The organism is Salmonella sp. NW722, from assembly GCF_051702785.1.
Lineage (GTDB): Bacteria > Pseudomonadota > Gammaproteobacteria > Enterobacterales > Enterobacteriaceae > Salmonella > Salmonella enterica.
The window spans coordinates 345784-402923 of sequence record NZ_JAMMIN010000002.1; the positions used below are offsets into that span (position 1 = coordinate 345784).

General features: G+C 52.5%; 57 protein-coding genes, 1 tRNA gene, 1 other RNA gene and 1 pseudogene (2 of these 60 only partly in view). 43 read left to right on the forward strand and 17 right to left on the reverse strand.

All coding sequences use genetic code 11. The annotated features are described in order from the left end of the window. From NA330_RS06010 to NA330_RS06030, 5 genes are all read left to right on the forward strand, one after another. Nucleotides 1-12 carry the 3' end of a PTS mannitol transporter subunit IICB gene (locus NA330_RS06010; RefSeq protein ID WP_000400411.1) on the forward strand. 1368 nt of this gene lie to the left of the window's left edge, so 12 of the gene's 1380 nt are visible here — the last part of the coding sequence; its start codon lies beyond the left edge, outside the window; the stop codon is at nucleotides 10-12. Nucleotides 13-35: 23 nt separating this feature from the next. After that, the gene (locus NA330_RS06015) at nucleotides 36-1310 is read left to right on the forward strand and encodes a zinc-binding dehydrogenase (protein WP_000853171.1); all 1275 of its coding nucleotides are present in this window, start codon (nucleotides 36-38) and stop codon (nucleotides 1308-1310) included. Then, entirely contained in the window at nucleotides 1307-2278 is a 972-nt protein-coding gene (gene glpX, locus NA330_RS06020; protein ID WP_023241573.1) for a class II fructose-bisphosphatase, read from the forward strand. The genes NA330_RS06015 and glpX overlap by 4 nt, the downstream gene beginning before the upstream one ends. A gap of 213 nt (nucleotides 2279-2491) precedes the next feature. After that, complete coding sequence (locus tag NA330_RS06025; protein ID WP_023241572.1) at nucleotides 2492-3001, forward strand: MltR family transcriptional regulator; 510 nt, start codon at nucleotides 2492-2494, stop codon at nucleotides 2999-3001. Continuing rightward, on the forward strand, nucleotides 2998-3714 hold the full coding sequence (locus NA330_RS06030; RefSeq protein ID WP_000684838.1) for a nucleoside/nucleotide kinase family protein: 717 nt from the start codon (nucleotides 2998-3000) through the stop codon (nucleotides 3712-3714). Before NA330_RS06025 ends, NA330_RS06030 begins: the two co-directional genes overlap by 4 nt. On the opposite strand, the gene NA330_RS06035 is transcribed toward NA330_RS06030, so the two are convergent. Genes NA330_RS06035 through NA330_RS06055 form a run of 5 tightly spaced genes read right to left on the reverse strand, consistent with a single transcriptional unit; the run spans nucleotide 3683 to nucleotide 6768 of the window. Further along, nucleotides 3683-4372, reverse strand: coding sequence for an ABC transporter ATP-binding protein (locus tag NA330_RS06035; protein WP_023210130.1), 690 nt, complete (start codon nucleotides 4370-4372; stop codon nucleotides 3683-3685). The two genes, NA330_RS06030 and NA330_RS06035, sit on opposite strands and share 32 nt — an antisense overlap. Further along, nucleotides 4366-5043: an ABC transporter ATP-binding protein gene (locus NA330_RS06040; RefSeq protein WP_001534176.1), complete on the reverse strand. Its 678-nt coding sequence runs from the start codon at nucleotides 5041-5043 to the stop codon at nucleotides 4366-4368. The genes NA330_RS06035 and NA330_RS06040 overlap by 7 nt, the downstream gene beginning before the upstream one ends. Continuing rightward, a complete protein-coding gene (locus tag NA330_RS06045) occupies nucleotides 5031-5738 on the reverse strand; it encodes an energy-coupling factor transporter transmembrane component T (RefSeq protein WP_000553270.1) in 708 nt (235 codons plus the stop codon). The genes NA330_RS06040 and NA330_RS06045 overlap by 13 nt, the downstream gene beginning before the upstream one ends. Beyond that, nucleotides 5739-6317: an ECF transporter S component gene (locus tag NA330_RS06050; RefSeq protein WP_000124001.1), complete on the reverse strand. Its 579-nt coding sequence runs from the start codon at nucleotides 6315-6317 to the stop codon at nucleotides 5739-5741. Between the two features lie 25 nt (nucleotides 6318-6342). After that, complete coding sequence (locus NA330_RS06055) at nucleotides 6343-6768, reverse strand: PPC domain-containing DNA-binding protein (RefSeq protein WP_000218568.1); 426 nt, start codon at nucleotides 6766-6768, stop codon at nucleotides 6343-6345. A 373-nt stretch (nucleotides 6769-7141) separates the two neighbouring features. Here NA330_RS06055 and epd point away from each other — a divergent pair, with 373 nt between their 5' ends. The 6 genes from epd (at nucleotide 7142) to NA330_RS06085 (ending at nucleotide 13317) form a co-directional block, all read left to right on the forward strand. Continuing rightward, entirely contained in the window at nucleotides 7142-8188 is a 1047-nt protein-coding gene (gene epd, locus NA330_RS06060) for an erythrose-4-phosphate dehydrogenase (protein ID WP_023241571.1), read from the forward strand. 21 nt (nucleotides 8189-8209) lie between these two features. After that, on the forward strand, nucleotides 8210-9373 hold the full coding sequence (gene pgk, locus NA330_RS06065) for a phosphoglycerate kinase (RefSeq protein WP_000111274.1): 1164 nt from the start codon (nucleotides 8210-8212) through the stop codon (nucleotides 9371-9373). A 101-nt stretch (nucleotides 9374-9474) separates the two neighbouring features. Further along, nucleotides 9475-10554: a class II fructose-bisphosphate aldolase gene (fbaA, locus tag NA330_RS06070; RefSeq protein WP_000034387.1), complete on the forward strand. Its 1080-nt coding sequence runs from the start codon at nucleotides 9475-9477 to the stop codon at nucleotides 10552-10554. Between the two features lie 226 nt (nucleotides 10555-10780). After that, nucleotides 10781-11641 (forward strand): small-conductance mechanosensitive channel MscS, encoded by an 861-nt coding sequence (locus NA330_RS06075; protein ID WP_000389833.1) that lies wholly within the window; start codon nucleotides 10781-10783, stop codon nucleotides 11639-11641. A 200-nt stretch (nucleotides 11642-11841) separates the two neighbouring features. After that, nucleotides 11842-12477 (forward strand): arginine exporter ArgO, encoded by a 636-nt coding sequence (gene argO, locus NA330_RS06080; RefSeq protein WP_000626863.1) that lies wholly within the window; start codon nucleotides 11842-11844, stop codon nucleotides 12475-12477. A gap of 93 nt (nucleotides 12478-12570) precedes the next feature. Next, nucleotides 12571-13317, forward strand: coding sequence for an oxidative stress defense protein (locus tag NA330_RS06085; RefSeq protein WP_023181527.1), 747 nt, complete (start codon nucleotides 12571-12573; stop codon nucleotides 13315-13317). Between the two features lie 265 nt (nucleotides 13318-13582). Here the strand turns inward: NA330_RS06085 and argP are convergent, their stop codons facing one another. Then, the gene (gene argP / locus NA330_RS06090; protein ID WP_000828345.1) at nucleotides 13583-14476 is read right to left on the reverse strand and encodes a DNA-binding transcriptional regulator ArgP; all 894 of its coding nucleotides are present in this window, start codon (nucleotides 14474-14476) and stop codon (nucleotides 13583-13585) included. Between the two features lie 153 nt (nucleotides 14477-14629). Between argP and rpiA the strand changes: the two genes are divergently transcribed. Then, on the forward strand, nucleotides 14630-15289 hold the full coding sequence (rpiA, locus tag NA330_RS06095) for a ribose-5-phosphate isomerase RpiA (RefSeq protein ID WP_000189741.1): 660 nt from the start codon (nucleotides 14630-14632) through the stop codon (nucleotides 15287-15289). Between the two features lie 266 nt (nucleotides 15290-15555). Beyond that, complete coding sequence (gene serA, locus NA330_RS06100) at nucleotides 15556-16788, forward strand: phosphoglycerate dehydrogenase (RefSeq protein WP_001151627.1); 1233 nt, start codon at nucleotides 15556-15558, stop codon at nucleotides 16786-16788. 380 nt (nucleotides 16789-17168) lie between these two features. Here the strand turns inward: serA and NA330_RS06105 are convergent, their stop codons facing one another. The 3 genes from NA330_RS06105 to zapA form a co-directional block, all read right to left on the reverse strand. After that, nucleotides 17169-17765, reverse strand: coding sequence for a 5-formyltetrahydrofolate cyclo-ligase (locus tag NA330_RS06105; RefSeq protein WP_000192754.1), 597 nt, complete (start codon nucleotides 17763-17765; stop codon nucleotides 17169-17171). A gap of 20 nt (nucleotides 17766-17785) precedes the next feature. After that, nucleotides 17786-17969, reverse strand: a non-coding RNA gene (ssrS, locus tag NA330_RS06110) — 6S RNA. A gap of 41 nt (nucleotides 17970-18010) precedes the next feature. After that, nucleotides 18011-18340 carry a cell division protein ZapA gene (zapA, locus tag NA330_RS06115; RefSeq protein ID WP_001276011.1) on the reverse strand — a complete coding sequence of 110 codons (330 nt, stop codon included), beginning with the start codon at nucleotides 18338-18340 and terminating at the stop codon, nucleotides 18011-18013. Nucleotides 18341-18506: 166 nt separating this feature from the next. Here zapA and NA330_RS06120 point away from each other — a divergent pair, with 166 nt between their 5' ends. The 8 genes from NA330_RS06120 (at nucleotide 18507) to NA330_RS06155 (ending at nucleotide 29279) form a co-directional block, all read left to right on the forward strand. Continuing rightward, nucleotides 18507-19085 carry a YecA family protein gene (locus NA330_RS06120; protein ID WP_000027236.1) on the forward strand — a complete coding sequence of 193 codons (579 nt, stop codon included), beginning with the start codon at nucleotides 18507-18509 and terminating at the stop codon, nucleotides 19083-19085. A gap of 25 nt (nucleotides 19086-19110) precedes the next feature. Further along, a complete protein-coding gene (pepP, locus tag NA330_RS06125; protein WP_000193681.1) occupies nucleotides 19111-20427 on the forward strand; it encodes a Xaa-Pro aminopeptidase in 1317 nt (438 codons plus the stop codon). Next, nucleotides 20424-21602 (forward strand): 2-octaprenyl-6-methoxyphenyl hydroxylase, encoded by a 1179-nt coding sequence (gene ubiH, locus NA330_RS06130; RefSeq protein ID WP_000111142.1) that lies wholly within the window; start codon nucleotides 20424-20426, stop codon nucleotides 21600-21602. Before pepP ends, ubiH begins: the two co-directional genes overlap by 4 nt. Nucleotides 21603-21727: 125 nt before the next feature. Then, nucleotides 21728-22930 carry an FAD-dependent 2-octaprenylphenol hydroxylase gene (gene ubiI, locus NA330_RS06135; protein ID WP_001192149.1) on the forward strand — a complete coding sequence of 401 codons (1203 nt, stop codon included), beginning with the start codon at nucleotides 21728-21730 and terminating at the stop codon, nucleotides 22928-22930. Between the two features lie 454 nt (nucleotides 22931-23384). Then, entirely contained in the window at nucleotides 23385-24479 is a 1095-nt protein-coding gene (gcvT, locus tag NA330_RS06140; RefSeq protein WP_000068738.1) for a glycine cleavage system aminomethyltransferase GcvT, read from the forward strand. A 25-nt stretch (nucleotides 24480-24504) separates the two neighbouring features. Beyond that, complete coding sequence (gene gcvH / locus NA330_RS06145; protein ID WP_001295377.1) at nucleotides 24505-24894, forward strand: glycine cleavage system protein GcvH; 390 nt, start codon at nucleotides 24505-24507, stop codon at nucleotides 24892-24894. A 162-nt stretch (nucleotides 24895-25056) separates the two neighbouring features. Further along, nucleotides 25057-27930, forward strand: coding sequence for an aminomethyl-transferring glycine dehydrogenase (gcvP, locus tag NA330_RS06150; RefSeq protein WP_017441089.1), 2874 nt, complete (start codon nucleotides 25057-25059; stop codon nucleotides 27928-27930). 455 nt (nucleotides 27931-28385) lie between these two features. Next, nucleotides 28386-29279 (forward strand): transporter, encoded by an 894-nt coding sequence (locus tag NA330_RS06155; protein ID WP_023202673.1) that lies wholly within the window; start codon nucleotides 28386-28388, stop codon nucleotides 29277-29279. 47 nt (nucleotides 29280-29326) lie between these two features. On the opposite strand, the gene bglA is transcribed toward NA330_RS06155, so the two are convergent. Next, nucleotides 29327-30760, reverse strand: coding sequence for a 6-phospho-beta-glucosidase BglA (gene bglA / locus NA330_RS06160; protein WP_001230140.1), 1434 nt, complete (start codon nucleotides 30758-30760; stop codon nucleotides 29327-29329). Nucleotides 30761-30917: 157 nt separating this feature from the next. Here bglA and yqfB point away from each other — a divergent pair, with 157 nt between their 5' ends. After that, nucleotides 30918-31229, forward strand: coding sequence for a N(4)-acetylcytidine aminohydrolase (gene yqfB / locus NA330_RS06165; RefSeq protein WP_001182976.1), 312 nt, complete (start codon nucleotides 30918-30920; stop codon nucleotides 31227-31229). A 163-nt stretch (nucleotides 31230-31392) separates the two neighbouring features. Further along, nucleotides 31393-32052 (forward strand): PAQR family membrane homeostasis protein TrhA, encoded by a 660-nt coding sequence (gene trhA / locus NA330_RS06170; RefSeq protein WP_000250289.1) that lies wholly within the window; start codon nucleotides 31393-31395, stop codon nucleotides 32050-32052. A 115-nt stretch (nucleotides 32053-32167) separates the two neighbouring features. On the opposite strand, the gene ygfZ is transcribed toward trhA, so the two are convergent. Beyond that, entirely contained in the window at nucleotides 32168-33148 is a 981-nt protein-coding gene (ygfZ, locus tag NA330_RS06175) for a tRNA-modifying protein YgfZ (protein ID WP_000874178.1), read from the reverse strand. Between the two features lie 249 nt (nucleotides 33149-33397). Between ygfZ and sdhE the strand changes: the two genes are divergently transcribed. Both sdhE and NA330_RS06185 read left to right on the forward strand, forming a co-directional pair. Next, entirely contained in the window at nucleotides 33398-33664 is a 267-nt protein-coding gene (gene sdhE / locus NA330_RS06180) for an FAD assembly factor SdhE (RefSeq protein ID WP_000351186.1), read from the forward strand. Further along, the gene (locus tag NA330_RS06185) at nucleotides 33645-34058 is read left to right on the forward strand and encodes a protein YgfX (protein ID WP_000244756.1); all 414 of its coding nucleotides are present in this window, start codon (nucleotides 33645-33647) and stop codon (nucleotides 34056-34058) included. Before sdhE ends, NA330_RS06185 begins: the two co-directional genes overlap by 20 nt. 52 nt (nucleotides 34059-34110) lie before the next feature. Here the strand turns inward: NA330_RS06185 and fldB are convergent, their stop codons facing one another. Beyond that, complete coding sequence (gene fldB, locus NA330_RS06190; protein ID WP_001055885.1) at nucleotides 34111-34632, reverse strand: flavodoxin FldB; 522 nt, start codon at nucleotides 34630-34632, stop codon at nucleotides 34111-34113. A gap of 112 nt (nucleotides 34633-34744) precedes the next feature. Between fldB and xerD the strand changes: the two genes are divergently transcribed. From xerD to lysS, 5 genes are all read left to right on the forward strand, one after another. Beyond that, the gene (gene xerD / locus NA330_RS06195; RefSeq protein ID WP_000434302.1) at nucleotides 34745-35641 is read left to right on the forward strand and encodes a site-specific tyrosine recombinase XerD; all 897 of its coding nucleotides are present in this window, start codon (nucleotides 34745-34747) and stop codon (nucleotides 35639-35641) included. 23 nt (nucleotides 35642-35664) lie between these two features. Beyond that, the gene (gene dsbC / locus NA330_RS06200) at nucleotides 35665-36378 is read left to right on the forward strand and encodes a bifunctional protein-disulfide isomerase/oxidoreductase DsbC (protein WP_000745614.1); all 714 of its coding nucleotides are present in this window, start codon (nucleotides 35665-35667) and stop codon (nucleotides 36376-36378) included. Nucleotides 36379-36383: 5 nt separating this feature from the next. Then, nucleotides 36384-38117: a single-stranded-DNA-specific exonuclease RecJ gene (gene recJ / locus NA330_RS06205; protein WP_023207156.1), complete on the forward strand. Its 1734-nt coding sequence runs from the start codon at nucleotides 36384-36386 to the stop codon at nucleotides 38115-38117. A 104-nt stretch (nucleotides 38118-38221) separates the two neighbouring features. Next, nucleotides 38222-39320 (forward strand): peptide chain release factor 2 gene (gene prfB / locus NA330_RS06210; RefSeq protein ID WP_010989230.1). Its coding sequence is split into 2 segments (ribosomal slippage): nucleotides 38222-38296 and nucleotides 38298-39320, totalling 1098 coding nucleotides; the frame shifts between segments, so codons are not numbered across the junction. 9 nt (nucleotides 39321-39329) lie between these two features. Further along, nucleotides 39330-40847, forward strand: a complete 1518-nt coding sequence (gene lysS / locus NA330_RS06215) for a lysine--tRNA ligase (RefSeq protein WP_000003339.1) — start codon at nucleotides 39330-39332, stop codon at nucleotides 40845-40847. Between the two features lie 75 nt (nucleotides 40848-40922). Here lysS and idi read toward each other — a convergent pair whose 3' ends face one another. Continuing rightward, entirely contained in the window at nucleotides 40923-41468 is a 546-nt protein-coding gene (gene idi, locus NA330_RS06220) for an isopentenyl-diphosphate Delta-isomerase (protein WP_000133999.1), read from the reverse strand. A gap of 264 nt (nucleotides 41469-41732) precedes the next feature. Between idi and actS the strand changes: the two genes are divergently transcribed. Both actS and NA330_RS06230 read left to right on the forward strand, forming a co-directional pair. Further along, complete coding sequence (gene actS, locus NA330_RS06225; protein ID WP_000244328.1) at nucleotides 41733-42491, forward strand: amidase activator ActS; 759 nt, start codon at nucleotides 41733-41735, stop codon at nucleotides 42489-42491. A gap of 79 nt (nucleotides 42492-42570) precedes the next feature. Then, nucleotides 42571-42644 (forward strand) — tRNA-Gly (locus NA330_RS06230). A gap of 131 nt (nucleotides 42645-42775) precedes the next feature. Here NA330_RS06230 and NA330_RS06235 read toward each other — a convergent pair. Next, nucleotides 42776-43582, reverse strand: coding sequence for a DUF1460 domain-containing protein (locus NA330_RS06235; protein ID WP_085438194.1), 807 nt, complete (start codon nucleotides 43580-43582; stop codon nucleotides 42776-42778). 190 nt (nucleotides 43583-43772) lie between these two features. On the opposite strand from NA330_RS06235, the pseudogene vapC reads away from it, so the two are divergent. The 9 genes and pseudogenes from vapC to NA330_RS06280 all read left to right on the forward strand — a co-directional run. Continuing rightward, a pseudogene (gene vapC / locus NA330_RS06240) lies at nucleotides 43773-43943 on the forward strand (tRNA(fMet)-specific endonuclease VapC); the annotation flags it as partial. An 807-nt stretch (nucleotides 43944-44750) separates the two neighbouring features. Beyond that, nucleotides 44751-45287: an STM3031 family outer membrane protein gene (locus NA330_RS06245; RefSeq protein WP_001038500.1), complete on the forward strand. Its 537-nt coding sequence runs from the start codon at nucleotides 44751-44753 to the stop codon at nucleotides 45285-45287. Between the two features lie 46 nt (nucleotides 45288-45333). Continuing rightward, entirely contained in the window at nucleotides 45334-45966 is a 633-nt protein-coding gene (locus NA330_RS06250) for a YfdX family protein (RefSeq protein ID WP_017441093.1), read from the forward strand. 718 nt (nucleotides 45967-46684) lie between these two features. Then, complete coding sequence (locus NA330_RS06255) at nucleotides 46685-47269, forward strand: fimbrial protein (protein WP_017441094.1); 585 nt, start codon at nucleotides 46685-46687, stop codon at nucleotides 47267-47269. A 119-nt stretch (nucleotides 47270-47388) separates the two neighbouring features. Then, nucleotides 47389-49878: a fimbrial outer membrane usher protein StdB gene (gene stdB, locus NA330_RS06260; protein WP_017441095.1), complete on the forward strand. Its 2490-nt coding sequence runs from the start codon at nucleotides 47389-47391 to the stop codon at nucleotides 49876-49878. 40 nt (nucleotides 49879-49918) lie between these two features. After that, the gene (gene stdC / locus NA330_RS06265; RefSeq protein ID WP_017441096.1) at nucleotides 49919-50662 is read left to right on the forward strand and encodes a fimbrial biogenesis chaperone StdC; all 744 of its coding nucleotides are present in this window, start codon (nucleotides 49919-49921) and stop codon (nucleotides 50660-50662) included. After that, on the forward strand, nucleotides 50659-51741 hold the full coding sequence (locus NA330_RS06270; RefSeq protein ID WP_000147767.1) for a fimbrial protein: 1083 nt from the start codon (nucleotides 50659-50661) through the stop codon (nucleotides 51739-51741). Before stdC ends, NA330_RS06270 begins: the two co-directional genes overlap by 4 nt. A 109-nt stretch (nucleotides 51742-51850) precedes the next feature. Further along, nucleotides 51851-52357 (forward strand): CaiF/GrlA family transcriptional regulator, encoded by a 507-nt coding sequence (locus NA330_RS06275; protein WP_023241566.1) that lies wholly within the window; start codon nucleotides 51851-51853, stop codon nucleotides 52355-52357. Continuing rightward, a complete protein-coding gene (locus tag NA330_RS06280) occupies nucleotides 52344-53102 on the forward strand; it encodes a transcriptional regulator (RefSeq protein WP_017441097.1) in 759 nt (252 codons plus the stop codon). The genes NA330_RS06275 and NA330_RS06280 overlap by 14 nt, the downstream gene beginning before the upstream one ends. 214 nt (nucleotides 53103-53316) lie before the next feature. Here NA330_RS06280 and NA330_RS06285 read toward each other — a convergent pair whose 3' ends face one another. Next, on the reverse strand, nucleotides 53317-54141 hold the full coding sequence (locus tag NA330_RS06285) for a nickel/cobalt efflux protein RcnA (RefSeq protein ID WP_000503695.1): 825 nt from the start codon (nucleotides 54139-54141) through the stop codon (nucleotides 53317-53319). 121 nt (nucleotides 54142-54262) lie between these two features. Between NA330_RS06285 and rcnR the strand changes: the two genes are divergently transcribed. Beyond that, the gene (gene rcnR, locus NA330_RS06290; protein WP_000019953.1) at nucleotides 54263-54535 is read left to right on the forward strand and encodes a Ni(II)/Co(II)-binding transcriptional repressor RcnR; all 273 of its coding nucleotides are present in this window, start codon (nucleotides 54263-54265) and stop codon (nucleotides 54533-54535) included. 30 nt (nucleotides 54536-54565) lie between these two features. On the opposite strand, the gene NA330_RS06295 is transcribed toward rcnR, so the two are convergent. Together NA330_RS06295 and NA330_RS06300 are read right to left on the reverse strand one after the other, a co-directional pair. After that, nucleotides 54566-55795: an amino acid permease gene (locus NA330_RS06295; RefSeq protein WP_017441098.1), complete on the reverse strand. Its 1230-nt coding sequence runs from the start codon at nucleotides 55793-55795 to the stop codon at nucleotides 54566-54568. 141 nt (nucleotides 55796-55936) lie between these two features. Beyond that, complete coding sequence (locus NA330_RS06300) at nucleotides 55937-56392, reverse strand: multidrug/biocide efflux PACE transporter (protein WP_001519547.1); 456 nt, start codon at nucleotides 56390-56392, stop codon at nucleotides 55937-55939. A gap of 103 nt (nucleotides 56393-56495) precedes the next feature. Between NA330_RS06300 and NA330_RS06305 the strand changes: the two genes are divergently transcribed. Beyond that, nucleotides 56496-57140: the 5' portion of a LysR family transcriptional regulator gene (locus tag NA330_RS06305; RefSeq protein ID WP_001270773.1), read on the forward strand. 219 nt of this gene lie beyond the right edge of the window; only the first 645 of its 864 coding nucleotides appear in the window; the start codon lies at nucleotides 56496-56498; its stop codon lies off the right edge, out of view.

Consider the following 57140-nt stretch of genomic DNA (forward strand, 5'->3'; position numbering starts at 1 on the left):
ACATCGAATTAATATTTCAGGTTTCTGGAGTAAATATGAAAACGAAAGTAGCTGCTATATATGGCAAGCGGGATGTCCGTATCCGTGAGTTTGAATTACCCGACATTACGGAGAATGAACTGCTCGTAAGCGTAATTTCCGACAGCGTATGTCTCTCTACCTGGAAAGCCGCTTTATTAGGCAGTGAACATAAACGAGTGCCAGATGATCTGGAAAATCATCCAGTCATTACGGGGCATGAATGTGCTGGAATTATCGTCGAAGTAGGAAAAAATCTGACTGATAAATATAAAAAAGGACAGCGTTTTGTTTTACAACCGGCGATGGGCCTGCCGAGCGGTTATTCTGCTGGCTACAGTTACGAATATTTTGGCGGTAACGCCACGTACATGATAATCCCGGAAGTAGCGATTAATCTGGGCTGTGTTTTACCGTATCACGGCTCATATTTTGCCGCGGCATCGCTGGCGGAACCGATGTGCTGCATTATTGGCGCTTATAACGCCAATTACCATACAACACCTTATGTTTATGAACATCGGATGGGAGTCAAACCCGGCGGTAATATCGCGCTCCTGGCCTGTGCCGGACCGATGGGCATTGGTGCGATTGATTATGCCATTAACGGCGGGATCCAGCCGGCGCGAGTTGTGGTGGTCGATATCGATGAAGCCCGCCTGGCGCAGGCTAAAAAACTGCTGCCGGTCAAACAGGCCGCTGAGAAGGGCATTGAGCTTATCTATGTGAATACCGCGGGCATGGCTGATCCTGCTGCGCAACTTCGGACATTAACCGATGGCGCAGGATTTGATGATGTCTTTGTTTATGCCGCCGTTCCGTCCGTCGTTGAAATGGCTGACGATCTTCTCGCCGAAGACGGTTGCCTGAATTTCTTTGCCGGGCCGACAGATAGCCAGTTCAAGGTACCGTTTAATTTCTACAATGTGCATTACAACAGTACCCATGTCGTAGGGACATCCGGCGGCTCCACGGAGGATATGAAAGAGGCTATTACGTTAAGCGCAACAGGACAGCTTCAGCCTTCATTCATGGTGACGCATATTGGTGGGCTGGATGCAGTACCGGACACCGTACTCAACCTGCCGGATATTCCCGGCGGTAAGAAGCTTATCTATAACGGCGTCACCATGCCGCTGACGGCGATTACTGATTTCGCCGAAAAAGGAAAAACGGATCCGTTGTTCAGGGAGCTGGCGCGTCTGGTTGAAGAGACGCACGGCATCTGGAACGAAAAAGCGGAAAGATACCTGCTGGCGCAATTTGGCGTGGATATCGGGGAGGCGGCATGATGTCTCTGGCATGGCCGCTATTTCGCATTACGGAGCAGGCAGCACTGGCTGCCTGGCCGCAAACCGGATGCGGCGATAAGAACAGAATTGATGCGCTGGCTGTTACCGCGATGCGACAGGCATTGAATGATATCGCCATCCGTGGGCGGATCGTCATCGGCGAGGGGGAGATCGATCATGCGCCCATGTTATGGATTGGCGAGGAGGTGGGTAACGGCGAGGGGCCGGAGGTGGATATCGCCGTCGATCCTATAGAAGGCACCCGAATGGTCGCCATGGGACAAAGTAATGCGCTGGCCGTCATGGCGTTTGCGCCCCGGGGCAGCTTGTTACATGCGCCCGATATGTATATGAAAAAGCTGGTTGTAAATCGGCAGGCGAAAGGCGTGATTAATCTGGCGTTATCGTTAACCGATAATCTGCGAAATGTCGCCAGGGCGCTAAATAAGCCGCTGGAGGATCTGCGTATGGTCACGTTAGATAAACCGCGGCTGAAACCAGCCATTACACAGGCGACGCAACTTGGGGTTAAGGTATTCGCTCTCCCCGATGGTGATGTGGCGGCCAGCGTCCTGACCTGTTTGCAGGATAACCCTTATGATCTGATGTATACCATTGGCGGCGCGCCTGAAGGCGTAATTTCCGCCTGTGCGGTAAAAGCGCTGGGCGGTGATATGCAGGCGGAGCTGCTCGACTTTTGTGAAGCGAAAGGGGACAACGCTGACAACCGCCTGGTGGCGCAACAGGAGCGTCAACGCTGCGAAGAAATGGGCGTTGCGGTTAACCGTGTCTACTCCCTTGACGAGCTGGCTGCCGGTAACGACATTCTCTTTAGCGCGACGGGCGTTACGGGCGGCGATCTGGTTAACGGGATCCAACGGGTTGCGAACGGTGTGCGCACGCAAACTTTACTGATCGGTAGCGCAGATCGAACGTGTAATATTATAGACTCTCTGCATTCATGGTGACTTATCCCCGTCATTCTTCACGTTGCAAGTACGTTGGCGACGCGCGTTCACACCAGTCACTTACTCATGTAAGCTCCTGGTGGTTCTCTCTCTTGCCGCTTGTCTGCAACTCGAATTATTTAGGGTATATACTCTGGGCTTTTCAGGATAAAGGACGGTGGCAAGTCCACGCCCACCTGTAGCTTGAAAGACGATGAGTATATCGGGACACAAATGACGACGCTGACAGAAGACGATGTGCTTGAGCAACTGGATGCTCAAAATAATTTACTTTCGTTTATGACGACGGCACATAACATTTTGCTCCAGGGCATTAAGCGCTTTCTGCCGTCGCTATTTGTCGATAATGATGAAGAAATTGTGGAATATGCAGTGAAGCCGTTACTCGCCCAAAGCGGGCCGCTTGACGATATCAACGTTGCATTACGTCTGATTTATGCGCTGGGGAAAATGGATAAATGGCTCTACGCTGACATCACCCATTTTTCTCAGTTTTATCAGTACCTGCATGAACAGGACGCGATTCCCGGTTTTGCCGACGACATTACCTGGGACTTCATCAGTAACGTTAACTGTATTACCCGTAATGCGCCCTTATATGGCGCGCTGGAGTCGATGAAGTTTGCCGACTTCGCCGCGTGGTCTGAGGTGCGCTTTACCGGTATGGTCAAAACGGCGATGGCGCTGGCGGTAACGACAATTTTAAAGGAATTAACGCCGTGAAAATCGCATTAACGGTTAATGGGCTGCACGTTGAAGCACATTATCATGATGATGAAATAGAGAAGGTTCACAAGCCCTTACTGCAACAACTGGCTAAAATACATGCCGCTAAACCTGAGCGCCGTACCATCGTTTTTCTTAGCGCGCCGCCCGGCACAGGCAAATCCACGCTGACCACCTTCTGGGAATATCTCTCTCGTCAGGATGCTGGCCTGCCGGAAATTCAAACGCTTCCCATGGATGGCTTTCATTACTATAACCGCTGGCTGGAGGCGCATCATTTACGTGCCTGTAAAGGCGCGCCGGAAACCTTTGACGTTGATAAGCTGGCGGAAAATCTGCGTCTGGTGCGGGCTGGCGAAGCGACCTGGCCGCAGTACGACCGACAGCGGCACGACCCGGTGGAACACGCTGTTGTGGTCACGGCGCCGATCGTGATTGTGGAAGGAAACTGGCTCCTGCGTGATGACGACAGATGGCGCGCGTTAGCGGAGTTTTGCGATTTCTCATTATTTATTCGCGCCCCGGCGGAAACCTTACGCGCCCGGTTGATTGGACGTAAACTGGCGGGAGGATTATCACAGGCGGAGGCGGAAACCTTTTATGAACGCACCGACGGCCCAAATGTGCGCCGGGTGCTGGAAAGTAGCCTGCCAGCCGATCTCATGCTGGAAATGACCTCTACGGGCGAATATCGGATGGCGTGTCCTTAATGATGTTACGCGGCGTTATCGCGCCATTATGCAGCCGTACCACCCGTGAAAAATGACGCCGGGTAAACGCAGCGTCATGGCTAATCGCCACGACGCTGGTTCCCCGTGCCCGGCATGTCGCCAGCCAGTGTTCAAATACGGTTAGCCAGTGGGCGTCAAAATCCCGGCTGGGTTCATCCAGCAATAACACCGGCGGCGCCATCGCCTCCAGACTGGCGACCGCCACCATCCGGCGCTGCGCGGCGTGCAGATCAAGCGGGTGCGCCTCGGCGACGTCCGTTAGCTGGCATAACCGCAGCGCGGCCTGCGTGCGCCGTGAAATTTCCTCCGCCGATAAGCGTTGTAGTTTCAGCCCAAAAGCGACCTCTTGTGCGACATTGCTGTGGAAAATCTGGTTTTCCGCTTCCTGAAAGAGTACGCCGATAGCGGCGGCGCGTTGACGATTTTTAAGCTGCGCAATCGGCTCTCCATTAAGCGTTACCGAGCCGGAAGCGGGGGAAAGCAGGCCGGCCATAATCCGTAACAGCGTTGATTTTCCCGCGCCGTTATCGCCGGTCAACGCCAGCCATTCGCCGTCACGAAGTTCAAGCGAGATAGCGTGCAGACAGTCGGCTGCGGCATCCGGCCAGCGATAAGCGACCTGATTTAACGTCAACATAATGGGGTTAGCGCTCCGTCGCGCAATTGCCATACCCGCTGGCATCGCGTCAGAAAAGGAAAGTGATTACGTTCAAAAAGCACAATGAGAGAATGACGTTCCAGCGCCCACTGTTGTAACCGTTCCAGCAGTGTCCCGGTGGCCGCTGACGTCAGCCGACTGAAGGCTTCATCAAGAACTAATAATCTGGGCTGCATGGCAAGCGCGCTGGCAATCACTACCCGCTGCGTTTCGCCGCCGGAGAGCGTGCCGGGATGACGATGGCGTAACGACTGGCAGTTTGTCAGAGTCAGCGCCTCGTCAATGCGCCGTAGAATCTCCGCTTCATGGAGGCCGAGATTCTCCGGGCCAAACGCCACCTCTTCCTCTACGCTAAAGGTACAGCCGGAAAGCTGTAAATAAGGCGATTGCTGCACCAGCTGGATGGTGGGCGACTGTTCTACCAGCGGGAGCTGCCCGATAGGGACGCCAAGCAGTAAGCCTGTGCCGTCAATATCACCGGGGAGATAATCCGGATACCAGCCAGCCATCAGTTGCGCCAGCGTACTTTTTCCGCTGCCGTTATCGCCGACTATCGCCACTATTCCGGGTGTTGAATAGTGGAAATCAAAACATGCCGGCGGGCGTGTCGCATCGGACGGAAGATAACGAAACTGCTCTAACGTAACCATATCCATACTCCCGCTTCCGCCAGTATTAGCAGTACCATGCCATACCGCGCAACCCGTTGTAACATGCTATCTTTCGGCGCCCACAGCGTGGTTCGGGCTCGATGCAGCCGAAACCCCCGCATATCCAACGCCGCGCCGCGTATTGTCAGATCGTTAAGCGCATTTTGCGTAAGCGGCACGATCAGCGCAGGCATTGCCCGTAGCCGCTGATACCAGCCTTCATCCAGCGGTACGCCGCGCGCGCGCTGGGCTTCATGAACGATCGTCAGTTGTCGTTTGAGCTGTTCGACGACCAGCAGCGGGCCAGCGAACAGGTAAGCGATGCCGGGTGGCAGACGTGAAGCGAACAGGGCGCGAATAAACCGCTGAACCGGCACATACTGCATCCATAGCTGCGACGTCGACACGATCGCCAGCAGACGTAGCCATAGCGTAACGGCATATACCCAGCGCTGCGGATCGCGAGGCTGCCCGCTTATCCATTCCGTTAGCCAACCGCCATGTACCAGCCATAGCCCAAACCCTAAAGACAGCATCAGCCAGGCGACATACTTCGCCCGCCGCCGCGTTGATTTCAGCGCCAGCAGACAGAGGAAGGCCGCCGCGCTATAAACCGGGAGCACGGTCTGCGCAGGGAGTAGCAGCGTGGTGCAGGCCGCCAACGCCCATAAGGTTAACGAGGTAAACGGATGCATTTAGCGTACGGCTGACATCGCAGGAAAATGCCGTGTCGTACGTAACGGTAGCTGACGCAGCAGCACCCAAACGATGATCGCCGTCAGAATTTTATCGACCAGATTAGCGCCTATGACGGTAATCGCGACCGACTCCACCAGGTTTTGGCCCATTGAATGCATCCAGGCGACGAATAAATCAGCGCCGCTGCCGGTAACGCCGCCAAAAAGCGCGGTACGAAGCGGTACGGCGACCAGCGTCACCGCTAACGTAATGACGACGCCGCTGACGATCACTTTGGGCAGGGTACGAAACCAGCCTGCGCGTGCCAGCCACCCGGCGACCAGACCGATAACCATCGCTACCGGGGCAAACGCGGCAGCGATAGGATCGGTAAGCAGCCCCCACAGCAAGTTGGTCAGAAGCCCAGTCAACATGCCGATGAACGGTCCTAACAGTACCGCACTAATTAAGGTGCCGATCGAGTCGAGAAAAATAGGCAGCTTCAACATGCTAATAAGCTGTCCGCCAATCATATTGATGGCAATAGCGATGACAATCAGCACCAGAGACTGGCTGGAAAACGGGCGACGCGCCATAAAGTACCTCTTAAAGAGTCGTCAATTAACGGGAAGAAATATGCAGTTCGTCATAACCGGAAATGGCGCACGGTTGACGGCTGAACGTCAGCGCTGGCAGCTCGCCGATAACCAGTTCCAGCGTGGTACGCACGGTACACCCTGGCATCATATGGCCGCCGAGCATGGCCCCGTAGGGATCCGATACCGCGAGATGCAGATGCTCGCCGGTCAATTCAAGCGTGCCGTTTAGCGAGATAACTTCAAACGTGCCGGTGAGCGATGTGGTCGCCTCTTGCCCGGCATAACGCAGCGCAACATCGGTCAGACTGCCGGTACACCCTGCTATCCAGGCGGCACGTAATTGGTTCTGTTGCACAAAGGCGTGTAATTGGGAAAACACTTCCTGGCCGGGAAGCAGACGAAGCGCGTAAAAGCGCGCTGTAGAGGCATTGTGGTGAGATACAGTCATCGTTACAGGACTCCGAGACTCGGACGTGGCGCTGATAATATAGACGCTGGCGACAGCGCTTTCTGATATAAATCAGTATTTGTGACGCGACGATGAAAAGATCTGACGGATGTACTGGTGATTCTTAAATATGGAATAAATTGCAGCGTAAGCGGCCATGAAATGTGATGCAGGTCAGATAACTGTCTTCTTCGACTGGACAAACATTCCTTTTATTCCCCGTTTCGCTTATTCTAGCTGAAGCGTTTCAGTTAATTAAATGTTCGACAATTAACCAATCAGTCGCAGTTTGCGACAGGTGAGGTTTTACTCGACGATGAGCTGCATTACTCTGTCAGCCTCATCTGAATCGGGATAGCCTTGCAGGAGACCTATGACCGTACGCATAGCGATTAATGGCTTTGGTCGCATCGGGCGTAACGTGGTTCGTGCTTTGTATGAATCCGGACGTCGGGCGGAAATTACCGTGGTAGCCATCAACGAGCTGGCGGATGCCGCAGGCATGGCGCATTTGTTGAAATACGATACCAGCCACGGGCGTTTTGCATGGGAGGTTCGCCACGAGCGCGAGCAGCTTTTTGTCGGCGACGATGTCATTCGTATTCTGCATGAACGAACGCTGGCGGATCTGCCGTGGCGCGAACTGGGCGTGGATATCGTGTTGGATTGTACGGGCGTATATGGCAACCGGGAGCATGGCGAGGCGCATATTGCCGCTGGCGCGAAGAAAGTGCTCTTTTCTCATCCGGGCAGCAACGATCTTGACGCCACCGTCGTTTTTGGCGTGAACCAGAACCAACTGTGTGCGGAACATCGTATTGTCTCAAACGCATCCTGTACCACGAATTGCATAATTCCCGTCATTAAATTGTTGGATGATGCTTACGGCATCGAGTCTGGTACCGTCACGACGATCCACTCCGCGATGAACGATCAGCAGGTGATCGACGCGTATCACTCCGATCTGCGGCGCACGCGCGCGGCCAGCCAGTCGATTATCCCGGTAGATACAAAACTGGCGGCAGGCATTACGCGTATATTCCCGCAGTTTAACGATCGTTTTGAGGCGATTGCGGTGCGCGTTCCAACCATTAATGTGACGGCGATCGATTTAAGCGTGACGGTGAAAAAACCAGTAAAAGCCAGTGAAGTCAACCAGTTGCTGCAAAAAGCAGCACAAGGTGCATTTCATGGTATAGTTGACTATACGGAATCACCGTTGGTCTCGATAGATTTTAACCACGACCCGCACAGCGCCATTGTTGATGGCACGCAAACCCGGGTCAGTGGCGCCCACCTGATCAAGACGCTGGTCTGGTGCGATAATGAATGGGGCTTTGCTAACAGGATGCTCGACACCACGTTAGCGATGGCCGCAGTTGGTTTCAGGCTCGACGCGTCAGCGTCGACAAAACTTTAAGCATCATTGAGAGGATTCACCATGTCTGTAATTAAGATGACCGATCTGGATCTGGCCGGGAAACGCGTTTTTATCCGTGCGGATCTGAACGTACCTGTTAAAGAAGGGAAAGTGACCAGCGACGCGCGTATCCGCGCTTCTCTGCCGACCATTGAACTGGCTCTGAAACAGGGCGCGAAAGTGATGGTAACTTCCCACCTGGGTCGTCCTACCGAAGGCGAGTACAACGAAGAATTCTCTCTGCTGCCGGTTGTTAACTACCTGAAAGACAAACTGTCTAACCCGGTTCGCCTGGTTAAAGATTACCTGGACGGCGTTGACGTGGCCGAAGGTGAGCTGGTGGTTCTGGAAAACGTTCGCTTTAACAAAGGCGAAAAGAAAGACGACGAAGCGCTGTCTAAAAAATACGCCGCCCTGTGTGACGTATTCGTGATGGACGCCTTTGGTACTGCGCACCGCGCGCAGGCTTCTACCCACGGTATCGGCAAATTTGCTGACGTTGCGTGCGCAGGCCCGCTGCTGGCCGCTGAACTGGATGCGCTGGGCAAAGCGCTGAAAGAACCGGCTCGTCCGATGGTGGCTATCGTTGGTGGTTCTAAAGTATCTACCAAACTGACCGTTCTGGATTCCCTGTCAAAAATCGCTGACCAGCTGATTGTCGGCGGCGGTATCGCCAACACCTTCGTTGCCGCTCAGGGCCACAGCGTCGGTAAATCCCTGTACGAAGCTGACCTGGTTGACGAAGCAAAACGTCTGCTGACCACTTGCGATATCCCGGTTCCGACCGATGTTCGCGTTGCCACCGAGTTCTCCGAAACCGCACCGGCGACTCTGAAATCCGTTAACGACGTGAAAGAAGACGAGCAGATCCTGGATATCGGCGATGCTTCCGCTCAGCAGCTGGCTGAAATCCTCAAGAATGCCAAAACCATTCTGTGGAACGGCCCGGTTGGCGTGTTTGAGTTCCCGAACTTCCGTAAAGGGACTGAAATCGTGGCGAATGCCATCGCTGATAGCGAAGCGTTTTCCATCGCTGGCGGCGGCGACACCCTGGCGGCAATCGACCTGTTCGGCATTGCTGACAAAATTTCCTACATTTCTACTGGCGGCGGCGCATTCCTCGAATTCGTGGAAGGTAAAGTTCTGCCAGCCGTAGCGATGCTCGAAGAGCGCGCTAAGAAGTAATCGTTACGGGCAGGGATTCCTGCCCGTTGATTTATCGCCGATCTGACATTCAGGGCGGCCCGTGTTTTTTCCCAAAGCCCGACGATACAGGACAACGAAACATGTCTAAAATTTTTGATTTCGTAAAACCAGGCGTGATCACTGGTGATGACGTACAGAAAGTGTTCCAGGTAGCAAAAGAAAACAATTTTGCTCTGCCGGCAGTTAACTGCGTGGGCACTGATTCCATCAACGCTGTTCTGGAAACCGCTGCAAAAGTTAAAGCACCGGTCATCGTTCAGTTCTCCAACGGCGGCGCGTCCTTCATCGCGGGTAAAGGCGTGAAAACTGACGTACCTCAGGGCGCGGCAATCCTGGGCGCTATCTCTGGCGCGCATCACGTTCATCAGATGGCTGAACATTATGGCGTTCCGGTTATCCTGCACACTGACCACTGCGCGAAGAAACTGCTGCCGTGGATCGACGGTCTGCTGGACGCGGGTGAAAAACACTTCGCGGCTACCGGTAAACCGCTGTTCTCTTCTCACATGATTGACCTGTCTGAAGAGTCTCTGCACGAAAACATCGAAATCTGCTCCAAATACCTGGCGCGCATGTCCAAAATTGGCATGACTCTGGAAATCGAACTGGGTTGCACCGGTGGCGAAGAAGACGGCGTGGACAACAGCCACATGGACGCTTCTGCCCTGTACACCCAGCCGGAAGATGTTGATTACGCGTACACTGAGCTGAGCAAAATCAGCCCGCGTTTCACCATTGCCGCTTCCTTCGGTAACGTACACGGCGTTTACAAACCGGGTAACGTGGTTCTGACCCCGACCATTCTGCGTGATTCTCAGGAGTATGTTTCTAAGAAACACAACCTGCCGCACAACAGCCTGAACTTCGTTTTCCACGGCGGTTCCGGTTCTACTGCTCAGGAAATCAAAGACTCCGTAAGCTACGGCGTAGTGAAAATGAACATCGATACCGATACCCAATGGGCAACCTGGGAAGGTGTTCTGAACTACTACAAAGAAAACGAAGCGTATCTGCAAGGTCAGCTGGGCAACCCGAAAGGCGAAGATCAGCCGAACAAGAAATACTATGACCCGCGCGTATGGCTGCGTGCTGGCCAGACTTCGATGATCGCTCGTCTGGAAAAAGCATTTAAAGAACTGAACGCGATTGACGTTCTGTAATATAGTCTGCTGATTGAAATGGCTTCCCTTGGGAAGCCATTTTTTTATCGTTATTTCCGGAGAGCGGCGTTAGTTAGCGCTTTCATCCGGCCAATACACAATGTACCTGCCTTTTTTGGGATGATGCCGAAAAATGGCATATTCCTCTGTTTTTGTTTACCTTTAAAAAGTTCTTTTCGTGAGAATGATCTCATTTGCTTGTTTTGCTATGACCAAGGAATATTGAATGGAAGATTTGAATGTTGTCGACAGCATAAATGGTGCGGGCACCTGGCTGGTACGCAACCAGGCGTTATTGCTCAGCTATGCTGTGAATATTGTTGCGGCTATCGCTATTATCATCATCGGCTTGATTGTAGCGCGCGTGATCTCCAATACGGTAAATCGTCTGATGCGTGCGCGTCATATTGATGCGACAGTGGCCGACTTTCTTTCTGCACTGGTGCGCTATGGGGTTATCGCTTTTACGCTGATTGCGGCTCTGGGTCGTGTGGGGGTTCAAACCGCCTCGGTTATTGCCGTACTGGGCGCCGCTGGTTTAGCCGTTGGCCTGGCATTACAGGGATCGCTTTCTAACCTTGCGGCTGGGGTATTGCTGGTTATGTTCCGTCCGTTCCGCGCCGGTGAGTATGTCGATTTAGGCGGCGTTGCCGGTACGGTACTGAATGTGCAAATCTTTTCCACAACAATGCGCGCGGTAGACGGCAAAATTATTGTGATTCCGAATGGCAAAATTATCGCGGGAAATATCATCAACTATTCTCGTGAGCCGGTTCGCCGTAACGAATTCATTATTGGGGTGGCCTACGATTCGGATATCGATCAGGTGAAACAGCTGCTAACGACGATTATCGAGTCCGACGATCGTATTTTAAAAGATCGCGAAATGACGGTGCGTTTGAATGAGCTGGGCGCCTCATCAATTAATTTTGTGGTGCGTGTCTGGAGTAAAAGCAGCGACCTGCAAAATGTCTACTGGGACGTGCTGGAACGTATTAAACGTGAATTCGACGCCGCTGGTATTAGCTTCCCGTACCCGCAGATGGACGTCAATTTTAAACGCGTGAAAGATAACGCCGCGGAGTAATTTTTCTCCCGCGCTGCCTGCCGGCGCTGCGCTTATCCGCCTCCAGTATTCTCTGGTTATTGAGCGGATAAGCGTAGCCGCCATCCGTTATTCAGTCTCTTCATTAGCTTTTCTTATTAGTGATTAAAATTATCAATTTCCGCTAATAATATTCCCGCGCTATAGTCTGCCTTTAAGAAAAACAGCTCAGGGTAGTTAACGTGATATCTTATTATTTTCAAGGGTTTGCCCTTGGCGCCGCCATGATCCTTCCGCTTGGCCCGCAAAATGCGTTTGTGATGAATCAGGGAATTCGCCGCCAGTACCACCTCATGATAGCGCTGCTTTGCGCGTTAAGTGATTTAGTCCTGATTAGCGCCGGTATTTTTGGCGGCAGCGCGTTGCTGATGCAGTCGCCGTGGCTGCTGGCGCTGGTCACATGGGGCGGGGTCGCGTTCTTGTTATGGTACGGTTTTGGCGCGCTGAAAACGGCAATGAGCAGTAATCTGGAGCTGGCCAGCGCCGAGGTTATGAAGCAGGGGCGCTGGAAAATTATTGCTACGATGCTGGCGGTAACGTGGCTGAATCCGCACGTTTATCTGGATACGTTTGTCGTGTTGGGCAGTCTCGGCGGACAACTGGCTATGGAGCCAAAGCGCTGGTTCGCCCTCGGCACGATTAGCGCGTCGTTCTTATGGTTTTTTGGGTTAGCGCTACTGGCGGCCTGGCTTGCGCCTCGACTGCGTACGGCGAAAGCTCAACGCATTATCAACATTCTGGTTGGGGTGGTGATGTGGCTTATCGCCTTCCAACTGGCGCGGGAAGGCGTCGCGCATATGCACGCGCTTTTCAACTAAGCGTTATCTGATGGACAACAGGCCGATATCCGCTAAGCTTGCCTGCATGCGCCCTGTATATCAGGGCAATGACTGCAATATGGAGGAGAGACTGTGAAGTTCAAAGTGATGGCCCTGGCGGCATTAGTGGGTTTAAGTGCAATGTCGGCGCAGGCAAGCGAATTGCCGGAAGGCCCGCACATCGTGACTTCCGGTACGGCAAGCGTCGATGCTGTGCCTGATATCGCCACCTTAGCGATTGAAGTGAACGTCGCGGCGAAGGATGCGGCGACGGCGAAGAAGCAGGCCGATGAGCGCGTGGCGCAATATCTTTCCTTCCTTGAGCAAAATCAGATTGCGAAAAAAGACATTAGCGCGGCGAATCTGCGCACGCAGCCGGATTATGATTACCAAAACGGTAAAAGCATTCTGAAAGGGTATCGTGCGGTGCGAACCGTTGAGGTGACGCTGCGTCAGTTAGATAAACTTAATTCTCTGCTGGACGGCGCGCTGAAGGCGGGTCTGAACGAGATTCGTTCGGTGTCGCTGGGCGTAGCGCAACCGGACGCCTATAAAGACAAGGCCCGCAAAGCCGCCATTGATGACGCGATTCATCAGGCGCAAGCGCTGGCAGCCGGTTTTAACAGCAAATTGGGGCCGGTTTACAGCGTTCGTTACCATGTCTCTAATTATCAGCCGAGTCCGGTGGTGCGAATGATGAAAGCCGCAGATGCTGCGCCGGTATCCGCGCAGGAAACTTACGAGCAGCCGACCATTCAGTTCGACGATCAGGTCGATGTGGTATTCCAGCTTGAACCTGGAACCGGGCATACGTCGACAACGGCCGCCAGCACGCAGTAATCTCGCCCGGCCTGGGCGCTTCCAGGCCGCATTTTCTCCCGGTGTTCGCGTTTTTTGCTCCGTATTACGCATTGAAATGAAGATTTGCTAATACGGTGAGCGTTTTGAATCGCCTTGTCGCCAGCAAAAAATAGCCAATGGCGCGTCGTTTTTTGCCGCCTGAACGCAATGATTTTGTGATGAACTTCAAAGAAGTGACGAGGGAATAATGGGTCATGCAGGCCGGATAAGACGTTCACGCCGCCATCCGGCATTCATAGAGAGGCTAATCCTGACGCAGCACCTTGTGCCCGTACTCCAGCAGCGCGTCGGTCACTTTGCGCATCATCCGGCTTTCCGGGGCAAAGCGGTGCCAGTAAAGCATCCGGCGTTGTAGCAAGCCAGGCGTTAAGTTGATCAACTCGCCGCTTTCCAGCTCTTTCTCAATCTGCAGGTGAGGGATCATGCAGCAGGTCGTGCCCTGACGCGCAAGCTGTACAAACGCTTCGGATGAATTAACGATATGGCACGGCACGCTGCCGGGCGGTAGATCGAAATTCTGTTGCAAAAAGGCCTGATGCATATCATCCAGATGGTCGAACGCGACGGCGGGCGCTTTCAGCAGCGACGACCGGGTAACGCCATTGGGGAAATAGCGCTCGGCAAACGGCTTTGACGCGACAAACAGATAGTCGAGCGCGCCCAGTTTGTCTACCAGGCAACTGGGCAGCGCCTGATGCTGAATACTCACCGCGCCCACCACCTCGCCGCGCCGCAGACGTTCTTGCGTGCGCGTTTCATCTTCCACCTGTAAATTGAGACGGATAGGGGAGTCCGCCAGCACCGGCGCCAGCGCCGGAAGCAGCCAGGTCGCCAGACTGTCGGCGTTAACCGCCAGCGACAGCAGCAGCGGCGTAGAGCCGGTTTGTTCATCGCCCAGCCACTCTTCTTCCAGCAGTTCAACCTGACGCAGCAGAGCCAGTAATTTTTGCCCTTGCTCCGTGGGGCGAGGAGGAACGGTACGCACCAACAAAGGTTGTCCGAACATATTCTCAAGCTGTTTTATGCGCTGTGAGACGGCGGATTGCGTGATGCACAGCTTCTGGGCGGCGCGCTCGAATCCTCGTTCACGTATAACGGCATCCAGCGCCTGTAGTGTTCTGTAGTCCGGACGTTTCATTGTTGTGTCATGCTCCTGTTATTTTTTTCCGCACTATGACATAAATTTGCCGTCGGTACAGATGAAATCCGTAGCCTGTGTACGGACACGGAGATTTTTCCCGACAATGTTCTATAATGCGGCTGTATTTTCACACCACAGGCGAAACGATCTATGACGCAGGATGAACTGAAAAAAGCGGTAGGATGGGCGGCACTTCAGTATGTACAGCCCGGCACCATTGTGGGCGTTGGTACAGGCTCAACGGCCGCACACTTTATTGATGCGCTGGGCACAATGAAAGGCCAGATTGAAGGCGCGGTCTCCAGCTCGGACGCCTCGACTGAAAAACTCAAAGGCCTCGGTATTCATGTGTTTGACCTCAACGAAGTGGATAGCCTGGGTATCTATGTCGATGGCGCGGACGAAATCAACGGTCATATGCAGATGATCAAAGGCGGCGGCGCGGCATTAACCCGTGAGAAAATTATTGCTTCCGTGGCGGAGAAATTTATCTGTATTGCGGATGCCTCTAAACAGGTGGATATTCTTGGCAAATTCCCGTTGCCGGTCGAAGTGATTCCGATGGCGCGCAGCGCGGTTGCTCGTCAACTGGTGAAGCTGGGCGGGCGTCCGGAGTACCGTCAGAACGTGGTCACGGATAACGGCAACGTGATTCTGGATGTTTATGGGATGGAAATCCTTGATCCCATCGCGCTGGAAAACGCCATTAACGCGATTCCGGGCGTCGTGACCGTAGGGTTGTTCGCCAACCGTGGCGCCGATGTCGCACTGATCGGCACGCCGGACGGGGTGAAAACCATCGTAAAATGATCCCGCCAGGCGTATTTCCTGCCGCGTAAAAAATTCGGTCAGGGCAAATTTGGTGACATGTATCACGTTTAATCGTTTGCCCTGCCGATCCCTCCAAAGAAAAAGTTATTCCCGGTATTTTCATCTGCTATTTCCCGCTGTATGCGATTCCTTCACGACGCTGGCGCAAACGTTCATATTGCCGTGATAATTTTTTTTGATATGTTGAAGGACGGATGCAAATCCATACACAACATCAGATGGCAAAAAAAGACAGGATCGGGGAAATGGCAAAGGTATCGCTGGAGAAAGATAAAATTAAATTTCTGCTGGTTGAAGGGGTGCATCAAAAGGCGCTGGAAAGCCTTCGTGCGGCAGGTTACACCAACATTGAATATCACAAGGGCGCGCTGGACGCTGAACAGTTGAAAGCGTCCATCCGCGATGCCCACTTCATCGGTCTGCGATCCCGTACTCATCTGACAGAAGAAGTGATTAACGCCGCAGAGAAGCTGGTGGCGATTGGCTGTTTTTGCATCGGCACCAACCAGGTGGATTTAAATGCGGCGGCAAAACGCGGTATTCCGGTTTTTAACGCGCCATTCTCGAATACCCGTTCCGTGGCGGAGCTGGTGATTGGCGAGCTATTGCTGCTGCTGCGCGGCGTGCCGGAAGCGAACGCCAAAGCGCACCGCGGCGTATGGAATAAACTGGCGGCGGGATCGTTCGAAGCGCGCGGTAAAAAGCTTGGCATTATCGGTTACGGCCATATCGGAACGCAGTTGGGCATTCTGGCGGAATCGCTGGGGATGCATGTCTATTTCTATGATATTGAAAATAAACTGCCGCTTGGTAACGCAACTCAGGTGCAGCACCTGTCTGAATTGCTGAATATGAGCGATGTGGTCAGTCTGCACGTACCTGAAAACGCCTCCACCAAAAACATGATGGGCGCAAAAGAGATAGCCCTGATGAAGCCGGGTTCGCTGCTGATTAACGCCGCGCGCGGTACGGTGGTGGATATCCCGGCTTTGTGCGATGCGCTGGCGACGAAACATCTGGCGGGGGCGGCTATCGACGTCTTCCCGACGGAACCGGCCACTAATAGCGATCCGTTTACCTCTCCGCTGTGCGAATTCGATAACGTGATCCTGACGCCGCATATCGGCGGCTCGACGCAGGAGGCGCAAGAAAACATCGGTCTGGAAGTCGCAGGAAAACTGATTAAGTACTCGGATAACGGCTCGACGCTGTCCGCCGTGAACTTCCCGGAAGTGTCGCTGCCGCTGCACGGCGGTCGTCGCCTGATGCATATCCACGAAAACCGCCCGGGCGTATTGACCGCGCTTAACCAGATCTTTGCCGAGCAGGGCGTTAACATTGCCGCGCAGTATCTGCAAACCTCCGCCCGAATGGGGTATGTGGTGATTGATATAGAAGCCGATGGCGATGTGGCGGAGAAAGCGCTGCTGGCGATGAAGGCGATTCCGGGCACCATTCGCGCCCGTCTGCTGTACTAATTTCTTCTAAATGGGCAGGAGATGACCTGCCCATCCTTTCTCTGGTTTCCCTGCCTCAACATCTCTTCGTGTAACGCATACATTCTGTTTTCGAGCCTTGCCGCAATTGGTAATTAAAGGCAGCGTTGCGTGTTGTACAGCAATAAAAGGAATTTACGATAAAGGCTCAGCATAGCGCTGAAACGGGAAAGCCCCTGGCGAAGCAGGGGCTCTAAAAAGGAAAGGGACGATGATGAGATACGTCATCATGCTGCTGATCCTGTTAATCATCGCTACGCCAGCATATTAACAGAGAGTACGCAGGAGGGAGGTTCGCCTCCCTCACCCTTCACCGAGAAATTTAGGTCAAAAAAGCGACGCTGTCAATCGGCAAAACACGGCTACCACTCCCAAATTTTGGATGGCGTTACCACCGCAGGCAGCGGGATATCCCACTCTTCAACCGGCAGCTTTTCTACTAACTGGCAATCATGCGCGTAGCCCACGGGCTGGATCTTATGCTGCTGCCAGTTTTGCAACGTACGGTCATAAAATCCGCCGCCCATCCCCAGGCGCTGCCCGTCTTCGTCAAACGCCACTAACGGCGTTACCAGCACATCCAGCTTTGCCAGCGGTAATACGTCGCGGACATCAAGCCGTGGCTCCTGGATCTTTAAGCGGTTGGTCACCAGCGCACTCTGCGGATGATAGTGCAGGAACAGGAGGTTGCCAGGGCTGAAGGGATGAAGAACCGGAAGGTAGACGCGCTTGCCCGCTCGCCATAGCTGTTCAATCAGCGGCTGGGTGTCGAGTTCGCCATCAAAGGAGAGAAACACGGCGACAGTGTGCGCCATCACGACGGGAGGAAAGCTGAGCATTCGGGCGGCGGCCTGTTGACCAAAACGGCGTTGCTGCTCTGGCGTCAGCGCACGGCGACGTTGCCGAATTATTCGGCGGATTTCTTGTCGTGATAAAGAGAGTTCGGGAAGTTGTGTCATGGCTGTCGCCAGTCAGAAGGGGAATCTCCGAGATGCCGCCGCAGGCTGTAACCCTTGAACCCTTGGTTCAAGGTGAATGTGTCGTCACAGTTTTAAGGCTTCTCGGACGAACCGAGCATGCTCACCAACCGCGGAGCGCCACATTCTTGTGGTATGAAATATCGGCTCAGGGGACTGGCCCGCTTGCAAACATCTCAGAGAAATTCTGTTTTCACAATCACTTTACCATAGTAAAGCGAAAAGTGTTATTCAAAGTTTTGGCCCGTTTTTTCGGTTATGCGACCTTGATCAAGCAACGCCTGTTCGATGGTCTGTTGTAGCATCCGAATACGTTGTTCCATGCTCGCCGCGTAATCGCGGGTCTTCGCTTTTTCCTGAGTTAACTCATAGCTGATATTCAATGCGGCAATGAAAACCAACTGCTCAGTATTTGTGACTCTAGTGCGAACTTTCAGATCTTGCAACCGCTGATTCAGATCGTCCGCAGCCTGATTCAACGCATCCCTTTGGTCAGGCGGGCAATTCACTCGCAGTGAACGGCCAAATATTTGGATATCGACGGGTTGTGCAGACATGCCACCTTCCTGCTGATTGACTGCGCTGCCTTCGTCTCCAGACCCAGGGTCCGCGAAGGGGCGACACTATAGCTACCCTGGTGTGAAGATACAAGCCCTTTTCTGGTTCACCAGGGTCCAAAGTGGTAGCATATCATGAATATCCTCCCTTTGATGACGAATGCTTATGTCTATACAGAACGAAATGCCTGGTTACAACGAAATGAACCGGTTTTTGAATCAACAAGGGGCCGGTCTGACCCCGGCTGAAATGCATGGTTTAATCAGCGGGATGATTTGCGGCGGCAACAACGACAGCTCATGGCAGCCGCTGTTGCACGACCTGACGAACGAAGGTCTGGCCTTCGGGCATGAGCTTGCTCAGGCGCTGCGCAAAATGCACGCGGCGACCAGCGACGCGCTGGAAGACGACGGCTTTCTTTTTCAGCTTTATCTGCCTGAAGGCGACGATGTCAGCGTATTCGATCGCGCTGATGCATTAGCCGGGTGGGTTAACCACTTTTTGCTTGGCCTCGGCGTAACGCAGCCTAAACTTGATAAAGTCACCGGCGAAACGGGTGAAGCGATTGACGACCTGCGTAATATTGCGCAGCTTGGTTATGATGAGAGCGAAGATCAGGAAGAGCTGGAGATGTCGCTCGAAGAGATCATCGAATATGTCCGTGTTGCGGCGTTGTTATGTCATGACACTTTCACGCGCCAACAGCCGACCGCGCCGGAAGTGCGTAAACCGACGCTACACTAAGAAAAAACGAAATGGAGGCCATGTCATGACTCAGCAGGAATACCAACGCCGTCGCCAGGCATTACTGGCGCAAATGCAGCCCGGCAGCGCCGCGCTGATCTTTGCCGCGCCGGAGGCGACGCGCAGCGCAGACAGTGAATATCCGTATCGCCAGAGTAGCGACTTCTGGTATTTCACCGGTTTTAACGAACCGGAAGCCGTGCTGGTACTGATTAAGAGTGATGACACCCACAACCACAGCGTTTTGTTCAACCGCGTTCGCGACCTGACGGCGGAAATCTGGTTTGGTCGCCGTTTAGGACAGGATGCCGCGCCGGAAAAACTGGGCGTTGACCGGGCGCTGGCGTTTAGCGAAATCAACCAGCAACTCTTTCAGTTGCTTAATGGTCTGGATGTGGTGTACCACGCGCAGGGCGAATATGCGTATGCCGACGAAATTGTTCTGGCTGCGCTGGAGAAGCTGCGTAAAGGCTCCCGCCAGAATCTGACCGCGCCGGCCACCATGACTGACTGGCGACCGATCGTCCATGAGATGCGCCTGTTCAAATCGCCGGAAGAGATTGCTGTCCTGCGCCGTGCCGGGGAAATTAGCGCGCTGGCGCATATCCGCGCGATGGAAAAATGCCGTCCGGGGATGTTTGAGTATCAGCTGGAGGGGGAAATTCACCACGAATTTAATCGCCACGGCGCGCGCTATCCCTCCTATAACACCATTGTCGGCAGCGGCGAAAATGGCTGTATCCTGCATTACACTGAAAACGAAAGTGAAATGCGCGACGGCGATTTAGTGCTTATCGACGCAGGTTGTGAATATAAAGGTTACGCGGGCGACATCACGCGTACTTTCCCGGTGAACGGGAAATTTACGCCAGCCCAGCGTGAAATTTATGACATCGTTCTGGAATCGCTGGAGACCAGCCTGCGACTGTTCCGTCCTGGTACCTCTATTCAGGAGGTGACCGGCGAAGTCGTGCGCATCATGATAACCGGGCTGGTGAAGCTGGGGATTTTGCAAGGAGAGGTTGATCAACTGATTGCCGAAAATGCGCATCGTCCTTTCTTTATGCATGGCTTGAGCCACTGGCTGGGGCTGGATGTTCATGATGTCGGCGTTTATGGGCCGGATCGCTCCCGCATCCTGGAGCCGGGCATGGTGCTGACCGTAGAGCCAGGCCTCTATATCGCGCCGGATGCCGACGTGCCGGAAGCGTATCGCGGCATTGGCGTTCGAATTGAAGATGACATTGTCATTACCGAAACCGGTAATGAAAACCTGACCGCTGGCGTTGTGAAGAAGGCGGATGACATTGAGGCATTAATGGCGGCGGCGCGGCAGCAATGAGCGTCATTATCGTTGGCGGCGGCATGGCAGGCGCGACGCTGGCGCTGGCTATCTCTCAGTTCAGTCATGGGACGTTGCCGGTACACCTGATTGAAGCGAAAGCGCCTGAAGCCGACGGTCATCCCGGCTTTGACGCCAGAGCGATTGCGCTGGCGGCGGGCACTTGCCAGCAACTGGCGCGAATTGGCGTCTGGCAGGCGATTTCCGATTGCGCAACGGCAATCAACACCGTACACGTCAGCGATCGCGGTCATGCCGGATTTGTGACTCTCGACGCGCAGGATTACAGCCTGGCAGCGTTGGGTCACGTTGCGGAGCTGCATGATATCGGGCTGCGTCTGTTTGCGCTCTTGCGTAAAGCGCCAGGCGTTACGCTGCACTGCCCGGAGCGCGTAGCCAGCGTGTCGCGTACCCAACAGCAAGTTAACGTCACTCTGGAAAACGGCAATGTGATAGCTGGCAGCGTGCTGGTGGCGGCTAACGGTACCCACTCCGCGCTGGCGTCAGCCTGCGGCGTTGACTGGCATCAGGAGCCTTATGAACAGTTAGCGGTGATAGCGAATGTCGCGACCGCGATCCCGCATCAGGGACGCGCCTTTGAACGTTTTACCCCCAATGGCCCGCTGGCGATGTTGCCGATGTCGCATGGCCGATGTTCGCTGGTTTGGTGTCACCCGCTCGACCAGCGCGATGAGGTGCTGAGCTGGTCCGACGCGCAGTTCTGTCATGCGTTGCAGGCCGCGTTCGGCTGGCGGCTGGGGCGAATTACTCAGGCGGGTAAGCGCAGCGCGTATCCGCTTGCCCTGACTACGGCGGCAAAAGTTTTTACTCACCGGACTGTCGTGGTCGGCAATGCGGCGCAAACGTTGCATCCTATCGCCGGACAAGGGTTTAATCTCGGTCTGCGCGATGTCATGAGCCTGGCGGAAACGCTGGTCGCGGCACAGGACGCGGGCGAGGATATTGGCGCCTGGCACGTGTTATCGCGCTATCAGCAGCGTCGTCAGGTTGACCGGGATACGACGATTGGCGTAACGAACGGTCTGGTCCATCTGTTTGCAAATCGTTGGGCGCCGCTGGTTATTGGGCGCAATATCGGTTTAATGGCGATGGAGTTATTACCACCTGCGCGCGATGCGCTGGCACAGCGGACCTTAGGTTGGGTTGCGCGTTAAGCAGATCTGTAGGCCGGATAAGGCATTTACGCCGCCATCCGGCATCGTGTTCGTAAAAATGCCGGATGGCAGCTTCGCCTTATCCGGCCTACGGTTTTGATTGTTCCGGTTTCCAGGAGTAAATAGTGCAAAGTGTTGATGTAGCAATAGTTGGCGGAGGCATGGTGGGACTGGCTGTCGCCTGCGGCTTGCAGGGGAGCGGTTTGCGCGTTGCGGTACTGGATCACGTTGTCCCCCAGCCGTTGGCGAACGATGCGTCGCCTCAGCTTCGGGTGTCGGCGATTAATGCCGCCAGCGAAAAACTGCTTACCCGTCTTGGCGTATGGTCAAACATTGTGGCGCGACGGGCAAGTTGCTACCACGGTATGGAAGTCTGGGATAAAGACAGCTTTGGCCGTATTACGTTTGATGACGCAAGCATGGGATATAGCCATCTGGGGCATATTGTTGAAAACAGCGTCATTCACTACGCACTGTGGCAAAAAGCGCAGCAAGCGGCGGATATCACCTTAATGGCGCCAGCGGAGTTACAGCAGGTCGCCTGGGGAGAGAACGACGCCTTCCTGACTTTAAAAGACGGCGCGATGTTAACCGCGCGTCTGGTGATTGCCGCGGATGGCGCCAACTCCTGGCTGCGTAACAAAGCGGATATTCCCTTAACTTTCTGGGACTACCGTCACCATGCGCTGGTAGCGACTATCCGCACCGAAGAGCCGCACGGCGCGGTTGCTCGCCAGGTGTTTCATGGTGAAGGTATTCTGGCGTTTTTGCCGTTAAGCGATCCGCATCTGTGTTCCATTGTCTGGTCGCTTTCTCCGCAGGATGCGGAGCGTATGCAACAGAGCGGCGACGAGGCGTTTAACCAGGCGTTGACTATCGCCTTCGATAATCGGCTGGGCTTATGCCGCCTGGAAAGCGAACGGCAGGTTTTTCCGCTGACGGGCCGCTATGCTCGCCAGTTTGCCGCGCATCGTCTGGCGTTGGTCGGCGATGCCGCGCACACCATCCACCCGCTGGCAGGGCAAGGCGTCAACCTCGGCTTTATGGACGCGGCCGAACTGGTGGACGATCTGCGCCGGCTTCAGCGCCAGGGCAAAGACATTGGTCAACATCTTTATCTTCGTCGTTATGAGCGTAGCCGTAAACATAGCGCGGCGATGATGCTTGCCGGGATGCAAGGTTTTCGTGACCTGTTTGCCGGCGAAAACCCGGCAAAAAAATTGCTGCGCGACATCGGGCTGAAACTGGCGGATACGCTCCCCGGCGTCAAACCCCAACTGCTTCGCCAGGCAATGGGGCTAAACGACCTTCCGCAATGGCTTCGTTAAGTGTCTGACTGCACGCCAGCAAGAGTTTGAAACCCGTCACACTTTGCTTTCCCGGCTATCGCGCCGGGGGGCTTTCCTCGTTTGAAATAATCTAATTTCACCGCTTATTTCGCATTATATTTTCTAATGCCACTATTTTTTGCGAACGAGATTTTCGACATTTTTTCCACATTTAATATTAATTTATGTTGTGGTAAATCGTATCAGCTTCCTTTTTATGACGGTTATTTAGCGTAATAGTGGTTTTTTGTGCTGATGGGATTTTAGCGTTTTTTAGTCATAAGCTAATGTGATGGTAAATTCAGCCTTATGGTTTAGCGCCTGGTTCGGTGGTAAGTTCAGGAACAAGAGAACGTTTGCGTCGGCGCAGGAAAAAGGGCGTCGATGCCAGGTTTCGTGGCGAAGATTTCCCATGAAAATGGTTGTTAGCCCCCGCTAATTCAACGAGGAAAAGATGGCCCAACAGACGCCTTTGTACGAACAACACACGCTATGCGGCGCCCGCATGGTCGATTTTCATGGCTGGATGATGCCCCTGCATTACGGCTCTCAGCTTGATGAACACCACGCTGTGCGCACCGATGCCGGGATGTTTGATGTATCGCATATGACCATTGTCGATCTTCATGGCAGCCGCACCCGGGAGTTCTTGCGTTATCTGCTGGCAAACGACGTCGCGAAGCTAACGAAGACGGGTAAAGCCCTCTACTCCGGTATGCTTAACGCATCGGGCGGCGTGATTGATGACCTTATCGTCTACTACTTCACTGAAGATTTCTTCCGTCTCGTTGTTAACTCCGCCACCCGCGAAAAAGACCTCTCCTGGATTACCCAACACGCTGAACCTTATGCCATCGACATCACCGTTCGTGACGACCTGTCGCTGATTGCGGTACAGGGGCCGAATGCGCAGGAAAAAGCGGCGACTCTGTTTACTGACCAACAGCGCCATGCAGTAGAAGGTATGAAGCCGTTCTTCGGCGTTCAGGCGGGCGATTTGTTTATCGCCACCACCGGTTATACCGGCGAAGCGGGCTATGAAATCGCCATGCCGAATGAAAAAGCGGCGGATTTCTGGCGTGCGCTGGTGGAAGCGGGCGTGAAGCCGTGCGGTCTTGGCGCGCGCGACACGCTGCGTCTGGAAGCAGGCATGAACCTGTACGGTCAGGAGATGGATGAAGGTATCTCTCCGCTGGCGGCTAATATGGGATGGACTATCGCCTGGGAACCTGCTGACCGCGACTTTATTGGCCGTGAGGCGCTGGAGATGCAGCGTGAAAAAGGCCATGAGCAGCTTGTCGGTCTGGTGATGACCGAGAAAGGCGTATTGCGTAATGAACTGCCGGTGCGTTTTACCGATGCGCAGGGCAATCAGCAAGAAGGCATTATCACCAGCGGGACGTTTTCCCCAACGTTGGGCTACAGCATTGCGCTGGCGCGTGTTCCGGCGGGCATCGGCGAGACGGCGATTGTACAAATTCGTAACCGTGAAATGCCGGTAAAAGTGACTAAACCTGTTTTTGTGCGTAACGGCAAAGCCGTCGCGTGATTCATCCTTTTTTGGAGATTAATTGATGAGCAACGTACCCGCAGAACTGAAATACAGCAAAGAACACGAATGGCTGCGTAAAGAAGCGGATGGCACTTACACCGTTGGCATTACTGAACACGCTCAGGAGCTGTTGGGCGATATGGTTTTTGTTGATCTGCCGGAAGTCGGCGCGACCGTAAGCGCGGGCGACGACTGCGCCGTGGCGGAGTCCGTAAAAGCAGCGTCCGACATTTATGCGCCGGTAAGCGGTGAGATCGTGGCGGTAAACGATGCGCTGAGCGACTCCCCGGAGCTGGTGAACAGCGAACCGTATGCCGGTGGCTGGATCTTTAAAATCAAAGCCAGCGATGAAAGCGAACTTGAATCGCTGCTGGATGCCACTGCGTATGAAGCATTGTTAGAAGACGAATAATGTTGTGCCGGATGGCGCTAATGCTTATCCGGCCTACTCACTGCAACGCGAATGATTTTGCGTATTCATTTTCGCACGCGTAGGCCCGGTAAGCGTCAGCGCCACCGGGCAATTGAGTTAGAGACAATCACGATTCACTGCACGTTTCAGGAACCATCGCCCATGACACAGACGTTAAGCCAGCTTGAAAACCGCGGCGCTTTCATTGAACGCCACATCGGACCGGACGCCGCACAGCAACAAGAGATGCTGAATGCGGTTGGCGCCGAGTCGTTAAACGCGCTGACAGGTCAGATTGTGCCGAAAGACATTCAGCTCGCGACTCCGCCGCAGGTTGGCGAGGCGGCAACCGAATATGCCGCACTGGCGGAATTAAAAGCCATCGCCGGGCGTAACAAGCGCTTCACGTCCTATATTGGCATGGGCTACACCGCCGTGCAGCTACCGCCGGTTATCCTGCGCAACATGCTGGAAAATCCGGGTTGGTATACCGCCTACACTCCTTATCAGCCGGAAGTCTCTCAGGGGCGTCTGGAAGCGCTGCTCAACTTCCAACAGGTGACGCTGGACCTGACAGGGCTGGACATGGCTTCCGCCTCGCTGCTGGATGAAGCGACCGCCGCCGCTGAAGCGATGGCGATGGCAAAGCGCGTCAGCAAATTGAAAAATGCCAACCGGTTCTTTGTCGCCTCTGATGTCCATCCGCAAACTCTGGACGTCGTGCGTACGCGTGCCGAAACCTTTGGCTTTGACGTCATTGTGGATGACGCGGCGAAAGCACTGGATCACCAGGATGTGTTTGGCGTGCTGTTACAACAGGTAGGCACCACGGGCGAAATTCACGACTACAGCGCACTGATTACTGAGCTGAAATCCCGTAAAGTTGTGGTCAGCGTCGCCGCCGATTTTATGGCGCTGGTGCTGCTGACGGCTCCGGGCAAACAGGGCGCGGACATTGTTTTCGGCTCTGCGCAACGCTTCGGCGTACCGATGGGGTACGGTGGCCCGCATGCGGCATTCTTTGCCGCCAAAGACGAATTTAAACGCTCCATGCCAGGCCGTATTATCGGCGTCTCAAAAGATGCGGCGGGCAATACCGCACTGCGCATGGCGATGCAGACTCGCGAGCAGCATATCCGCCGTGAGAAAGCGAACTCCAACATTTGTACCTCGCAGGTACTGCTGGCTAACATCGCCAGTCTGTATGCCGTTTATCATGGACCGGTTGGACTGAAACGCATTGCGAATCGTATCCACCGCCTGACCGATATTCTGGCGGCAGGTCTGCAACAGAAAGGCTTAAAGCTGCGTCATGCGCACTACTTCGACACCCTGTGTGTGGAAGTGGCTGATAAAGCTGCGGTACTGGCGCGTGCGGAAGCGGCAGAGATCAATCTGCGCAGCGATATTCATAACGCGGTGGGTATTACCCTCGATGAAACCACCACCCGTGAGAATGTGGCGCAGTTGTTCAATGTTTTGCTGGGCGACAGCCACGGTCTGAACATTGAAACACTGGATAAAGACGTGGCGCTTGATAGCCGTTCCATTCAGCAAGGTATGCTGCGTGACGATGCGATTCTGACGCATCCGGTATTTAACCGTTACCACAGCGAAACCGAGATGATGCGCTATATGCACTCGCTGGAGCGTAAAGATCTGGCGCTGAATCAGGCGATGATCCCGCTGGGTTCCTGCACCATGAAGCTGAACGCCGCCGCCGAGATGATCCCTATCACCTGGCCGGAATTCGCTGAACTGCACCCGTTCTGCCCGCCGGAACAGGCCGAAGGATATCATCAGATGATTAGCCAGCTTTCTGACTGGCTGGTGAAACTCACCGGGTACGACGCCGTCTGTATGCAGCCTAACTCCGGCGCACAGGGGGAATACGCGGGGCTGCTGGCGATTCGTCACTATCACGAAAGCCGCAACGAAGGGCATCGCGATATCTGCCTGATTCCGGCCTCTGCTCACGGCACTAACCCTGCTTCTGCACATATGGCAGGAATGCAGGTGGTGGTAGTCGCCTGTGATAAGAACGGCAACATCGACCTGGACGATCTGCGGGCAAAAGCAGAACAACATGCTGCGAACCTTTCTTGCATCATGGTGACCTATCCGTCCACCCACGGCGTGTATGAAGAAACGATCCGTGAGGTGTGTGAAGTTGTGCACCAGTTCGGCGGTCAGGTTTACCTTGACGGCGCGAACATGAACGCTCAGGTCGGCATTACCTCACCGGGCTTTATTGGCGCGGACGTTTCGCATCTTAACCTGCATAAAACTTTCTGCATTCCGCACGGCGGCGGTGGCCCAGGCATGGGACCGATCGGCGTGAAAGCGCATCTGGCACCGTTCGTACCGGGCCATAGCGTGGTGCAAATCGAAGGCATGTTAACCCGTCAGGGCGCGGTTTCTGCGGCGCCGTTCGGTAGCGCCTCCATTTTGCCGATTAGTTGGATGTACATCCGCATGATGGGCGCAGAAGGCCTGAAGCAGGCAAGTCAGGTCGCGATTCTTAACGCTAACTACATTGCCAGCCGTCTGAAAGACGCGTACCCGGTACTGTATACTGGTCGCGATGGTCGTGTGGCGCACGAATGTATTCTTGATATTCGCCCATTGAAAGAAGAAACCGGCATCAGCGAGCTGGATATTGCCAAGCGTCTGATCGACTACGGTTTCCATGCGCCAACCATGTCGTTCCCGGTGGCGGGCACGCTGATGGTTGAACCGACGGAATCTGAAGGTAAGGCTGAGCTGGATCGCTTTATCGATGCGATGCTGGCTATTCGCGCAGAGATTGACCAGGTGAAAGCCGGTGTCTGGCCGCTGGAAGATAACCCGCTGGTGAACGCGCCGCACATTCAGAGCGAACTGGTCGCCGAGTGGGCGCATCCGTACAGCCGTGAAGTTGCCGTATTCCCGGCAGGCGTGGCAGACAAATACTGGCCGACGGTGAAACGTCTGGATGATGTTTATGGCGACCGCAACCTGTTCTGCTCCTGCGTACCGATTAGCGACTACCAGTAATTTACTGATTCGACTGTTTTCTAAAGGCGCTTCGGCGCCTTTTCAGCTTGTTAATAAAGTGCGCTTTGTTTATGTCGGATGCAGTGTGAGTGCCTTATTCAGGCTACAAAGTGTTACTAATTCAATATATTACAGTAAATCGTTGGCTCCTGTCAGGCAACCTGGCGTTTGTATCAGTGTATTAGCCAGAATTAAATTACCGGTTTTTTAGAGTCTAATGATTCATTGTGCATCATTTTTACCTTGCTGTTATTTAATCAAAACAACACAGTATATTTACATGTGGTTACAAATAGTTTCTCTCCGGAATCGTTATTTACCTCTCAATATAGTTACAAAAATTTCCGTATATTAAATTCATCAAGTTATTAATTTAAATTATAAATTAAAAATAAGCATAAATAACGTAAATATTTATTAACTTAGCGCTTTGTTTTTTATACCTGGAGGGAATAATGAAACGATTTATATTTCTGCCATTAATGACATGTTTCCTATTAATGAATGCAATGGCAGCTAACGGAGAAAATAATCCCAGTAATCTATTAGGTGCACCAGTTAATACCGCTATTTCTGGTGGTTCAGTATTGCCGGAAGGAAAGTTATTAACCGCCGTGAATAGCTCATTTCGCGATAAAGATCATCAAATCGAGGGGCACGGAAGTCCGGATGTTTACTCCCAGATATGGTTATTGAAGATTCGTTACGGTTTGACCGACAGACTGGAATTATCAACTGTGGGTTCCTATATCAATAACAAACGAGACAATCTGTCTCCTGAGCACATAGAGGGAATGGGCGACCAATCGGTGGGGGTCAATTATGCTTTAATGAGCCAGCGAAGAGGTGATCCGTTTTGGGTTACGGTAGGTGGGGCAGTATTACTACCCACCGGGCAAGATGGAGATAATCATTTGCCTGGGAATAGCGCCTGGGGAGGAAGAGTAACACTCACTTTAACAAAATTATTTACTCCTAACATTAAAGGGGATATGGGTTTTGTATATCAGGGACCATTTGAGCGCGGTAACCAGGACGTGAAACGAGGTAACGAATTCCAGTGGAATACCCAGGTGCGGTATATGTTTAGCGATTTACCGCTGGATCTTGGTCTGGAAAGTGCCTACAGCAATAATGCCTCTGGAACGAAAAAACTGTCTAATGGCAGCGTAATTAATAACCATTCTGGAACTACCGAATGGGTTGTTGGTCCGTCATTTAATATTGCCGTCGATTCACTGAAATTATGGTTTGGTGCCGGAGCCTTCTTCCCGGTAATGCAGGAAGCGAAGTCGCCAACCAAAATGGAAGATGTACGCTGGGAATTTAAAATAGGTAAGACCTGGTAAGACTCGTTCAAAGTGTTACCCGCCGACTGGCGGGTAACGTGCAGGGGTTAAAGCTTCTCGCCGTTGCTGGCAATCACCTCTTTGTACCAGTTGAAGCTTTTCTTACGCGAACGCGACATATCGCCCGTACCGTCATCGTGCTTGTTCACGTAGATGAAGCCGTAGCGCTTGCTGTACTGACCGGTGGTGAACGACACGCAGTCGATGCAGCCCCACGGCGTGTAGCCCATCAGGTCGACACCATCGTAAGTCACCGCTTTTTTCATCTCTTCAATATGGGCGCGCAGGTAGTCAATGCGATAGTCGTCGTTGATGCTGCCATCTTCTTCTACTTTGTCGTAAGCACCAAAACCGTTTTCGACAATAAACAGCGGCTTTTGATAGCGTTCGTACAGTTCACACAATGAATAACGCAGGCCCACCGGGTCAATCTGCCAGCCCCAGTCAGATGCTTTAACATAGGGGTTCGGTACGCTGCCTTCAAAACCGGAAATCGCATCGCCGCTACCGCCTTCGGCTTTGACCGCGTTGGTCATGTAATAACTGAAACCAAGATAATCGCAGGTGCCTTCGCGCAGCACTTCAAGATCGCCATCGTCCATTTTGATGTTAAATCCGCGGCGCTCCCACTCGTTCAACACATAGGACGGGTAATAGCCGCGCAGCTGCACATCGGTAAAGACGTAGCGTTCACGCATCGACTCCTGAGCAAACATCACATCTTCTGGTTTACAGGAGAAAGGATACAGCGCGACCATCGCCAGCATACAACCCACTTTCATCTGTGGATTAATACGACGTGCCGCTTTTACCGCCAGCGCGCTGGCGACAAACTGATGATGTAAGACCTGATACATGGTTTCTTCTGGATTCTCATGCTCGGTATACACCACGCCGGAACAGCAGTAGCCAAACAGCGGCGCGCGCCAGTTTCGCTGGTTGTTAATTTCGTTGAAGGTCATCCAGTATTTGACCTTATGTTTGTAGCGTTCAAACACGACTTCAGCAAAACGGACAAAGAAATCAACGACCTTACGATTGGTCCAGCCGCCGTAGTGCTGTACCAGATGTAATGGCATTTCAAAGTGGGAAAGGGTAATGACCGGTTCGATGTTGTATTTGAGTAACTCATCAAACATGTCGTCGTAGAATTTCAGACCGGCCTCGTTTGGCTGGGATTCGTCGCCATTCGGGAAGATACGCGTCCAGGCAATAGAGGTACGGAAGCATTTGAACCCCATTTCGGCGAAAAGACGGATGTCTTCTTTGTAATGTCCGTAAAAATCCACCGCCTCGTGGTTCGGATAGTATTTGCCAGCAACGACATTCTGGGTGATTTCGCGTGGCACGCCGTGTGCGCCGCCGGTTAGCACGTCGCAGATGCTGGGGCCTTTACCGTCTTTATTCCAGCCGCCTTCAACCTGGTGTGCGGCAACCGCGCCGCCCCATAAAAAATCTTTTGGCAGGGTGAGTTTTCTCATTGTTGCATAATCTCAATTTATTTAGTCTGTTATCATTCATTCTGCACCAAATGGCATGTAAAGCGTACGCAAAATTCCAGGATGCTCGCGTGTCGGGACAAGAACACATTCAGATCGTAACATCCACTTCAAGGGGCCATATTCAGGGGATAACCACATGCAGCCAAACGACATTACTTTCTTTCAACGTTTCCAGAATGACATTCTGGCAGGTCGTAAAACCATCACTATTCGTGATGCCTCCGAGTCCCACTTTAAAGCAGGCGATGTGCTACGCGTGGGACGGTTCGAAGATGATGGCTATTTTTGCACAATCGAAGTGACAGGAACGTCAACTGTGACGCTGGATACGCTGAACGAAAAACATGCGCAACAGGAAAATATGTCGCTTGATGAGCTGAAACGGGTCATTGCTGAAATCTATCCCAACCAGACGCAATTTTATGTGATTGATTTTAAATGCCTTTGATAAACATGAACGCGTGTTAGTTGAGTTTTTGTGATTAACTTATTGAATAATAAACAAAATTTAATTTTGCGGATTTATTTTAGCTAACATGTGTTCACTGGAACCATTCTCAGTTACGCTAGAGACGCAGTTCATCGTTATGAACGTTTCTCCGGAGTAAGTTATGGTGCAAAAACCATTAATGACGCAGGGATATTCGCTGGCTGAGGAAATCGCCAACAGTATTAGCCACGGCATTGGATTGGTATTTGGTATTGTCGGCCTGGTGCTGTTGTTGGTTCAGGCGGTAGAGGCGAATGCGGGTATGACAGCTATCGCCAGCTACAGTTTATATGGCGGGAGCATGATCCTGCTTTTTCTTGCCTCAACGCTTTATCATGCCATTCCTCATCAGCGGGCAAAAATCTGGTTAAAGAAATTTGATCACTGCGCTATCTATCTGCTCATTGCCGGAACCTATACGCCATTTCTGCTGGTAGGTCTGGATTCGCCGCTGGCGCGCGGACTAATGATTGTGATCTGGAGCCTGGCGCTATTCGGTATCCTCTTCAAGTTGACGATTGCGCACCGATTTAAAGTGCTTTCACTGGTTACGTATCTGGCAATGGGCTGGCTGTCGCTGATAGTGGTTTATCAGTTGGCGATTAAGCTGGCGATAGGCGGCGTGACGCTGCTGGCGGTAGGCGGCGTCGTTTACTCGCTGGGCGTAATTTTCTATGTTTGCAAACGCATACCTTATAACCACGCCATCTGGCATGGCTTTGTGCTGGGCGGCAGCGTGTGCCACTTCCTGGCCATCTATTTGTATGTGGGACAGGCGTAATTCCCGGATGCCCGTGCCGGATGGCGGCGCTGTCGTACCTTATCCGGCCTACGAGAGCAGCACGTGCGAGCCTGATGGCGTTGCGCTATCAGGCTATCCGGCTTTTAACGTGATATCACTCTTCCAGCGAGTAAGGCAGCGGGACGATATGCAGGGTGTTGGCATCGTCGCGAACACGGAAGACGCTTTCGGCTTCTAAATCGTTATTCATGACGGCCTGAACCAGTAACTGACCATCGTCCAACTGTGTCGCCGCCAGAATAGCGCCGGTACGACGCCAGTTCTCGCCCATCTGTAGCTCCAGATCTTCTCCTGCTTCCGGTACCCGGCTGGCTTTGCCCGCCAGCAACCAAAGCGCGCGTTTATTGGCGCCGCGGAATTTTGCCCGTGCGACCATCTCCTGTCCGGTGTAGCAGCCTTTCTTGAAGCTGATGCCGCCCAGCGCCTGTAGGTTAGTCGCCTGGGGGATAAACTGACCGCTGTTCGCCGCGTCAATCACCGGAATGCCTGCTTCAATATCCAATGCCAGCCACTGTTGACTGTTATTCAGTTCGGCTTCGCCATGCAACTTCTCCGTTAACATGTTGGCCGTCGCGACATCGGTGACAAGCAGGAATCGTTCCGCAGGATGTTCAAACCATAGCAGCGTAGAGGCGCCGTCTCTGACCACCTGATTTTCGCTATTGGGCAGTACGCTAAAGACATTAGCCAGCGCCGCGCGGGCCTGAAAACCTGCCACGCCAAGCAATACGCGTTCGTCATCCGGCGCGATGACCACTTTGGAAAATACGGCGTACTTTTTCAGCTCCGTTAATTGCGCTTCACGCACGCTACGGCGTTCAATCCAGGCGAAACCGTCGCGCTCACGGAACAGGCGCAGAGTGCTCCACATCTTACCTTTAGCATCGCAGTGGGCGGCGAGAAGGTGTTGCTGTTCAGTCATCTGGCTTACGTCAGCGGTGACCTGGCCCTGAATATACTTTTCACTGTCTACGCCGGTAATGGTCGACAGCGCCCAGTCGTCAAGCGCGATCAGCGTCAGCGGCAGGCGGGCTGACGATGAAGGATGACGCGGTGGAAAGGAGATAAAAGCCATAAATAATGTCCTGGTTAGCTGCAACAATAATGGTTAATGGTAAAAGAGCCATCGGTCATTGCAAGTGCTTTAAATAGCCCATTGAGAGCGGATTGATCGTTTTGCGAGGCGGTATCCAAAATGGATGAACATATTGATTCCCAGCCTTTTATTTCGCGATCGCGTTCCAGATTACTGAGATTCCCGTAAAACAACGCCAAAAACACGTTACAATAGCCCGGTACTTCATTTTCGCGAGGCAGGAAGAACATGGATATTCACAATAAAGCACGTATTCACTGGGCATGTCGTCGCGGTATGCGCGAACTTGATATTTCCATCATGCCGTTTTTTGAACATGAGTACGATAGTTTAAGTGATGAAGAAAAGCGTATTTTTGTCCGTTTGTTGCAGAGTGATGACCCGGATTTATTTAACTGGTTAATGAATCACGGTAAACCGGCTGACGCTGAACTGGAACAGATGGTCCGACTCATTCAGACACGGAATCGGGAACGTGGTCCTGTGGCAATCTGATTTACGCGTCTCATGGCGCGCTCAGTGGATCTCATTGCTCATTCATGGGCTGGTTGCCGCGGTGATTTTATTGATGCCCTGGCCGCTGAGTTATACCCCGTTATGGATGATACTACTGTCACTGGTCGTGTTTGACTGTGTACGTAGCCAGCGCAGGATTAATACCTGCCAGGGAGAGATCAAGCTACTCATGGACGGGCGCTTACGCTGGCAGGGGCAGGACTGGACGCTCTTGCGTCCGCCCTGGTTACTGAAGAGCGGGATGGTGTTGCGTTTACGCGCAGAGTCTGGACGTCATCAGCATTTATGGCTGGCGGCGGATAGCATGGAAGAAGCGGAATGGCGTGAGTTGCGTCGGATACTGTTACAGCAGCCGATATCAGGCCAACACTGACGGAACGGCGTAAACGCGGTTCCGTCGAGAGGGAAATACAGCGAGTAAGGCTTCAGGCGTAGTGTTCGGCCATTTCGCCGAGAATTTGTTCACACCAGGTCTGTATACGCTCATCGCTGAGATCGTACTGGTTCGTTTCATCCAGCGCCAGGCCGACAAACAGTTGCCCATCCGCAATGACCGGTTTATTGCTGGTAAATTCGTAGCCTTCTGTGGGCCAGTAGCCGACAAATTTAACGCCTTTGAGGGCAAGTTTGTCATGCAACATACCCAGCGCATCCAGGAACCACTCACCGTAGCCGAGCTGGTCGCCCATACCGTAAAGCGCAACGATTTTGCCTTCCAGATTGAGATCGTCCAGTTGCTCCCAGACGGCTTCCCAGTCCTCCTGAATTTCGCCAAAATCCCAGGTGGGGATGCCTAAAATGAGCACGTCGTACTGCTCCATTAAGGCGGGGGCGTCATCCTTAAGGTTATGTAATGTCACCAGCTCCGGGCCGAGAATATCGCGAATTTTCTCTGCGGCCATCTCGGTGTAGCACGTGCTGGAACCGTAAAAAAGACCCATGTTCATTACGTTACATCTCGATTCTGCTATAGCGTTGCGGGTAGTGTAACAGAATCGCTGCATTCACGGCACAATGAGGCATAATGCACCCAAAGTCAGCGTGAAGTGGGGAGCGCGAATGGAACAGGATTTAGCGCGTATTGAGCAGTTTCTGGATGCCCTGTGGCTGGAACGAAATCTGGCGGAAAATACATTAAGCGCGTATCGTCGCGATTTATCGATGGTCGTTGCGTGGTTGCATCATCGCGGAAAAACGCTTGCGACGGCGCAGGCTGATGATTTACAAACGCTGCTGGCTGAACGGGTGGAGGGCGGATACAAAGCGACCAGCTCCGCACGCCTGTTAAGTGCTATGCGGCGCTTTTTCCAGCATCTGTACCGTGAAAAGTATCGTGAGGATGATCCGAGCGCGCAGTTGGCCTCGCCTAAGCTTCCGCAGCGTTTACCGAAAGACCTTAGCGAGGCGCAGGTTGAACGGCTCTTGCAGGCGCCGCTTATTGATCAACCTTTGGAGTTGCGCGATAAAGCTATGTTGGAAGTGCTGTATGCCACCGGTTTGCGCGTGTCGGAACTGGTGGGGCTGACAATGAGCGATATCAGTCTGCGGCAGGGCGTGGTGCGGGTTATCGGTAAAGGCAATAAAGAGCGGTTGGTGCCGTTAGGCGAAGAGGCGGTATATTGGCTGGAAACGTATCTGGAGCATGGGCGTCCCTGGTTACTCAATGGCGTATCGATTGACGTATTGTTCCCCAGCCAGCGTGCGCAGCAGATGACGCGGCAGACCTTCTGGCACCGTATTAAACATTATGCGGTACTAGCTGGAATCGATAGCGAAAAACTATCGCCGCATGTTTTACGTCACGCTTTCGCCACGCATTTGCTGAATCACGGCGCCGACTTGCGCGTTGTACAAATGCTACTTGGGCATAGCGATCTTTCGACGACACAAATTTATACGCATGTCGCAACGGAGCGTTTGCGTCAACTTCATCAACAGCACCATCCGCGGGCATGAGTGCTGACAGGAAAGGATAGTTTATGAAAAAGCGTTTTATGATGTTCACTTTACTGGCGGCGGCGTTTTCAGGTGTAGCCCATGCTGATGATGCGGCTATCCGTCAGTCGCTGGCTAAGTTGGGCGTTCAGAGTACGGAAATTCAGGCCTCGCCAGTGGCAGGGATGAAAACCGTCCTCACTCACAGCGGCGTACTGTACGTCACTGATGACGGCAAACATATTATTCAAGGGCCGATGTATGACGTGAGCGGCGCGCATCCGGTAAACGTGACGAACAAACTGCTGATGAGCCAGCTAAATGCGCTGGAAAAAGAGATGATCGTCTATAAAGCGCCGGATGAGAAACATGTCATTACTGTTTTTACCGATATCACCTGCGGCTATTGTCATAAGCTACATGAAGAGATGAAAGATTATAACGCGCTGGGGATCACGGTACGTTATCTGGCTTTTCCGCGCCAGGGGCTGGAAAGCCAGGCGGAGCAGGATATGAAATCTATCTGGTGCGCCAAAGACAAAAACAAAGCGTTTGATGACGCCATGGCAGGTAAGGGCGTGAAACCGGCAAGCTGTGACGTGAACATTGCTGATCATTATGCGTTGGGCGTGCAGTTGGGCGTTAGCGGTACGCCAGCCATTGTATTGAGTAACGGCTATGTGGTGCCTGGCTATCAGGGACCGAAAGAGATGAAAGCGTTTCTTGATGAGCATCAAAAACAGACCAGTGGTAAATAATACGCGTGAAACAACAGAGACAACTTCGTCGGCGCGAGGCTGATGAGACGGCGGAACTCCCCGCCGCTCTTCCTCCATTACTACGACGTTTATATGCCAGCCGGGGCGTTCGTAGCGCCCGCGAACTAGAGCGCAGCGTGAAAGGAATGCTGCCCTGGCAACAGCTTAGCGGCATAGATAACGCGGTGGAGATCCTCTACAACGCCTTTCGCGAAGGTACCCGCATTATTGTTGTTGGCGATTTTGACGCCGACGGCGCGACCAGTACTGCGCTAAGCGTATTGGGAATGCGTGCGTTGGGATGTGACAACATCAGTTATCTGGTGCCTAATCGCTTTGAGGACGGCTACGGTTTAAGCCCGGAAGTGGTCGATCAGGCGAAGGCGCGCGGCGCGCAGCTTATCGTCACCGTAGACAACGGCATTTCATCCCACGCTGGCGTAGCGCATGCAAAGACGTTGGGGATTCCGGTGATCGTGACCGATCACCACCTGCCTGGCGATACATTGCCGGAGGCCGAAGCGATTATTAATCCTAATCTGCGCGACTGCGAATTCCCGTCTAAGTCGCTGGCAGGCGTCGGCGTGGCGTTTTACCTGATGCTGGCGTTGCGAACATTTTTGCGCGACAAAGGATGGTTCGACGAGCGCAACATTGCGCCGCCGAATTTGGCGGAGCTGCTGGATTTAGTGGCGTTGGGAACGGTAGCAGACGTTGTGCCGCTGGACGCCAACAACCGTATTCTGACCTGGCAAGGGCTAAGTCGTATTCGTGCCGGGAAATGCCGTCCGGGAATTAAAGCGTTGCTGGAGATATCGAATCGCGATCCGCAGCAGCTTGCCGCCAGTGATTTAGGCTTCGCGTTGGGGCCTCGCCTGAATGCCGCCGGCAGGCTGGATGATATGTCCGTTGGCGTGGCGTTACTGTTGTGCGACAACCTCGGCGAAGCGCGTGTTCTGGCCAGCGAGCTGGATGCGCTTAACCAGACGCGCAAAGAAATAGAGCAGGGGATGCAGGCGGAAGCGCTTATCCTGTGCGAAAAGCTTGAGCGCAGTAGTGAAACGCTTCCGGGCGGTCTGGCGATGTATCATCCTGAATGGCATCAGGGCGTGGTCGGAATTCTGGCGTCGCGCATTAAAGAGCGTTTTCACCGCCCGGTGATCGCCTTTGCGCCTGCGGGCGACGGCACGCTAAAAGGCTCAGGCCGTTCGATTCAGGGGCTGCATATGCGCGATGCGCTGGAAAGGCTGGATACCCTTTACCCTGATCTGATGATCAAGTTCGGCGGTCATGCGATGGCGGCGGGATTGTCGCTGGAAGAGCATAAATTCGAGCAGTTTCAGCAACGTTTTGGCGAGCTGGTGACGGAATGGCTCGATCCTGCCCTGTTGCAAGGCGAGGTGATCTCCGATGGTCCATTAAGCGCGGCGGAGATGTCTATGGAAGTGGCGCAACTGTTGCGGGATGCCGGACCGTGGGGGCAAATGTTCCCGGAACCGTTATTCGATGGTCGTTTCCGTCTGCTACAGCAGCGTCTGGTGGGCGAGCGTCACCTCAAGGTGATGGTGGAGCCTGTCGGCGGCGGCCCGCTGTTGGATGGCATCGCATTTAATATTGATACGACCTGTTGGCCGGATAACGGCGTGCGGGAGGTAGAACTGGCTTATAAACTGGACATTAACGAGTTTCGCGGCAACCGTAGTTTACAGATTATTATCGATGATATTTGGCCGCTATGATCGGGGCGATTTAACAACACTTTCGCTGTAATTAAGGGGCGAAATCCGCTAATATTTCGCCCTTATAACCGCATTTTGACAAGTCAAATAAAAGAAATCAGACCATGTTTGAAATTAATCCGGTGAATAACCGCATTCAGGACCTCACGGAACGCACCAACGTTCTTAGGGGGTATCTTTGACTACGATGCTAAGAAAGAGCGTCTGGAAGAAGTAAACGCCGAGCTGGAACAGCCGGATGTCTGGAACGAACCTGAGCGCGCGCAGGCGCTGGGAAAAGAGCGTTCATCGCTCGAAGCGATCGTCGATACGCTTGATCAAATGACTCAGGGGCTGGACGACGTTTCCGGGCTGCTGGAACTGGCGGTAGAAGCTGACGACGAAGAGACGTTTAACGAAGCCGTCGCGGAACTGAATACGCTGGAAGAGAAACTGGCGCAGTTGGAATTCCGTCGGATGTTCTCCGGCGAGTACGATAGCGCCGATTGCTATCTCGATATTCAGGCCGGTTCTGGTGGTACTGAAGCGCAGGACTGGGCCAGCATGTTGCTGCGTATGTATCTGCGTTGGGCGGAAGCGCGCGGCTTCAAGACGGAAGTCATTGAAGAGTCGGAAGGGGAAGTCGCCGGCATTAAGTCCGCGACTATCAAAATCTCCGGCGAATATGCCTATGGCTGGCTGCGGACTGAAACCGGCGTACATCGTCTGGTGCGTAAAAGTCCGTTCGACTCCGGCGGTCGCCGTCATACCTCGTTTAGCTCCGCGTTTGTGTATCCGGAAGTGGACGACGATATCGATATCGACATTAACCCGGCGGATCTGCGTATCGACGTCTATCGCGCGTCTGGCGCAGGCGGTCAGCACGTTAACCGTACGGAATCCGCAGTGCGTATCACCCATATTCCCACCGGGATCGTGACGCAGTGCCAGAACGACCGTTCGCAGCACAAAAACAAAGACCAGGCCATGAAGCAGATGAAAGCGAAGCTTTATGAACTGGAGATGCAGAAAAAGAACGCTGAAAAACAGGCGATGGAAGACACTAAGTCTGATATCGGCTGGGGAAGCCAGATTCGTTCCTATGTCCTGGACGATTCCCGCATTAAAGACCTGCGTACTGGGGTGGAAACCCGCAATACACAGGCGGTACTGGACGGTAGTCTGGATCAATTTATCGAAGCAAGTTTGAAAGCAGGGCTATGAGGAATCAACATGTCTGAACAAAACGCACAGGGCGCTGACGAGGTAGTCGATCTCAACAATGAAATGAAGGCACGTCGCGAGAAGCTGGCTGCACTGCGTGAGCAGGGTATCCCGTTCCCGAACGATTTCCGTCGTGACCGTACCTCAGACCAACTGCACGCAGAGTTTGACGCGAAAGAAGCTGAAGAACTGGAAGCGCTGAATATTGAAGTGTCCGTCGCGGGCCGTATGATGACTCGCCGTATTATGGGTAAAGCCTCTTTTGTTACCCTGCAAGACGTAGGCGGCCGCATTCAGCTGTATGTGGCGCGCGATGATCTGCCGGAAGGCGTTTACAACGAGCAGTTCAAGAAGTGGGATCTTGGCGATATCCTCGGCGCGAAAGGTAAGCTGTTCAAAACCAAAACCGGCGAGCTGTCTATCCACTGCACCGAACTGCGCCTGCTGACGAAAGCGCTGCGTCCGTTGCCGGATAAATTCCACGGCCTGCAGGACCAGGAAGCGCGCTATCGCCAGCGTTATCTGGATCTCATCTCTAACGATGAATCCCGTAACACCTTCAAAACCCGTTCGAAGATCCTGGCCGGTATTCGCCAGTTTATGGTTGCTCGCGGCTTTATGGAAGTCGAAACCCCGATGATGCAGGTGATCCCAGGCGGCGCGTCTGCCCGTCCGTTTATCACCCATCACAACGCGCTGGATCTGGACATGTACCTGCGTATCGCGCCGGAACTGTACCTCAAGCGTCTGGTGGTTGGCGGCTTCGAACGCGTATTCGAAATTAACCGTAACTTCCGTAACGAAGGCATCTCCGTGCGCCATAATCCTGAGTTCACCATGATGGAACTCTATATGGCGTATGCGGACTACAAAGACCTGATCGAGCTGACTGAGTCTCTGTTCCGTACGCTGGCGCAGGATGTTCTGGGAACCACCCAGGTTCCGTACGGTGATGAAGTGTTTGACTTCGGTAAGCCGTTCGAAAAACTGACCATGCGTGAAGCGATCAAGAAATATCGCCCGGAAACGGATATGGCTGATCTGGACAACTTCGATTCCGCGAAGGCGATTGCTGAAAGCATCGGCATTCACGTCGAGAAAAGCTGGGGTCTGGGCCGTATCGTCACCGAGATCTTTGACGAAGTCGCTGAAGCGCATCTGATTCAGCCGACCTTCATCACCGAATATCCGGCTGAAGTGTCTCCGCTGGCGCGTCGTAATGATGTGAACCCGGAAATCACTGACCGCTTCGAGTTCTTTATCGGCGGTCGTGAAATCGGTAATGGCTTTAGCGAGTTGAACGATGCGGAAGACCAGGCGCAGCGTTTCCTGGATCAGGTTAATGCAAAAGCGGCGGGCGACGACGAAGCCATGTTCTACGACGAAGACTACGTGACGGCGCTGGAACACGGTTTACCGCCGACAGCGGGTCTGGGAATTGGTATCGACCGTATGGTGATGCTGTTTACTAACAGCCACACGATTCGCGACGTTATTCTGTTCCCGGCGATGCGTCCGGTGAAATAAGATGTAAATTGCCGGATGGGGCATTAGCCGCCATCCGGCATCTCTTCGTTCAGACGTAGCGCCATCAGGCAATTTTTAACGCTGGCAGTAATTGAGCAGTCGTTCACGCGCTTGTTCGTCTGACGCTTGCATGACCATCCACGGGCTAAATGCCCACGGCGTAGCGAGAAGGCTTTTCCATACGCTTTTAAATTCGCTCCACTGATAGTCCATCACCTCTTCGCTGTTAACCTGTAACATACTGGTTGTCCGCGCGGCAAATACCGGACAGACTTCATTTTCCACAATACCGTTTGGATCTGTCGCCCGATAGCTGAAGTGCGGATAGACGGGGGTGAGATCGGTAATTTCCACGCCGAGTTCGAACCGACAACGGCGGATGATCGCCTCTTCGGTGGTTTCGCCTTGTTGCGGATGACCGCAAACCGAATTCGTCCACACGCCTGGCCAGGCTTTCTTGCTCAGCGACCGTCGTGTTACCAGCAACTGACCATCTTCGTTAAATAGCCAGCAGGAGAAAGCCAGATGCAAAGGCGTATTAAGCGTATGAGCCGCATACTTTTCCAGTGTGCCGGAAGGCTTATCCTGCTCATCCAATAAAACGACATGTTCCTCAGTCATGAAAGCTCCTGAAAATTAAAATGACCCGGCAGCATGGCCAGGCCATATACTCAGACGATCAGCGTAGCGCATAACAGAAAGAAAGGCATTACCAAAACAGGCCCTGACAGAACGCAGACGAGCACCATTGTGCCGTGAGTCGATATTATGCTGGCATATCGGATATTCGCGGCATCATCATCCGCGCGGACCCTTTCCGGCGTCAATGGATTGGGCATACGGCATTTGGCTGCTATCATAAGGCGTCTGTCAATAGAGTGAGGAATGGTTTTGAGCGCAGGACGCCTGAACAAAAATAGCCTGGGTATTGCGGTGCTGTTATGCACAGGGCTGCTGCTGGCGGGGTGTTCCAGTAATTCCGGCTCAGGAACGTATTCCGGCTCCGTCTATACCGTTAAGCGCGGCGATACGTTGTATCGTATATCGCGCGCCACGGGAACCAGCGTGAAAGAACTGGCCCGACTGAATGGCATTTCTCCGCCTTATACTATTGAGGTGGGGCAGCGAATTAAAGTGCGCGGCAGCGCAAAGAGTAGCAGTTCAACACGCAAAACCAGCAATAAAACAGCAACAAAAACTGCTGCGGTCAGACCGTCATCTTCGGTGCCAAAATCCTCCTGGCCGCCGGTGGGGCAGCGTTGTTGGGTATGGCCTGCTAACGGTAAAGTGATTTTACCTTATTCCACCGCGGAGGGCGGAAATAAGGGGATCGATATTGCGGGCGCGCGCGGAACGCCTGTTTATGCGGCGGGAGCGGGTAAAGTTGTCTATGTCGGGAACCAGCTGCGCGGTTACGGCAATCTCATCATGATTAAGCACAATGAAGATTACATTACGGCTTACGCTCATAATGACACCATGCTGGTTAATAATGGACAAAGCGTTAAAGCGGGGCAAAAAATCGCTACGATGGGCAGCACGGATGCCGCATCCGTAAGACTACACTTCCAGATTCGCTACCGGGCGACGGCCATCGATCCGCTGCGTTATCTGCCGCCGCAGGGGAGTAAACCGAAGTGCTGACGGCGAATTAATCGCCAGTCAGCCAGTAAGTCTCTTGCCAACCAGAGCGTAAGGTTTATAATGCCTTACGCATCTCAAAGCGGGCGTAGTTCAATGGTAGAACGAGAGCTTCCCAAGCTCTATACGAGGGTTCGATTCCCTTCGCCCGCTCCAGACAAATATCTTCTAGTATTTACTAAATCCACGAATTTACAGCAATTTTTCCTGTCGGCCCCACAGTACACAGGGTTTCAATATCTATGTCGGACGGCTATTATCAGCTGGCGACTCCGGTAATGACTTTATCATTCAGCCCGCAGCACAACGATGCCCGGTCTGGAATGCATGTATTCCATAAACGGTGTGTCCACCACTTTTCTGTTTGCGGCCAATGAGGAGGCGTTCCTGAACCACACCTGTTCATCATGGCGAACTACGATACCCACATGTGAAACGTCCAGCCCGTCGAGCGGGGAGTAGACACCGATATAATCCCCGTTTTTTAGGTGGTTCATGACCTGCTGGTTGATGGCTCTTCCGGGAATGTAATTTATTTTACGAGGATGGATGCCCAGACCAGGAATGTACTCGCCGCCATCAGGTTTATGGTTAAGCTGCTTGTCAACAACGACATAATCAGGGCTGATATCCGGCGTTACATCCCGTGCATTACGCGGTGTTGCGGCGAACCAGTCAGAGAAGAAGTGCCGGCGGCTGAGATAAGCAACTTTGCCCGCGGCGTAGCGAGTCCTGGCAAGATTATGCAGAAACGATTTCTGATTATCGCTGCGGGCCAGGGCTTCAACGTAATCAGCCAGGGTAAAGCAGTCCACTCCGTTGAAATTCGCTACAAGGACTTCGGGGGTGCCGGGCCCACCGATGAGCGTATCCGCCTGATAAGGTGTTCCGAGAAAATCAGACGATACGCGGCTGATAACTTCTCCATGGTTTTCGCCTTTATAAGGAATGACATCCGACTGGATAATCCGGCTTACTTTTTCTGCCGTAACGCTGTCCATGCTGGTCTGATATTTTTCTGTGCCAGGGACGGCACAGGCCGTCAGATGCGCCGACATAAGCAAAATTGTCCATGCATTTACCTTCATTATCATCTCCGGAAAGGTTCAAATCCCTTTTTTACCTTTACCGGAAATGGTTGTGATGGATACAGAAAAACGCCAGAGGTTGATTACAGGTTGAGTAATATGAACGCTGATGATGATAAATGTGAAGATCATCATACGACTTTATTCGCCGTTGTTTTTTGCCTGATCGTCAAAGCCAACATGCCCCTTCAGGCTGGCGATACATACCGGTCAAATCCGTGCCGAACTGGCCCGCAAGGGAACACCTGTCGGGCCTTATGACCAGATGATTGCTGGCCATGCCCGTAGCCGCGGACTGGTCGTCGTCACAAACAATCTCCGCGAGTTTGAACGCATTCCGGGTATCCGAATCGAAGACTGGTGCTAATTTGTGCATCAGATGTTATCCCCGGATTCTTACTCTTTTCCGGATTGTAGTGGCACAGTCAATTTGGTTACCTGCTTAATGGTGGTTTGCATCACATTTTTAGCTGGTGGTATTTTTTTATGTTGACTGGAGATATCTGCCAACAGCATAACTTTTACGGCCAGATAATAAATAAAAGAGTACCAAAATGTCGTATTCTGACATGTTTACGAAGGGAGTACCGCTCCCTTCTTTTTTTGTTTCCTGGATACTCACTGAACAATGCCGTTACTGCCCGATAACTGCCGCCCCCCCCCTCACCATAGCCGTTTCCTGCAACTAAGTCACAGACGTTGATTTACCAGGCCGATATGCCTTCTTTCCCGTTATATACCCTTCATACTTCAAGTGGCTTATGTGTTGGCTACGGATTACTCAGTCCATCCATGGGCCTCGCCCTGACGGGCCGTCGCACGCGACGTTCAAATCTGCTCCCGGCAGATTTGTCGCTCACCCCAGTCACATCGTTATCTATGCTCCTGGGGACTCACTCCCTTGCCGCCTTTAAGCAACTCGAATTATTTTGGGTATATATCAGTGAACTTCTATTTTTGTCAGTTTTTATTTTTCAGTTTATTTATTATTAAATACTGTTTCTGGCCTGGATATATTTCTGTGAATAGCCTCCCGACAGCCGGAGATAAAGGTATTTGCTGGCGTAACAGCGCTCATAATTTAAAAGATTTATTTATAGTTTGTTATCACGGAAAGATTTTAACTTAATACATGCCAGTAAGGCATCAGGTAAAAATAACCGGAGAGAAGAAGATGAACAAAATGCTATTAGCCGGAAGTGCCGGTATTGTTCTGCTGTCTGCTGCAGCCAGTCCGGTATGGGCAGACGATAATGCCAGTACATTTTCACTTGGATACGCCCAGTCCCATACTAATCACGCCGGGACGTTGCGTGGGGTTCGGCTGGCAAACAACTATGAAATGTCACCGGACTGGGGGCTGACAACCTCATTTGCCTGGCTAAATGGAAGCCAGCGCTATTCCGATGAAAGCAGTAATGGTCGTGTAACAACCCGTTATTACTCCCTGCTTGCAGGCCCCTCATGGAAAATAAATAACCAGTTAAGTCTGTATAGTCAAGTGGGCCCCGTATTATTGCATCAGCGTGATCACGGGATAAATGAGTCTGATAGTAAGGTCGGATATGGTTATTCTGCTGGCGTGGCTTATACCCCGGTCAGTAATGTCGCTATAACTCTGGGTTATGAGGGAGCGGATTTTGATGCTACCCATAACAGCGGAAGCCTTAATAGCAATGGTTTTAATCTTGGCGTGGGTTACCGGTTCTGAATAGGATAATACGATAAAAAATGTTACTTTGTGGAGATGATGGATTATGAAAAGCCATATTATGCCAGGCGTTGCGCTGATGGTTATCCTGTTTTCAGGAAATCTTATGGCCGCAACAAACATGACTGATAACGTTACTCTGAATAATGACAAGATATCCGGACAGGCCTGGCAGGCCATGCGTGATATCGGAATGTCGCGATTCGAGTTGTTTAATGGTCGCACCCAAAAGGCGGAACAACTGGCTGCGCAAGCAGAAAAACTCCTGAACGATGACAGCACTGACTGGAAGCTGTATGTCAAATCAGATAAAAAAGCCCCAGTTGAAGGAGACCACTATATTCGGATAAATTCATCGATTACGGTAGCAGAAGATTATCTCCCTGCGGGCCAGAAAAATGATGCTATTAATAAAGCAAACCAGAAAATGAAAGAAGGAGATAAAAAAGGGACTATAGAGGCCCTGAAACTAGCAGGCGTCAGTGTTATTGAAAATCAGGAACTCATTCCTCTTCAGCAAACCCGTAAGGATGTGACCACAGCGCTTTCCTTGATGAACGAAGGAAAATACTATCAGGCAGGTCTGTTACTGAAATCAGCTCAGGATGGCATAGTTGTAGACTCTCAGTCAGTTCAGGAATCACCCACGCCCCCCGTGCAGCACGACGCCGCGCATTAATATCCCCCAGCCTGCTGTATATATTACAGCAGGCAGCATTATGTCTGACAGCTATTACCAGTTTGCTCTTTGCTGTCGGCATTGTTTTTAAAATTCATCCGTGAAGTTCAGTAATGTCAGGGTACCTGCATTTATATCTATTGTGATGTCCATCACAAATACAGAAGAATATCATTTCATTTATTATTTTTTATCCCTTCCGCTTATGATGGTTCATAATGATTTATTAAGTTAATGTTTTGAAATTAAATGCCTTTCACTTGCGTTATGTCTGGTTTTTTATGCTGCCAGCAATTTCATTGTTATATATGATTGGTATTATGTTTTGTAAATATCCAGTGTGATGGAAAAGCAAAACATACATTCCCGATAACATATTACAAAATATTTCATGTCCGCTGCGAATATCTGTCTGTTAGGTATTCATCTGCTTATAATTACATTAAAAAGTATTTCTTTGATGATTATTCTTAAATTACGATCATAATCATCGATCGTATCGATCTATTTTTATTGTTTTAATTTGAATAAGAATTTTCTTACAACTGATTAGGCATTAGCTGAAATCAATATTTTTCGATGGAAAGTTCAGGTGCTTCGTTTAACACCCGGCGTTTATTATTCATACGAATCTTTTCTGAACGCTTTCATTAATACCCTCATATTTGTTTTCAGCCTTTGCAAAATAATTCTCATTCACCCAAAGGACATATTATCTATGCGTAATAAAATAATACTTGCCATGGCGGCTGCCGGTATGATGTATGGCGCTTCTGTATTTGCCGCCGATACTACACCCACAGCAGGCCCGTTCGGCTCAGGTAAAATTCTTTTCACTGGTACCATCACCAACTCACCCTGTGATATCGCACCGGGCGACGATGCGATCACCGTTCCGTTTGGACAGATTTCTTACCGTAAACTGAATACCGCCAATGCAACCACGGACTCAAAACCGTTCACCATTCATCTGCAGAACTGCGCCTTCGATCCGAATGAAACTACAATAGCCGGCTCCGCAGGGAAAATGTCTAAAGTAACCGTCTCTTTCAGTGGCACAGCTGATACCTCAGGTAAAGCTTACGTCAGCACCGGCAGTGCCCAGCATGTTGGCGTGCAGCTTCTGAAAAGTGACAACACCTCACTGATTACACCCAATACCCCGATGCCGGATGGCGACGCCCAGCAACTGCAGGCCGGGAATAACGAACTCAACTTCTTTGCCCGCCTGATAGCCCTGACAGATGCCGCAACTCCTGGCGATGTTAACGCATCCGTCACCTACACCCTGAAATACCTGTGATTTCACGCGGTAAATAACGACAGGGAGAAGCCGTCCACGGAGGGGATCGGACGGCTTTTATATCTGACTGTGCCTGCGGGCTGTCTGTTACACGGACGACAACACGAAAGCGCCATGCCATGAAAATTACCCGGCTTGCCATTCTGATTACCCTGACATTTTCCGTCCTGAAGTCGCAGGCCACGGAGTTCAATGCCAGCCTGCTGGACAGCGGGAACCTGTCTAACGTGGACCTCACGGCCTTCAGCCGCGAGGGGTATGTGGCGCCCGGTAACTATATTCTCGATATCTGGCTCAATGACCAGCCGGTACGGGAACAGTATCCGGTCAGAGTTGTACCGGTGGCCGGACGCGACGCGGCCGTCATCTGTGTGACAACAGACATGGTGGCCATGCTGGGTCTTAAGGATAAGATTATTCATGGCCTGAAACCCGTTACCGGTATCCCGAACGGGCAATGCCTTGAGCTGCGCTCCGCTGACAGTCAGGTACGGTACAGCGCTGAAAATCAGCGTCTGACCTTCATTATCCCCCAGGCCTGGATGCGTTATCAGGACCCGGACTGGGTGCCCCCTTCACGCTGGAGCGACGGCGTCACCGCCGGCCTGCTCGATTACAGCCTGATGGCCAACCGCTATATGCCGCAGCAGGGGGAGACCTCTACCAGCTACAGCCTCTACGGCACCGCCGGGTTTAATCTCGGCGCCTGGCGGTTGCGGAGCGATTATCAGTACAGCCGTTTTGACAGTGGGCGGGGCGCATCACAGTCCGATTTTTATCTGCCGCAGACGTATCTGTTCCGTGCCCTGCCAGCACTGCGCTCAAAACTGACGCTCGGACAGACGTACCTCAGCTCCGCTATTTTTGACTCCTTCCGCTTTGCCGGGCTCACTTTGGCCAGCGATGAGCGCATGCTACCGCCCTCTCTTCAGGGGTATGCCCCGAAAATCAGCGGCATTGCGAACAGTAATGCACAGGTTACCGTCAGCCAGAATGGCCGCATTCTTTACCAGACCCGGGTGTCGCCGGGGCCTTTTGAGCTTCCCGACCTGAGCCAGAATATCAGCGGCAACCTGGATGTCAGCGTCCGGGAAAGCGACGGTAGCGTCCGGACCTGGCAGGTCAACACGGCCAGCGTCCCCTTTATGGCACGCCAGGGACAGGTTCGCTATAAGGTGGCCGCCGGACGTCCGCTGTACGGCGGGACGCATAACAACAGCATGGTCAGCCCTGACTTTCTGCTCGGGGAGGCCACCTGGGGAGCATTTAACAACACGTCGCTGTATGGCGGCCTCATTGCCTCCACCGGCGACTACCAGTCCGCGGCGCTCGGGATCGGCCAGAATATGGGGCTGCTGGGCGCTCTGTCTGCGGACGTCACCCGCTCAGATGCGCGGTTGCCGCATGGGAAGAAGCAGTCCGGTTACAGCTACCGTATCAACTATGCCAAAACGTTTGATAAAACCGGCAGTACCCTGGCGTTCGTCGGATACCGCTTCTCGGACCGCCATTTTCTGTCCATGCCGGAGTACCTGCAGCGTCGGGCCACCGACGGCGGCGATGCATGGCATGAAAAACAAAGCTACACCGTGACTTACAGCCAGTCCGTTCCGGTACTCAATATGAGCGCGGCCCTCTCGGTAAGCCGGCTCAATTACTGGAATGCGCAGTCCAACAATAACTACATGCTCAGCTTCAACAAAGTGTTCAGTCTCGGCGACCTTCAGGGGCTCTCGGCCTCGGTGTCGTTTGCCCGTAACCAGTACACCGGCGGGGGGAGCCAGAACCAGGTCTACGCCACCATCAGTATCCCGTGGGGCGACAGCCGCCAGGTGAGCTACAGCGTGCAGAAGGATAACCGGGGCGGCCTGCAGCAGACCGTGAATTACAGCGATTTCCATAACCCGGATACCACATGGAACATCAGCGCCGGTCATAACCGCTATGACACCGGCAGTAACAGCAGCTTTAGCGGCAGCGTGCAGAGCCGTCTGCCGTGGGGTCAGGCGGCAGCGGACGCCACCCTGCAGCCCGGACAGTACCGCAGCCTGGGCCTGAGCTGGTACGGCTCGGTGACCGCCACCGCCCACGGCGCCGCCTTCAGCCAGTCGATGGCCGGGAATGAGCCTCGCATGATGATAGATACCGGAGACGTGGCCGGTGTGCCGGTGAACGGCAACAGCGGGGTGACCAACCGCTTCGGGGTGGGCGTGGTAAGCGCCGGCAGCAGCTATCGGCGCAGCGATATTTCGGTTGATGTGGCCGCCCTGCCGGAGGACGTGGACGTCAACAGCTCCGTCATTAGCCAGGTGCTGACGGAGGGCGCGGTGGGCTACCGGAAGATTGACGCCAGCCAGGGGGAGCCGGTGCTCGGTCATATCCGGCTGGCTGATGGCGCAAGTCCGCCGTTTGGCGCCCTGGTGGTGTCCGGGAAAACCGGCAGAACCGCGGGGATGGTCGGAGATGACGGTCTGGCTTACCTGACCGGACTCAGCGGGGAAGACCGCCGGACCCTGAACGTGTCCTGGGATGGCCGGGTGCAGTGCAGACTCACCCTGCCGGAAACGGTGACACTCAGCCGGGGGCCGCTGTTACTGCCCTGCAGATAAAAATATCCCTGTCACAGAGCAGGACTAACGGAGAAAACAGGTGAAAAACAGCAGAAGAAGCCGTGTGATTTTACTCGCACTGGCGGCAGCATGGAGCCAGTGCAGCCCGGCGGCCGTCAATGTCGACCGGACCCGTATTATCATGGATGCGCCGCAGAAAACGGTGGCCATCACGCTGAATAACGATGACAAAACCACGCCGTTCCTGGCGCAGTCCTGGGTGACGGATGCTGACGGGGTGAGAACCGATGCGCTGATGGCGCTGCCGCCGCTGCAGCGTATTGATGCCGGACAGAAATCCCAGGTCCGCATCACCCAGGTTCGCGGGCTGACAGATAAGCTCCCTCAGGACAGGGAAACACTGTTCTGGTTTAACGTGCGGGGCGTTCCCCCGAAGTCGGAAGACGACAACGTCCTGCAGCTGGCCATGCAGAGCCAGCTGAAACTGTTTTACCGTCCGAAAGCCATTATCAGAAGCAGCAGTGACCAGCCGGAAAGAAAGCTGACTGCTGAGCGAAATGCGGGACATCTGACCCTCAGAAACCCGACGCCGTACTACATCACTGTGGCGTGGCTGGGAGCAGACCGTAGCCACAGGCTCAGCGGTTTCCGCGAGGGCGTGATGGTGCCGCCCCTGGGGAGCCTGCCTTTAAAGGCTGTTCTGCCAGCAGAAACCCGGACGCTGTGGGTGGGGTATATTGATGATTATGGTGGACTGCAGATGAACCGCTACGCCTGCGATGCCCTGAACTGCGCGTTTAAGGACGCAGGGGCGACATCATGACAGGACGATTATTCAATATGAAATCACTGATACTGTCAGGTGTGTTTCTTTTCTTTGCTGTCTGTGATTCTGCGAGGGCAAACTATGACTGGTCAAAATGTGATGCCAATGGAAATGTAAATATTCAGAATATCAGTCTGAAGGGAGGACAATATTTACAAGGGCAGGAACTGCAGAAGATTACTGTTCCCATAAGTTATACCTGTACTACAACATGGAGCAGTTTTAATTCACTTGTTTACTCTACAGCAGTTTCGCTTTCCGATATGAGACAGGTAGCCACTGCGCTAAAAGATCGCGGTCTTGGAATGGATATCGTTGTTCAGGAAGGGAGCTTGACTCCCGTGACATTTACGTGGAGGGATATACAGGCAGGGTTTTCAGGCTGGTCCAGTTCAAAAGCATTCGGGCAACGTATGGAAGCGCAAAAAACATATAACCGGAGCGGAACGATTACAGTACATATTTTTGTCGAACAGGTTTTCAATAATAATTTTTTGGACATAAACATTCCGGGAAGTAAAATTAATATATATCCCTATAGCCCGTCACAACCCGGACTGTCTGTTGAACCACCGACTGTTCCATTCAGACCTTTAACTGTTTCTGCGTTTAATCTCAGGTTTATTCCTGACAACTCAGGCAAGGTTATTATCTCTCCTTCTAATACCATCAATATGGGGCGTTTTTATACGGAATATAAGGAAACCCTGGTGCCCAGGGAAGTACCTTTCACCGTTACAGCACAACAGAATGTCGGAACGCAGATCCCGTTCGTCGCCCCACTGGCTATAGAGTTCAGGACCAACGGTCTGACACTGGCAGATGCTGACAGCACCGTGATTCTTAAGAATAATAAACAAGAAAACAATGGCTTCAGACTGTCGGTAATGGATGTGGATAATAACACACCAGTTAAATTTAATGTGAAAACAGATATGGGATCTATCCATCTTGATAACGGTGCCGGTGGCAGAATTATAAAACAGTATAAAGCAAAGGTCGAAGCTATACCCGGTGCGGTAATTAAAACAGGTGCTTTTTCAGCCGCAATGACAGTGATTGTTACTTACAATTAGCAGGATTAAATACCATTTCCTGATAGTTAATTAAAAAATAGCTATAAATTTATCTTTATGATTATTTTTTTCTTCTCGGTCTTTTTCACTAAAAAAACGGAGAGTTTGCATGTCTTCTGATAAATCAAAAGGGAAGATAGTTTTTTCAGGTAACGATATTCATTATCCCGGACAGACCAACCATGATGCCTGTTTTATTCCGGTAAGTGTCCGCCAGTATGCCGGCGAGCCCCTGTATATCATCGTGGCACACTGGTGCCTGTTGCAGCAGAACTGGGTTCAGCGTAACCAGATAGCAGAGGCGTTTCACATCACGGCCAGACGGGCCAGCTACCTGATTGCCTATCTGCGAAGCAAAACATCGCGGGTGGTCAGCATCTGCCGTCACCAGACCCTGCCCAATAAAGCACGACGCTATGAGATTTATGTTATCCGGGTTCTTGACAGTCCCACCCCGTCCACGCGCCGTGAAAAAGCCGGACCGCCGCTGGTATCAAAACGCCGGGTCGGTAATGGTGACAGGTCGATGGCAAATGAACTGTGGAACCGGCTGTGCAGTAGCAGAAATGCGGGAAAGATCCTGAAAAAGAAGGAGGATGAGGATGACGGAACATAACCGGATGCCGGCCCGGCAGATTATCGTTTACGGTGACTGCTGGCCGGTGACGATCGCCGTGGCACACCTGGTCCGAAGATTTCTGCCGGGCTGCAACTGTGAAACCGCATACAGGCTGCCTGTTCTGTTGCAGCAATTACGTCGGAAACCGGAGGCCATACTGATACTGTGTCTGCGTCCCCGTGAACATCTCTTTTTGTTCTATTCCCTGAGGCAGATACTGCCGGACTACCCGGTTATGATTATCAGCGATGAGCTGTTTTTCAGCGACCGGGTGGTACTGAAGGTATACGGCGGCATCCCGGCGCTGCTGGAGCAGGAACTGGCGGAGATACTTATTCGGTGGCGGCGGGATGAACAGTGGGCCGGGGGCGCACGCCTGCGCAGGACAGGAGGGCTGGACGCCTTTTTGTTATCTCCGGCTCCGGTGACGGGCTTTCTGGAAGTGCCGCCGATATTTAACAATCCGAAGCGGTTGATGAACTATATGGACCAGTTGATGCACCGGGAGATACTGGCATGTGGAGTGAGCCTGGCCCAGTTACGCTTGCTTCAGGAAGTTTACCGTGGACGGGGAAGGTTGTCAGCGTTGTGTGGAAGGCTGAATACGCAGGAGAAGCAAATCTGGCAGGACAAATACCGGTTACTGGTGAAGCTGGGAATGCGGAACCGATTACGGGAACTGCTGTTTGGTACCCGGTTTTGTAAATCACTGCAGCGAACTCCGTTTATCGCTCCGCAATAACCCGCCTCCGGCGACCCTATCCAGAAACCCTGAAACGCCGGCTAAACCCGGTGGCGGTGGGGCATGTTTTGCCTGTGGTGTCGTGAAGTAAAACACAGATCATTATTCAGGCGGGACGCTGAATGTATGGCCTTTCATACCGTTTGATAAGTAAAAACGCTTCTGGAATGAAACCCGACGTGAATGATACGGCCTGAGCAGAAGCGTTACATATTTACTGCATGATCCCGGTATAGCCATGAATTCCCATATACACGCCGACCAGACCAATCAGAATGCTCGAAAAATAGGGCGCCCGCCGGGCAAGCGTCGAAAAACCACTCCAGCGCTTTGCTGCCTGTTGAACGCTTATCGCCGCGCCAACGCCTACCGTCACCAGCGTTAATGCCAGGCCAAGACTAAAGCTCAGTACCATCGTGGCGCCCAGCGTAAACGCTTTAAGCTGGATACAAATCAGTAAAACGGTGATCGCAGCCGGACAGGGGATAAGCCCTCCGGTCAGGCCGAACAGCAGGATCTGTCCATTAGTCACTGTTTGACCATCAAAACGGCGTTGAATATCGGCAGCATGGGCGCGTTCATGGGCATCCTGATACGCTTTTGACGTTGCGCCTTCCGGATGTATGTGACCATGATGGTCGTGGTCGTGGTCGTGGTCGTGGTCGTGGTCGTGATGATGGTTTCCCGCCAGCCACTGCTGCTCGCCTCGCCATGTCCGCCAGAACATCCAGCACGCGGTGCTCAGAATAATAATCGCAGAAATTAACTGCAGCCATGGTTCCACTGATTGTGCGGTGAATGCCCGGCTAAGATACATCCCACCCAGAGCGATTAACCAGACGATCGCGGTATGAGAAAGCGTTGCTGCCAGACCGAGCATGACGGCCTGTTTAACCGTACCTTTAATGGCAATAATAAAAGCCGCCATCATAGTTTTGGAGTGCCCTGGTTCAAGCCCGTGCAAAATACCTAATAAAATGGCGCTGGGAATGAAGAACCAGCCGTTTCCTTGCTGAAGAAGTGTCGAAAATTCACCCATGAGAATGATTCTTAGTTGTTTTATGTGGGCGTTATTCTACTCCCCCCCAGTATGGAATACTACCCCCCAGTAACATCGTAATGCTATAATTTGTATTCGTTAATGTTAGTGAGGTGTTGCAATGTCACATACCATCCGGGACAAACAAAAGCTTAAAGCCAGAACCAGCAAGATTCAGGGACAGGTGATAGCGCTAAAAAAAATGCTGGATGAACCGCATGAATGCGCGGCCGTGTTACAACAGATCGCGGCGATTCGCGGCGCGGTAAATGGCTTAATGCGTGAGGTGATTAAAGGGCATCTGACCGAGCATATCGTTCATCAGAGTGATGAAGCCAGACGTGAAGAAGATCTGGACGTAATATTAAAGGTGCTGGATTCTTATATAAAATAGCCGGGAGTTATATCCCGGCTATCTTTTACTTTAGCCGAAAAACATCACCGATACGCAAAGTAAACCGACGACCAACGTAATGAAATTGCCTACTGAACGGTAGGGTTTCAATGCCGGTATCAGGTACGTTGACAACGTGGGCATAATAAACAGAATCATCGCAATGAGCGGGCCGCTAATAGCATAAATCATAGAGATGGCATTCGGGTTAATACAGCAAATAATAAACGTAATCCCGGAGACCAGCATGATAGACAGCGCGCGATTGAACGCCCGGCTTTTTTTCACGCCAACCTGCTGTAGGGTGGTTCTTACCATTTCGGTTGCGCCCTCGATGACGCCGAAATAGGTGCCGAGGAAAGATTTCGACATGGCCACGACGGCAACGATAATACCGGAAATAGAGAGCCAGGCCGGCGCATTGGGCATCATCGAGAGCGCGGAAAGGATGGTAACGCCTTCGTTGCGCGCGTCTTCAATGTATGACGGCGGAATGGAGAGCAGGCAGCTAAAGACAAAGAATAGCACGCTCAGGCAGATAATCAGGTAGGCGACCTTCATGATCTTTCTGCATTTATCCATGGCCTGCTCACCAAAATTTTCCCGTCTGTCGATGGCAAACGTCGAAATAATGGGCGTATGGCTAAAAGCAAAAACCATCACCGGAATAGAAATCCATACCTGGTGCAACGTGTGACTATCCAAAGACATCTGCCCGGTCAGTAACGAGGGTTGCCAGCTTCCGGTTAAGTAGAGCGAAAGGAACAAGAAGTAAGCGATAAGTGGAAAGACTAAAAAGCCCATTACGCGAAGAGTGGCATGTCTTCCCATTAAGAAAATCATATTCAGGATAAGTACTACGCCGAAGCTAACTGCCATCCGGATGCGAATATCTATCTGAATATGCTTCGCTAATTGCTCTGTCAGGGAATTGGTAATCGCCACAGCATAAATTAATACCACGACAAAAAACGCAATGAAATAAAGCGTGGTAATAATACTGCCGATTTTCTTGCCGTAATAATGAGTAACGGCGCCAGTAATTCCCTCACCGGCAGAAGTCTTTGAGGAAAGAATAAACTGACACAGCGCCTTATGCGGCCAGTATGTCAGAGGCCAGGCGACCAGCGCGGTAATAAATAGCACGATTGCGCCTGCCGATCCCAACTGGATGGGAAGGAAAAGAGTGCCTGCGCCTACAGCCGTTCCGTATAATGCAAAACTCCAGAGAGTCTCATCTTTTGACCAAATTTTAGACATTATTTGAATTTATCAACTATAAAACACACAAAAAGAAGCGCAATTTACCATAAATAGCGTCAGTTGGGGGCGTTTTAAGCAGATGGATGTCGTGGAGGAGGGGGGCCGGGAGCGTTGCGATCCCGGCAAAAAAGAGCAATATCATGCACTAACGCGCTGTTGGCGGCGGGTCACTATTCGCTGGCGTAAAACATCGTATGCCCAGTTGTACAGCATCGTGTACGGCAAAAAGAACAGGAAGAAACCAATTTCCAGGGTGAAGGCTTGTAGCAGGCTGACATTCAGTACCCAGGCGACAATACTCACGCCAATGACAATAAACCCACTTTCAAATCCTAACGCATGGAGTGCGCGCACTTTGGCGGTTCGTCTCACCTGATGCGCAGGCCACAGTCGATCAAACAGAGCGTTATAAATGATATTCCAGATCATGGCCGTCGTTGCCAGCAATATCGTCAGGCCGCCCATCTCCAGCACCGAGCGCTGCATTAGCCAGGCGGTCGTTGGCGCCAGTATCGCAGTCGCAATACCTTCAAAACAGACAGCATGGAAAATACGCTCCGGCAGCGAGCGACGTTGTATGGCGTCATGTTGCATAAACGAAAAAACCTTACTCTTAATCAAAATAAAGAAATTTCCGCTATTTTATCGTTTAATGTGATACCTAAAAGATAACATCCATCGATAAAGTAGATAGGTTATGCGTTACTCACCTGAAGCGTTAATGGCATTTGTTGAGACCGTCTCTTGCGGTTCATTTTCTGCGGCGGCGCGCCGCCTGCGTAAAAGCCAGTCCACCATTAGTACCGCCATTGCGCATCTGGAGGCGGATCTGGGATTTTCATTATTTGATCGATCTTCGCGCCAGCCCGTTCTGACCGAAGAAGGAAAACGGGTGCTTAGCTATGTTCAGGCTATTTTATCGGCGAGCGACCGTCTGGATGAGGTGGCGCTGACGTTATCCGGCGAGACGGAGGCAAGACTCACGTTCGTCCTCTCTGATACCCTGCACCCTGACAGCCTGGAAGAGTTAATGGCGCAGTTTGATCGTCAATTTCCGCATACCGAGTTTGAATGCTTGATCGGAGAAAATGATGATGTCATCGACCTGCTGCAAAAAGGGCGTGCCCAGATAGGCCTGATTGAAGCGCGTGATGACTATCCCACAGACATTGGCGCGACGCGTCTGCCTGTTCAAAGCTGGATGGGGGTTTATGTGGCGACCACGCATCCGTTGGCGTCGCAGACGAACCTGCAATGGGAACAACTGCATACCTGGCGCGAGCTGCGTCTGAATACCTACCTTGAATCTAACGCCAACATTACGCGCGGCCCGGCCTGGTCA

Excerpts from the sequence above, each read along its gene's own strand:
- NA330_RS06015 (WP_000853171.1), top strand. The coding sequence starts at position 36 with ATGAAAACGAAAGTAGCTGCTATATATGGCAAGCGGGATGTCCGTATC.
- glpX (WP_023241573.1), top strand. The coding sequence starts at position 1,307 with ATGATGTCTCTGGCATGGCCGCTATTTCGCATTACGGAGCAGGCAGCA.
- NA330_RS06025 (WP_023241572.1), top strand. The coding sequence starts at position 2,492 with ATGACGACGCTGACAGAAGACGATGTGCTTGAGCAACTGGATGCTCAA.
- NA330_RS06035 (WP_023210130.1), bottom strand. The coding sequence starts at position 4,372 with ATGTTGACGTTAAATCAGGTCGCTTATCGCTGGCCGGATGCCGCAGCC.
- NA330_RS06040 (WP_001534176.1), bottom strand. The coding sequence starts at position 5,043 with ATGGTTACGTTAGAGCAGTTTCGTTATCTTCCGTCCGATGCGACACGC.
- NA330_RS06045 (WP_000553270.1), bottom strand. The coding sequence starts at position 5,738 with ATGCATCCGTTTACCTCGTTAACCTTATGGGCGTTGGCGGCCTGCACC.
- NA330_RS06050 (WP_000124001.1), bottom strand. The coding sequence starts at position 6,317 with ATGGCGCGTCGCCCGTTTTCCAGCCAGTCTCTGGTGCTGATTGTCATC.
- NA330_RS06055 (WP_000218568.1), bottom strand. The coding sequence starts at position 6,768 with ATGACTGTATCTCACCACAATGCCTCTACAGCGCGCTTTTACGCGCTT.
- epd (WP_023241571.1), top strand. The coding sequence starts at position 7,142 with ATGACCGTACGCATAGCGATTAATGGCTTTGGTCGCATCGGGCGTAAC.
- pgk (WP_000111274.1), top strand. The coding sequence starts at position 8,210 with ATGTCTGTAATTAAGATGACCGATCTGGATCTGGCCGGGAAACGCGTT.
- fbaA (WP_000034387.1), top strand. The coding sequence starts at position 9,475 with ATGTCTAAAATTTTTGATTTCGTAAAACCAGGCGTGATCACTGGTGAT.
- NA330_RS06075 (WP_000389833.1), top strand. The coding sequence starts at position 10,781 with ATGGAAGATTTGAATGTTGTCGACAGCATAAATGGTGCGGGCACCTGG.
- argP (WP_000828345.1), bottom strand. The coding sequence starts at position 14,476 with ATGAAACGTCCGGACTACAGAACACTACAGGCGCTGGATGCCGTTATA.
- rpiA (WP_000189741.1), top strand. The coding sequence starts at position 14,630 with ATGACGCAGGATGAACTGAAAAAAGCGGTAGGATGGGCGGCACTTCAG.
- serA (WP_001151627.1), top strand. The coding sequence starts at position 15,556 with ATGGCAAAGGTATCGCTGGAGAAAGATAAAATTAAATTTCTGCTGGTT.
- NA330_RS06105 (WP_000192754.1), bottom strand. The coding sequence starts at position 17,765 with ATGACACAACTTCCCGAACTCTCTTTATCACGACAAGAAATCCGCCGA.
- zapA (WP_001276011.1), bottom strand. The coding sequence starts at position 18,340 with ATGTCTGCACAACCCGTCGATATCCAAATATTTGGCCGTTCACTGCGA.
- NA330_RS06120 (WP_000027236.1), top strand. The coding sequence starts at position 18,507 with ATGTCTATACAGAACGAAATGCCTGGTTACAACGAAATGAACCGGTTT.
- pepP (WP_000193681.1), top strand. The coding sequence starts at position 19,111 with ATGACTCAGCAGGAATACCAACGCCGTCGCCAGGCATTACTGGCGCAA.
- ubiH (WP_000111142.1), top strand. The coding sequence starts at position 20,424 with ATGAGCGTCATTATCGTTGGCGGCGGCATGGCAGGCGCGACGCTGGCG.
- gcvT (WP_000068738.1), top strand. The coding sequence starts at position 23,385 with ATGGCCCAACAGACGCCTTTGTACGAACAACACACGCTATGCGGCGCC.
- gcvH (WP_001295377.1), top strand. The coding sequence starts at position 24,505 with ATGAGCAACGTACCCGCAGAACTGAAATACAGCAAAGAACACGAATGG.
- gcvP (WP_017441089.1), top strand. The coding sequence starts at position 25,057 with ATGACACAGACGTTAAGCCAGCTTGAAAACCGCGGCGCTTTCATTGAA.
- NA330_RS06155 (WP_023202673.1), top strand. The coding sequence starts at position 28,386 with ATGAAACGATTTATATTTCTGCCATTAATGACATGTTTCCTATTAATG.
- bglA (WP_001230140.1), bottom strand. The coding sequence starts at position 30,760 with ATGAGAAAACTCACCCTGCCAAAAGATTTTTTATGGGGCGGCGCGGTT.
- yqfB (WP_001182976.1), top strand. The coding sequence starts at position 30,918 with ATGCAGCCAAACGACATTACTTTCTTTCAACGTTTCCAGAATGACATT.
- trhA (WP_000250289.1), top strand. The coding sequence starts at position 31,393 with ATGGTGCAAAAACCATTAATGACGCAGGGATATTCGCTGGCTGAGGAA.
- ygfZ (WP_000874178.1), bottom strand. The coding sequence starts at position 33,148 with ATGGCTTTTATCTCCTTTCCACCGCGTCATCCTTCATCGTCAGCCCGC.
- sdhE (WP_000351186.1), top strand. The coding sequence starts at position 33,398 with ATGGATATTCACAATAAAGCACGTATTCACTGGGCATGTCGTCGCGGT.
- fldB (WP_001055885.1), bottom strand. The coding sequence starts at position 34,632 with ATGAACATGGGTCTTTTTTACGGTTCCAGCACGTGCTACACCGAGATG.
- xerD (WP_000434302.1), top strand. The coding sequence starts at position 34,745 with ATGGAACAGGATTTAGCGCGTATTGAGCAGTTTCTGGATGCCCTGTGG.
- dsbC (WP_000745614.1), top strand. The coding sequence starts at position 35,665 with ATGAAAAAGCGTTTTATGATGTTCACTTTACTGGCGGCGGCGTTTTCA.
- lysS (WP_000003339.1), top strand. The coding sequence starts at position 39,330 with ATGTCTGAACAAAACGCACAGGGCGCTGACGAGGTAGTCGATCTCAAC.
- idi (WP_000133999.1), bottom strand. The coding sequence starts at position 41,468 with ATGACTGAGGAACATGTCGTTTTATTGGATGAGCAGGATAAGCCTTCC.
- actS (WP_000244328.1), top strand. The coding sequence starts at position 41,733 with ATGGTTTTGAGCGCAGGACGCCTGAACAAAAATAGCCTGGGTATTGCG.
- NA330_RS06235 (WP_085438194.1), bottom strand. The coding sequence starts at position 43,582 with ATGATAATGAAGGTAAATGCATGGACAATTTTGCTTATGTCGGCGCAT.
- NA330_RS06245 (WP_001038500.1), top strand. The coding sequence starts at position 44,751 with ATGAACAAAATGCTATTAGCCGGAAGTGCCGGTATTGTTCTGCTGTCT.
- NA330_RS06250 (WP_017441093.1), top strand. The coding sequence starts at position 45,334 with ATGAAAAGCCATATTATGCCAGGCGTTGCGCTGATGGTTATCCTGTTT.
- NA330_RS06255 (WP_017441094.1), top strand. The coding sequence starts at position 46,685 with ATGCGTAATAAAATAATACTTGCCATGGCGGCTGCCGGTATGATGTAT.
- stdB (WP_017441095.1), top strand. The coding sequence starts at position 47,389 with ATGAAAATTACCCGGCTTGCCATTCTGATTACCCTGACATTTTCCGTC.
- NA330_RS06270 (WP_000147767.1), top strand. The coding sequence starts at position 50,659 with ATGACAGGACGATTATTCAATATGAAATCACTGATACTGTCAGGTGTG.
- NA330_RS06275 (WP_023241566.1), top strand. The coding sequence starts at position 51,851 with ATGTCTTCTGATAAATCAAAAGGGAAGATAGTTTTTTCAGGTAACGAT.
- NA330_RS06280 (WP_017441097.1), top strand. The coding sequence starts at position 52,344 with ATGACGGAACATAACCGGATGCCGGCCCGGCAGATTATCGTTTACGGT.
- NA330_RS06285 (WP_000503695.1), bottom strand. The coding sequence starts at position 54,141 with ATGGGTGAATTTTCGACACTTCTTCAGCAAGGAAACGGCTGGTTCTTC.
- rcnR (WP_000019953.1), top strand. The coding sequence starts at position 54,263 with ATGTCACATACCATCCGGGACAAACAAAAGCTTAAAGCCAGAACCAGC.
- NA330_RS06295 (WP_017441098.1), bottom strand. The coding sequence starts at position 55,795 with ATGTCTAAAATTTGGTCAAAAGATGAGACTCTCTGGAGTTTTGCATTA.
- NA330_RS06300 (WP_001519547.1), bottom strand. The coding sequence starts at position 56,392 with ATGCAACATGACGCCATACAACGTCGCTCGCTGCCGGAGCGTATTTTC.